The following is a 57435-nucleotide window of genomic DNA, read 5'->3' as shown; positions in this document are numbered from 1 at the left end:
TTCTACCGCAAGTCGAACTTCGCCAAGTGGGGCGTGAGCGAGCCCAAGAGCTGGGACGACTTCCTCGACCTGTGCGACAAGCTCAAGAGCAAGGGCGTCGACCCCATCGGTCTCGGCGCGGGCGGCAACACGGCCTGGGTGGCCTCGGCCTGGTTCGACTACCTGGACATCCGCATCAACGGCGCCGAGTACCACCGTGAACTCCTCGCCGGGAAGCACCGGTTCGACGACCCCGAGGTCCGCAAGGTCTTCGACCGCTGGCAGGAACTGCTGCCCTACTTCGACCCGAACGGCACGGCCGTCGCCTTCCAGGACGCCACGACCTCCCTGCTCAACGGCCGCAGCGGCATGATGCTCATCGGCACCTTCTTCGCGGACGCCGCACCCAAGGACGCCCTCGACGACATCGACTTCTTCCGCTTCCCCGTCATCGACCCGAAGGTCCCGCTCGCCGAGGAAGCCCCCACGGACGGCTACTTCGCCAGCGCCCGCACCGGCCGCCACGACCAGGTCGTCGACCTGATGCGCTACCTCGCCACCGCCGAGGCCCAGGAGATCTACATCAAGGGCTCCTCCGGCACGGTCCTGCCATGCAACCCCGACGCCAAGGACTCGGGCACCGCCCTGGTGAAGAAGGGCCGGGCGCACATCGAACAGGCCGCCGAGATCACCCAGTTCTTCAACCGGGACTCCAGCGACGCCCTCCAGCCCACCGCCGACAACGCGCTGACCAAGTTCATCGCCAAACCCAAGCAGATCGGCTCCATCCTCACCGACTGGCAGCGCGACGCCGCGAAGATCTGGAACGCCTGACATGCCCGACACGGCCGTCCTGACCGCCCCCGACCGAAAGGCGCCCGCCCCGCCGCCGCCCCGGGGCAGGCGGAACCGGGGCCCGCGCCGCACACCCCCGCTGGTCCTCGCCTTCGTCCTCGTCCCCCTGCTCGCCGAGGCGCTGTGGGTGTTCTGGCCGGCGATCCAGGGCTTCTACCTCGCCCTCACCAGCTGGGACGGCGTCTCCGCACCGAAGTTCGTCGGCCTGGACAACTTCCGCGAGATGGCCCACGACGACGTCTTCCTCGACGCGACCGGCCACACCGTGCTCTGGCTCCTCCTCTTCGGCGGCCTGTCCGCCGTCCTGGGCCTCGGCGCCGCACTCGTGCTCCAGCAGGAACGGCGCGGCGTCGGCTTCTACCGCGCCGCCCTGTTCCTGCCCGTCGTCTTCTCCCTGGTCGCCACCGCCCTGGTGTGGCAGGCGATCTACCAGCCCGACGGAGTCCTCAACCAGCTCCTCGAATCGGTCGGCCTCGGCACCCTGCGCCACGCCTGGCTCGCCGACCAGGACACCGCCCTGTACGCCGTGATGGTCCCCGCGCTCTGGCGCCAGATCGGTTACGTGATGGTCCTGTACGTCGCCGGCCTCAAGGGCATCGACCCGGCGCTGTACGAGGCCGCCAAGGTCGACGGCGCCGGTGCCTGGCAGCGGCTGCGGCACGTCACCCTGCCCCAGCTGCGCAGTGTCAACGCCGTCGTCCTGTCCGTCATCGTCATCGACTCACTGCGCTCCTTCGACGTCGTGTGGTCGCTGACCAGGGGCGGCCCCTACCACTCCTCGGAACTGCTGAGCACGTACATGTACTCCACCGCCTTCCAGTCCCTGCGCCTCGGTTACGGGTCCGCCCTCGCCGTCGTCATCTTCGTGCTGGCCTTCGGCGTCATCTGCTCCTATCTCGTCCGCGCGTTCCGGGAGGCCGACTGATGTCCGCCCCGTCAGCCCCCTCCGCCTCCTCGACCGCTTCCTCCTCCGCCCCGTCCGTCTCCGCCACCGCGCTGCGCCGCAGGCGGGCCGCCACCGCGGGGTTCCACCTCGGCGCGGGCACCCTGGCCGTCCTGTGGCTGCTGCCCATCGCCCTGGTCCTGGTGACCAGCCTGCGGTCCTTCGACGACATCGCCGCGCACGGCCTGGGCAGCCTGCCGCACTCCTTCACCCTCGGCAACTTCGGCCAGGCCTGGAACGACGGCGGCCAGCAGCGCGCCCTGATCAACAGCCTGCTGGTCACCGTGCCGGCCGTCCTGGTGACGCTCGCGCTGGCCGCCATGGCCGCGTTCGGACTCAGCCGCTACGACATGCCGTTCCGCCGCTCCCTGCTGTTGCTCATGCTCGGCGGCAACCTGCTCCCGCCGCAGATCCTCCTCATCCCCGTCTCCAAACTGAGCGAACTGCTGGGCATCTACGACACCCTGCCCGCACTCGTCGGCGTACAGATCGGCTTCGGTGTCGGCTTCTACGTCTTCGTCCTGCACGGGTTCATGCGGTCGATCCCACCGGAGATCCAGCAGGCGGCGGTCGTCGACGGCGCCGGGCCCTGGCAGATCTTCTGGCGGATCATCCTGCCGCTGACCCGTCCGGCCCTGGCGGCCCTCAGCGCACTGTCGTTCACCTGGATCTTCAACGACCTGCTGTGGGCGATCACCGTGCTGCGCAGCGACACCAAGATGCCGATCACCGCCGCCCTCATCGGACTCCAGGGGCAGTACGTGTCCATGTGGAACGTCATCGCCGCCGGTTCCGTCATCGCCGCGGCGCCCACCGTGATCGTGTTCCTGCGGTTCCAGCGGCACTTCGTGGCCGGCCTCAACCTGGGAGCGGTGAAGTGACCACGCCTGAGCGCTGGATCCTGCGCGCCGAGACCAGCAGCTACACCGTGCGGCTGTCCCCGGACGGGCCGTGGGCCGAACTGGAGGCCTGGGGTCCGACCGGTGTCGAGGAAGGCCCGTCCGCCCTCGACTGGTCGCGGCGCACGCACTTCATCACGCCCGCGGACGCGGCACCGGCCGAGTATCTGCCGTACGGGCTGCGGCCGTTCACCGGGAGCGAGCTCGTCGCGTCCCGGCCGGGCGGGGAGCGGGGCTCGTGGTGGCACTTCGACGGCGCGGAGGAAGACAGTCCCGGAGGCGGGGAGGGGAGCAGCGGTCTGCGGCTCGCCTTCACCGACGACGTCCTCGGTCTGCGTACGGTCCTCTGCTACGAGGTGGTGCCGGGCACGGACGTGATCCTGCGCTGGACCGAACTGACCGCGACCTCCGGCGAACTGCGTCTGGAACGGCTCGACTCGGCCGCCGTGAACATCCCCGTCACCGGCGCCGCCCGGCTGACCTGTCTCACCGGCCAGTGGTCGCAGGAGTTCCAGCGCACCCAACTCGACCTGCCACGCGGCACGTTCACCATGGGCAGCGTCCAGGGCGCCCCCGGCCACGCGTACGCGCCCTGGCTCGCGGTGCAGGACGGCGCGGACGGGACAGCCGGGGGCGGAGGCGCGGCGTACGGCATCGCCCTCGAATGGTCCGGCAACTGGCACATCACCGCGGAGGCCGAACCGGGCGGTCTCGTCCGCGTCCGCGCCGGGCGGGTCCCGCACGAGGGCGCCGTGTTCCTGGCGCCCGGGGAAACCCTCACCACCCCACGTCTGGCCTGCGCGTTCAGCCCGGACGGCCTCGACGGGCTCTCCCGGGTCTGGCACCGCTACGAACGCCGGCTCTCCGGCGAGCGGCTGCACCGGCCCCGCAAGGTCCTCTACAACTCCTGGGAGGCCACCGGCTTCGACGTCGACGCGGCCGGGCAGCTGGAGCTGGCCAAGGCCGCCGCCGACATCGGAGCCGAACTGTTCGTCGTCGACGACGGCTGGTTCACCGGCCGCACCGACGACACCGGGGGCCTCGGCGACTGGTACCCGGACCCGGCGGCCTTCCCGCAGGGCTTCGGCCGGTTCGTCGACGACATCCGGGGACTCGGCCTCGACTTCGGCCTGTGGGTCGAGCCCGAGGCGGTCAGCCCCGGCAGCCGCCTGTACGCCGAACACCCCGAGTGGGCCTATCGGATCGAGGGCCGCCCCGCCCGCCTGGTCCGCAACCAACTGCTCCTCGATCTCGGCCGTACCGACGTCCAGGACTTCGTCATCGGCACGCTCGACCGGCTGCTGACCGCGTACGACATCAGCTACCTCAAGTGGGACATGAACCGGCCGCCCACCGAACGCGGCCGCCCGGCCGCCCCGCCCGACGCCCGGCTCGACCTGGACGCCGAGCACGTCGCCGGATACCTGCGCGTCCTCGACCACCTGCGCGCCACCCACCCGGACGTCACGGTCGAGGGCTGCGCGGGCGGCGGCGCACGCATCGAGCACGCGACCGTCGCGCGCACCGACGTGGTGTGGCCCAGCGACAACACCGCCCCGCTGGACCGGCTGTCCGTCCAGTACGGCTTCCTGCACGCCCACGCCCCGCACGTCATGAGTTCCTGGGTCACCGACGCCCCCGGAATCTTCGACCCGCGCCCGCGCAGTCTCGCCTTCCGGTTCGTCAACGCCATGTGCGGAGTCCTCGGCATCGGCGCCGACCTGCGCGCCTGGACACCCGAGGAGCGGGCCGAGGCCGCCCGGTGGATCGCCCGCTACAAGGACGTACGCGACGTCGTCCACCACGGTGAGGTCCACCTCCTCGGCAGCCCCCAGGACCCCACCTGCGGTGTGCAGTACGACGACCCGCGGTCGGGGCGCACGGTCGTCGCGGCCCTCGGCACCGGACGCCTCGACGGGGCCCCGCTGCTGCCCGGCCGCCCCGACCGGCTGAGACTGCGCGGCCTCGACCCGGGAACGCGCTACCACGACGCCGGGTCGGGCCGTACGTACAGCGGGGCGCACCTGCTGCACCACGGTCTGCCGTTCACCTGGAGCGAGGGCCACGACGCCGAGCTGGTGGTGCTGCGGCGGCGGTGACAGCGGTCCGGCATATGTTTTCGGGACGGACGGCCGTCCCCCGCACGCGAAGGAGTCGAACCCCACGATGGAGCAGCCCGCACGACCGCCCGGCGCCCGCTTCGCCGGCCGCACGGCCGTCGTCACCGGCGCGGCCTCCGGCATCGGAGCCGCCACGGCCGAACGCCTCGCCGAGGAGGGGGCCGCCGTGGTCCTCGCCGACCTCGCCGAGGACCGGGGCGAGAGAGTCGCCGCGCGCATCACGAAGGCGGGCGGCCACGCACGGTTCGTACGGGCCGACGTCGCCGCGGAGGACGACTGGACCCGGATCGTGGCCGCCGCCCACGACTTCGGGCCCGTGGACGTCCTCGTCAGCAACGCCTACACCGTCGAGGTGACGCCCGCCCACGAGATGTCCCTCGCCTCGTGGCAGCGCCAGCTCGCCGTCAACACCACCGGCGCCTTCCTCGGCTTCCGGGCCCTCCTGCCCGACCTGCGGACCCGCCGGGGAGCGGTGGTACTGACCTCGTCCGTCCACGCGAACAGGGGCATCCCCGGCCACCCGGCGTACGCCGCCTCCAAGGGCGCCCTGCTCTCCCTGTGCTCGCAGCTCGCCGTCGAGTACGGGCCCGAGGTGCGCGTCAACGCCGTCGTACCCGGCCCGATCCTGACCGCCGCCTGGGACAGGGTCACACCCGAGGACCGGGAGCGCAGTATCGCGGAAACGGCCGCGCGCCGCTTCGGCTCACCGGACGAGGTGGCCGCGGCCATCGCCTTCCTCAGTGCCGACGAAGCCTCGTACATCACCGGGACGAGCCTGGTGGTGGACGGCGGCTGGAGCGTGGTCAAGGCCTCCGCATGACCACGACACCGCACCCTCACACGCATACGCCCACCTCGCAGAGAAAGGCCGTACGACAATGACGCCCTATGCCCGCCGCGGCGTGCACGGCCAGACCGTGGAAGTCCTCGCCCGCCGCATCCTGGGCGGCGAGATCCCCGAGGGGGCCACGCTGGACCTGGTGGCGCTGCAGAGCGAGCTGGACGTGAGCCTCACCGCTCTGCGCGAGTCCCTCAAGGTGCTCGCCGCCAAGGGGATGGTCGACGCCCGCCAGAAACGCGGCACGTTCGTCCGCACCCGTGCCGAGTGGAACCTCCTCGACGTCGACGTGCTGCGCTGGCAGTTCGAGGGCGGACGCACCTCCGAGGCCGACGAGGCGCTGCTGCGGAACCTCGCCGAGGTGCGCGCCATCATCGAGCCGGCCGCCGTGCGGCTGGCCGCCGACCGGCGCACCGACGCCGACCTGGCGGCCCTCGACGGCGCGCTCGACGCGATGGGGGAGGGCGGTGGCGACGCCGCCCACGCCGTCGAGGCCGACCTCGCCTTCCACCGGGCCCTGCTGGCCGCCACCCACAACGAACTCCTCGAACGCATGGAGATGGTGATCGAGTCCGGGCTGGCCCACCGCGACCGCATCGTGCACAGTGCCCCGCACAGCGAGGACCCGGTCCCGGCGCACCGGGCGGTCCTGGACGCCGTACGCGACCGGGACCCGCGGGCCGCCGAGACCGCTATGCGGGCCCTGCTCGACCAGGCGGGCCGCGACCTGGACCGCCTCGGCGACGCCGATGACAGCCCTGTGCCCGACGCGACGGAAGGCTCCCGCTCCCAGTGAAGATCACCCGTATCGAGACCTTCCTGGTCCCGCCCCGCTGGCTGTTCTGCCGTGTCGAGACGGACGACGGTGTCGTCGGCTGGGGTGAACCGGTCGTCGAAGGGCGGGCCGAGGTCGTGCGCGCCGCCGTCGACGTCCTGGCCGAATACCTCGTCGGCCAGGACCCGTTGCGCATCCAGGACCACTGGCAGGTGCTGTCCAAGGGCGGCTTCTACCGCGGCGGCCCGATTCTCTCCAGTGCCGTCGCCGGGCTCGACCAGGCCCTGTGGGACATCGCGGGCAAGACGTACGGGGCTCCGGTGCACGCCCTGCTGGGCGGCCCGGTCCGGGACCGCGTCCGCGTCTACGCCTGGGTCGGCGGCGACGAACCCGCCGAGCTGACCGAGCAGATAGCCGCCCAGGTCGAGGCGGGCTTCACGGCGGTGAAGATGAACGGGGCCGGGGCCACCTCGCCCATCCCCACCCCGGCCGAGACCGCCGCGATCGTGGGCCGGGTGGCTGCCGCCCGCGAGGCACTGGGCCCCGACCGGGATGTCGCCGTCGACTTCCACGGCCGTTTCACGGCGGCGGGCGCCCGCCGTGTCCTGTCCGAACTGGGGCCCCTGCACCCGCTGTTCGTCGAGGAGCCCGTCGTGCCCGAGCACGGCCACCTGCTGGCCGGCCTCGTCGCGGCGAGCCCGATCCCGCTCGCCACCGGTGAACGCCTGTACGGGCGCGCCGACTTCCTGCCCGTGCTCACCGCGGGCATCGCGGTCGCCCAGCCGGACCTGTCCCATGCCGGGGGCATCTCGGAGGTGCACCGCATCGCCTCGCTCGCCGAGACGCACGGCGCGCAGCTCGCCCCGCACTGCCCGCTCGGCCCGATCGCCCTGGCGGCCAGCCTCCAGGTCGCCTTCGCCACCCCCAACTTCCTTATCCAGGAGCAGAGTCGGGGCATCCACTACAACAAGGACGCCGACCTGCTGTCGTACCTGGTGGACCCCGAGCCGTTCCGCTTCGTCGACGGGCACGCCTCCCGCGGCGACGCCCCCGGTCTGGGCGTCACGATCGACGAGGCCGCCGTACGGTCGGCCGACCGGTCGGGACACGCCTGGCGCAACCCGGTGTGGCGGCACGCCGACGGCTCCTTCGCGGAGTGGTGAGCATGCCGCTGGAGGTGGTCACCGACCCCGCCCACGGCGGCCGTTGGACCTCCCTGCGCACGACCGCCGGCCGGGAGTGGCTGTGGCACCGCGAGGCCCCCGAGCGGGCGGGGGCCGCACCCGGCGACGCTTTCGTGGACGCGGGCGGCCTGGAGGAATGCGTCCCCACGGTCCGGGGCGGACCGGACCACGGGGACGCGTGGACACGGCCCTGGACACGGGTCCCAACACCGGATCCGGACCATGTCCCGGGTCCGGAGCGGGGTGACGGCGACCGGTACGTCGTCCGCTGCGAACTGTTCACGCTCAGTCGCACGATCCGCGGCACCCCCGCCGGAGCGGAGGCCGACTACGTGCTGACGGCCGACGCGGGCTTCCGCTTCGTGTGGGCCGCCCATGCCCTGCTCGATCTGTCCGACCGGGCGAGCGTGCGCCTCGGCGACGGGGCGCGGACCCGGCTCTTCCCCGAGGCGGCCCCGCTGCTGCCGGGGCCGTGGCCCAAGGGCGCCGCGTGGGTGGAGGGGGACTGGCCCGCCCCCTGCGGACTGCGTATGGACCGGTTCGGTCCGGACGACGGCACCGCGGTCGGCGCCGTCGTGGACGCCCCCGGCTGCTGTGTCCACGACGGCCGGGACCGGCTGTCACTGGCCCTGGAGGCCGACGGGCAGCCCACCTCCGTCGCCCTCTGGCGCAACCTGGGCGGCTTCCCCGCCGGGCGCCCCTACCGCAGCACAGGCGTCGAGCCCATGCTCGGCCGTGTTTTCGACCTCGCCGACGCGGGTCCCGGCGACGCGGCCCGGGTACCCGTGTCGGGCGAGGTGCGGTGGCGGCTCACGCTCACCACGCACTGCCGCTGCACCTGAACCGACCTGTACCACAAGGAGTCTGCATGGACCTGCTGGATCTTCGAGCGGCTCTCACCGCCCACCGCCTGGTCGCGATCGTGCGCGGCGACGACCCGGAGGCGGCGGTACGCACCGTGCTGGCCCTGGCCGAAGAGGGGATCGAGCTGATCGAGGTGTCCCTCAGCGGCAAGGACGCCCTGTCGGTCATCGAGCGGGCCCGCAAGGAACTCGGCCTCGACCGCCCCCTCGGCGCCGGTACGGTCCTGACCACCGACGACGCCCGCGCCGCCCGGCAGGCCGGTGCGGACTTCGCCGTCACCCCCGCGCTCGGGGACGGCGTCACCGCGGCACGCGAGCTGGGGCTGCCGGTCCTGGCCGGGGTGATGACCCCGACCGAGATCCTGGCCGCGCGGACCCTCGGCGTCGCCGCACTGAAGATCTTCCCCGCCGCCCAGGCCGGTGGTCCCGCCTACCTCAAGGCGCTGCGCGGCCCGTTCCCGCACGAGCTGTTCGTGCCGGTGGGCGGGGTCGACGGGGCCGCCGCGCGCGCCTATCTGGAGGCCGGGGCGACCGCCGTCGGCGTGGGCTCACCGCTGATCGGGGACGCGGCCGACGGCGGCAGCCTGACCGCGCTGCGGGACCGCGCGCGGGCGTTCCTCGCGGTGGCGAACGAGGGCACGTCGTGACCCACCCCGAAGCCGAAACCGAAGCAGCGGCAGAGACGGGGGTAGGGACAGAGACAGGGGCAGAGGCAGTCGTCCTCGGCCCCGACCGTCTCGAACTCGGCGAAGGCGTCCGCTGGACGGACGACCACGGCATCGTGCTCGTGGACATCCTCGCGGGCCGCCTGCTCACCGCCACCCCGGACCGTCCCGCCGAGCCCTTCCGGCAACTGGCCCACCTGTCCTTCCCCCTGGGCGCGGTGGCCCCTGTGGCCGACGCCCCCGGCACCTGGATCGCCGCCGCGGGAACCGGCATCTGTCTGCTCGCCCCGGACACCCCGCCGCGCTGGCTGGCACAACCCGATGCGGACGCCGCACGGCCCATGCGCATGAACGACAGGACCGCCGACCCCTCCGGCCGCTTCTGGGCGGGCAGCATGGCCTACGAGGCCGACGACGGAGCGGGCTCCCTCTACCGCGTCGACCACGACGGCACGGTGGTCCGCGTCCTCGACGGCATCACCGTGCCGAACGGGCCCGCCTTCACGGCCGACGGCCGCACCATGTACCTGGCCGACAGCGCCCGTGGAGTCGTCCGGCGTTACCCCGTCGACCCGGCCACCGGCGCCCTCGGCACCCCGGAGGCGTACGTCACCGTCGACGACGGCAGCCCCGACGGCATGGTGGTGGATGCCGAGGGCGCGGTGTGGATCGCGGTGTGGGGCACCGGCACCGTACGCAGGTATCTGCGGGACGGCCGCCTCGACCGCACCCTGCGGCTGCCCGCGCGGCAGCCCGCCGGAGTGTGCCTGCGGGAGGACCTTCTGTACGTCACCAGCGCCCGCGTGGGCCTCGCCGCGCCCGGCCCGTACGACGGCGCCGTGTTCACGGCCCGGGTCGGCGTACCCGGGAGACCGGCGGACACGTACCGGAGCCACGCCCCCGACCTTCGCGGCCCCGACTCGCCCCGTAAGGAAGCGGCATGAACAGCACGTCCGCAGCCCGCGCCGACTGGCGGCCCCGCGAAGGGCCGGTGGTCTGCGTCGGGGAGACCATGGCCGCGCTCGCCCCCGCCCCGGCCGAGTCCCTGGAGAGCGCCGAGGACCTGCGGGTGTCGGTGGCCGGGGCCGAGTCGAACGTGGCGATGTACCTGGCCGACCTGGGCATCCCCGTCGCCTGGCTCTCGGCGCTGGGCGACGACGCGTTGGGACGGCGGGTGCGTGCCGCGGTCGGCGCGGCCGGTGTCGACGTCGGGGGAGTGCGGCACGACCCGGAGCGGCCCACCGGCCTGCTCGTGAAGGAGCCGGCCGCCACCCGCACCCGCGTCCACTACTACCGCGGCGGCTCGGCGGCCTCGGCCCTGGGCCCCGACGTGCTGAAGGACGACCGGCTGCGGTCCGCCTCCCTCGTCCACCTCACCGGGATCACCCCGGCCCTGTCCCCGTCCTGCCGGAGTCTGGTCGAGGAGGCCCTGGCCACCCCGCCGGACGAACGCCCGTACGCCATCAGCTTCGACGTCAACCACCGCCGGGCGCTGTGGCCGCCCGGCACGGCAGCGCCCGTACTGCGCGAGCTGGCCGACCGCGCCGACCTCACCTTCGTCGGCCTGGACGAGGCACAGGACCTGTGGGACGCCGACCTCGAACCGGACGGCGTACGACGGCTGTTGCCGCATCCGCGCCTCCTCGTCGTCAAGGACGGCGGCCGGTCGGCCACGGTCTTCAGCGACGAAGGCTCCTGGACCGTGCCCGCTCTGCGCACGGACGTGGTGGAGCCCGTCGGCGCGGGGGACGCCTTCGCCGCCGGGTTCCTGAGCGGTCTGCTGCGGGGCGCCGACATGGAGCGCGCGCTGCGACTCGGACACATCACGGCCGGTTCGGCACTCCAAGTGACCGGCGATCACGGCCCGTTGCCGGACGACTCCCGGATCGAGGAACTTCTCGGTCTCTCCGCGCCCGACTGGGCCCGGGTGAACCGTGAGTGACGGACCGGTCGCGGTGAGGTGGTCAACGGTCCAAGGTCACCGTCGGGTACGACGAAGGTCACAATTACATATCGGACACTTCGCACTTCAATCTTCACGCGAGACACACAAGTTGGCTAAGTTGACGGCTGGGCCGTACGACTCCCTCCGGTGAACCTCGCCGGGTCGCGCGGTCTCCGCCGAATCCGACCGGCCTTCGTGGCGGCCGGAGCCGGAGGTCCAGTCGACTTCAGGGTGAATCGGCCCAACTGTCCCCCGGGCAGAGGCCGTAGGGCATGCCTTTCGGAACAGTCCGCCCGAACCCGACAGCCGGCCCGGCAGGCGGTGCACGGAAGGAGTCGTCTCCCATCGCGCCGGAACGAACGCAGCGCCCCGGAGGCACCGGCCTCCCCGGCATGTCCCGCTCCGCCCTCGTGAAGGCGGCCCCCTCTTCCGTGGACCAGTTCGCCTCCGCAGGCATTCCCGCGCAGCGGGGTGATGAACCCAGCCGCGAGGAAGTACAGCAGCGGATCACCAATCTCTACGACCGTGTCGAGAACGCCACGGGCAACATCAACGTGACCCGAGCGATGAGCACCACGACGCGCGACGCCCGGCCGGCGTCAGGGGACAGGGGCGGCCGGGGCGGAGCGAGCGATGCCGCCGCCCCGCTGCCGGACGTCGCGAAGAAGTGGTTCGACGTGGGCCGTTCGCAGCTGGGCCCGGTCTTCCCGGCGGTGCTGCCGCCCGACAGGATGCCGGACCGCGGTTCTGCCGGATCGCGGCCCGCCGACGCGGGCGGCCGTCCGGGCGGCGGTGGCCGTGAGGGGCGCGCAGGACGTGAGGGTTCCGACAAGCCGGTCCTGGAGCTGACCGCAGGTCCGAGCGCCGGCCCCGGTGCCGGAGGTGGAGCCGGGCCCGTCGCGGAACTGACCGCGCGGCCCGTCGCCGAGCTGACCGCGGGACCCGCCGCCGCGCTGCCGGCCCTTCCGGCCCAGCGTCAGCCGGCCGACCGGGCCTTGCCCGGGACGTCCGGCGGACCGTCGCAGGCGACGCTGCGGACTTCGAAGCAGCGGAACCAGCGCAAGCTCGGACAGGCCCGTGACCTGCTGGCCGGACACGCGGCCCGGCGCGGTGCCGCACCCGTCGCGGAACTGCAGCCGTTCCAGGCGATCGAGGGCGCCTGGGGCCCTGCCGCCCAGGCACAGAACTACCGCGCGGCCTCGCCCGGCGCGGACGCGTGGCAGCAGCCGGCCATCGGCACGGACATGCGTGCGGGCACGGACATGTACGCCGGTACGGCCATGTACCCCGGCATACCCGGTACGGGAGCGGGTGCCGCCGCCGACCAGAGCATCGGCAACGGCGCGTACCCCGGGGTCGACCAGTACGCCGGCGCCCCCTACGCCGGTGGCCGGCGGAGCGACACGAGCATGTACGTCGACGCGAGCACACCCATCGCCACGGGAGTCGCCCTCGACATGCAGGCCGCGGCCAACCCCGGATACGGCATGCCCGCTCCTGCTCCCGCCCCCGCTCCCGCCCCGGCTCCTGCGTCCGCCTACACAACGCCCCCCTACGGCACGCCCGTCTATGCCGCACCCGACCCCGGGTACGGCGGACAGGGCGCCAGGGCCGTCGACTTCGCACGCGCCCAGATCGGCAAGCCGTGCGTATGGGGCTCGATGGGACCGGGCTCGTACGACTGCTCCAGTCTCACGCAGGCCGCCTGGAAGGTCGCCGGAGTCGCGCTCCCGCGTTCCGCCCAGGACCAGGCGACCGCCGGCACGATGGTCCCCGTGTCGGACATCCGGCCCGGTGACCTCGTGCTCTTCAGCGGCCAGGTCGGTCACGTCGGCATCGCCACGGGCAACGGCATGATGATCCACGCACCGAGCCCGGGCGTCGCCATCCGCGAGGAGTCGATCTACTGGGCCGGCGAGGCGGCGATCCACAGCGTGATCCGCCCCGCCTGAACCAGGGCTCAGCGTGACGGTGGCGTCTCCGCCGGCTCCGTGAGCGCCTTGGTGAAGCAGACACTGAACGGATTGCGGTCGTACGGGGCGTACGGCCGCACCTCCTGCCAGCCCTCCCGCGCGTAGAGCGCCCGCGCCTCCGGCTGGAGCGCGCCCGTCTGCAGCCACAGCCGGTCGACGCCGAGGGTCAGCGCGGTCGACTCCACCGCCGCGAGGGCCGCTCGCGCCAGCCCCCGGCCGCGGTAGTCGGCGTGCACGAACACCCGCTTCACCTCGTGCCGGTCGGGCAGCCTGCGCAGCGAGGCGGTGGCCACCGGCACACCGTCGGAGTAGGCGACCCAGGTGACGACGATCTCCTCGGCCGCGGGCTGCGGCGCACGTACGCGCCGGTGCTCGACCGGTGCGTAGCGCGGGGCCAGTTCGGCGGACATCTGCTCCCGCAGCCGGGCCGGGGCCGGGGCGTCCCACTCCTCGGACACCCAGCGGACCGCCGGCCCCCGCCGGGCGGCCCGGGTCCCCACCCCGGCCTCTTTGCCGGCTTCTTCCCTGACTTCTCCCTTGATCATGCGGACATGCTCACACCGGCGGGGGAGGTGTGTCGTCGGCCCGGGCCCGCTGTTCGCAGAACGGAAACACCCTGTTCGCAACGGCGGCCGGGCGGCCGGGCGGCCGTTTAACGGCCCGTGCGTCCGCCGCCGAGGAAGGCCGGGTGCCGGCCGAGCCGCCGGACGTACCCGTCCAGGTGGAGGTACGCGGACAGGGCGCCGCCGGCCGTGTCGAGATGAGTGAGTGCCACCCAGAGATCCACGTCCGCGGCCGTGATCGCCTCCCCCAACACATATGGGATGGCGGCCAGTTGATGATCGAGCAGGGTCAGTGTCGCCGCCCGCGCGTGGGGCGGGGAGGCCGGTGTGACGTCCCGGGTGAGGAGTTCCCGCAGGGCGTCGATCTCCGCGGCGAGGGCCGGCGGACGCAGCGCGGGCAGGCCGGGCCCTTCGTCGTCCCGGAGGTCGGCGAGGTCGGCGAGGTCGCGCAGGATGTCGGGCGTGTGGTTGCTGACGACGCGTCCGCTCCACCGGTCGCACAGCGCGGGCGCGGTCAGCGGACCGTCGTAGTGGTGCCAGGTCGCCTCGTAGGCCCGGCGCAGCGAGGCGAAGGCGTCCGGCGTCTCGGCGGGGCAGGTCAGCACGGTGGTGGCCGTCGAGTGCTCAAGTCCCAGCAGGGCGAGGGTGATCGAGACGCGCAGCGAACGCTGACAGCCTTCGGACAGATACAGCTGATAGCGGTGCGGCGCCGGGTAGAAGCCGCCGGCGAGGCCGACACCTATGCGGCCGCGGAAGCGGTGCGGACGTGCGGTCGCGCTCGGTGCGACCGTGCCGCAGGCGGGTGCGCCGGTGCCGGCCGTACGCGCGGCCGTGGCGAAGGTACCTGTGCTCGAACCGCGGGAAACTGTCTCGGGCATGGCTCTCCAGAGGGAATCGCGGAAGCCCTGGCCGCCTTGTGGGCACCAGTGGCGAAACGGAGTGACTGCGCTGTGTCGTGCACGTCCGGCAGGCTCCACGGGTCCGACGGGTCCGACGGGTCCGGATCGAGCGGACCGGAAGGACCGGGTGGACCGGCGGCGGACTAGTAAGCGCTGGAGACGCGCAACAGATCGATGTGCAGTCGCCTCGTCAAGCCGTTCCTGGGCAATTCCCACCCGTCCCGGTCGGGGCTCGCACGAGGCGAGACCACGCTTGTCCCGCCGCACCGGCGGAACCCGGTCGTCACCCGGGGCACCCCGTCGCGGTGGAAGGGTTGCCTGTCAGCGGGCCGGGGCCGATGACCGCACGGACGGGGGACCCTGTCCGACGGGCGCTGACAATCGTGACCGTCCCCGCAAGTGTCGGTGCGCTGCGTGAGTGTCGTCAAGATGCCGAGACGACGTCTCAATAGGTGGGCAGTGGCCCGTGCGGGTCGGTGGGGGTTGGCCGCGCAGTTCCCCGCGCCCCTGAAGGCGGGGCTTCGCCCTCGCCCCCTAGGGGCGCGGGGAACTGCGCGCTCAGCCCCCACCGACCCGCACACGACAACGAACCGCCGAGATCAAATTCGTACTGCCGGAAGAAAAGGAACAGCCGTACTGTTGTCAGCGTCGACGAGGAGACGAGCCGCAGGACGGAGGTGACGCACGTGAGACGACCACGCCCAACGCCCCGCCTCCGTGTCCCCAAGCTCACCCCGCGCCGCCGCGTCCGCCTGTACTCGCGGCAGCACATCGACCTGTTGCGCGTCGCCGGCGCACTCTGTCGTCCCTGACCCGTACCTCCGCGGCCCCGCCCTCCGCGCAGTGAGGGCCGGCTTCCTCCACGGTCGATCAGGAAGGCACCCCCGTCGTGTCGTCAGTACCTTCTTCAGCCCTGCCCTCTTCCTCCGCCCTGCATCTCGCCGTCGCGCTCGACGGAGCCGGCTGGCATCCCGCCGCGTGGCGCGAACCGGTGGCCCGCCCCCGGGACCTGCTCACCGCCGGGTACTGGACGGACCTCGTCACCGAGGCCGAACGCGGTCTGCTCGACTTCGTGACCATCGAGGACGCCCTCGGTCTCCAGTCCTCGCACTTCACCGAGCCCGACGGCCGCACCGACCAGGTCCGCGGCCGGCTCGACGCCGTCCTCATCGCCGCCCGGGTGGCCCCGCTGACGAGCCACATAGGTCTGCTGCCGACCGTGGTGGCCACGCACACAGAGCCGTTCCACATATCGAAGGCCATCGCCACGCTGGACTATGTGAGCACCGGCCGTGGCGGCGTACGGATCCAGGTGTCGGCCCGCCGTAACGAGGCCGCGCACTTCGGCCGCCGGACGGTCCCGTCGTTCCGTATCGAGGACCTGGAGAGCCCCGCCGTACAGGAGTTGACGGTCGACCTCTTCGACGAGGCGGCCGACTACGTCGAAGCGGTGCGGCGGCTGTGGGACAGCTGGGAGGACGGCGCGGAGATCCGGGACGTCGCCACCGGCCGTTTCATCGACCGGGAGAAGCTGCACTACATCGACTTCGAGGGCGCGCGCTTCAGCGTCAAGGGACCCTCGATCACGCCCAGGCCCCCGCAGGGGCAGCCGCCCGTCGGGGCGCTCGCGCACGAGACCGTGACCGGTGCGCCGTTCCGGCTGCTGGGCCGCTCCGCGGACCTCGGGTTCGTCACCCCGCACGACACCGGGCAGGCCCGGGCGATCGTCGCCGCGGTGCGTGCCGAACAGGACGCGGCCGGGCGGGCGGGGGAGCCCCTGCACCTCTTCGGGGATCTGGTCGTCTTCCTGGACGAGGATCCCGCCGAGGCCGCGGCCCGCAAGGAGCGGCTCGACGCCCTCGCGGGGTACCCCTACACGAGCGACGCCCGGATCTTCACCGGCTCACCGTCCCAACTGGCTGACCTGCTGCAGGAGTTGAGCGAGGCCGGACTGACCGGCTTCCGGCTGCGCCCCGCCGTCGCGGGACACGACCTTCCGGCGATCACCCGGGGTCTGGTCCCCGAACTCCAGCGCCGCGGCGTCTTCCGGCACGCGTACGAGGCCGACACCCTGCGCGGACTGCTCGGGCTCGAACGCCCGGCCAACCGCTACGCCGCAGCCGCAGCCGCAGCCGCAGCCGCAGCCGCAGCCGCAGCGGCCGACGCAGCCGCCGACGCCGTCACCACCGCCTGAGCCGGAAGGACCCACGAACATGAGCGAGCCCCGCAAGCCCGTCAAGCAGATCCACCTCGCGGCCCACTTCCCCGGCGTCAACAACACCACCGTGTGGAGCGACCCCGAGGCGGGCAGCCACATCGAGTTCAGCTCCTTCGCGCACTTCGCGCGCACCGCCGAACGCGCCAAGTTCGACTTCCTGTTCCTCGCCGAGGGCCTGCGCCTGCGCGAACAGGGCGGCGAGATTTACGACTTGGACGTCGTCGGACGCCCCGACACCTTCACGATCCTGTCCGCGCTGGCCGCCGTCACCGAACGCCTCGGCCTGACCGGCACCATCAACTCCACCTTCAACGAGCCCTACGAGGTGGCACGCCAGTTCGCGAGCCTCGACCACCTCTCCGACGGCCGCGCCGCCTGGAACGTCGTCACCTCCTGGGACGCCTTCACCGGCGAGAACTTCCGCCGCGGCGGTTTCCTCCCGCAGGAAGAGCGCTACTCCCGGGCCAAGGAGTTCCTGGCCACCGCGAACGAACTCTTCGACTCCTGGCACGGGGACGAGATCGTCGCCGACCCGGCGACCGGCACGTTCCTGAGCGACGCCAAGGCCGGAGCCTTCGTCCACCAGGGGCAGCACTTCGACATCGAGGGGCAGTTCAACGTCCCCGGCTCCCCGCAGGGCCGCCCGGTGATCTTCCAGGCCGGCGACTCCGAGGAGGGCCGCGAGTTCGCCGCCGCCGGAGCCGACGCGATCTTCAGCAGGTACGCCACCCTCAAGGAGGGCCAGGCCTTCTACACGGACGTCAAGGGCCGCCTGGCCCGCCACGGCCGGACCCCCGACCAGCTGCTCATCCTGCCCGCCGCGACCTTCGTCCTGGGCGACACGGACGCCGACGCCGCCGAACTGGCCCGCGAGGTGCGCCGCCAGCAGGTCAGCGGGGCGACCGCGCTCAAGCACCTGGAGTTCGTCTGGAACCGCGACCTGTCCGCGTACGACCCGGACGGGCCCCTGCCCGACATCGACCCCGACCTCGGTGAGCACACCCTCGCCCGCGGCCGGGCCCAGGTGCGCATGTACCGCGACCCGCTGGCCACCGCCCGTGAGTGGCGCGAGCGGGCCGCCGCCAACAAGTGGTCCATCCGCGACCTGGCCATCGAGACCGGCAACCGGCAGGCCTTCGTCGGCTCGGCCGAGACGGTTGCGCACACCATCAATGAGTTCGTGCAGGCCGACGCCGGCGACGGCTTCATCCTCGTCCCGCACATCACCCCCGGCGGCCTCGACGCCTTCGCCGACACGGTCGTCCCGCTGCTCCAGGAGCGCGGAGTCTTCCGCACGGAGTACGAGGGCACGACCCTGCGCGACCACCTGGGTCTGTCCCGGCCCGCCGCCCGGTCCGGCTCCGCGGTTCAGGGCGAGCGGGCGGTCGCCTCGTGAAGTTCCTGGCGATCACCCTGATCGTGCACGCGCCGGACCCGGTCACCGGCATCCAGAAATCCACCGGCGACCGCTTCCGCGAGGTCCTCGACAACGCCCTGCTGGCCGAGGAGCTGGGCTTCGACGGCTTCGGCGTGGGGGAGCGGCACGAGCGCCCCTTCATCTCCTCCTCGCCGCCCGTCGTCCTCAGCCACATCGCCGCCCTCACCTCCCGCATCCGCCTGTTCACGGCGGTGACGACCCTCAGCCTCCTCGACCCGGTCCGCGCGTACGAGGACTACGCGACCCTGGACCACCTGTCCGGCGGGCGCCTCGAACTGATCATCGGCAAGGGCAACGGAGCCGCCCAGCGCGACCTGTTCCACGTCACGCCCGAGGACCAGTGGGACCGCAACGCCGAGAGTTACGAGGTGTTCCGCACGCTCTGGCGGCAGGACAAGGTGACCGCCGCGACCCGCTTCCGCCCGGAACTGGTGGACGCCGAGGTGTGGCCCAGACCGCTCCAGCAGCCCGTCCGTGTCTGGCACGGCAGCGCCACGAGCAGGGAGTCCGTCGACCTCGCCGCCCGCTACGGCGACCCGCTCTTCTCGGCGAACGTCTCCAACCCCGTCGAGCCGTACGCCGAGTTGATCCGCTACTACCGCGAACGCTGGGAGCACCACGGCCACGACCCGGCCCGTATCGCCGTCGGCGCCGGGACGGCCGGCTACTACGCGGCCCGTACGTCGCAGGAGGCGGTCAGCGCCTACCGGCCCGTCTTCGAAGGGCAGTTGGCGTTCCAGAAGCGGCTCGGACTCGAACCGGTCTTCCCCACCCTGGAGGACTTCGTGGAGCGCAGTTCGGCCCTGATCGGCAGCCCGCAGCAGATCATCGAGAAAGTGCACCGCTACCACGAGCAGTTCGGCCACACCGTCCTCCATCTCCATGCGGACGCCGGTGGCCTGACGGCTACTCAGCACCGGGACTCGCTCGCCCTCTTCCAGTCGGCCATTGCCCCGGTGCTGCGCCGCGAGATCCCCGACCCGCCGTTCCCCTGGGGCCCGGTGCAGACCGGCCCCGCACCGGAACCCGTCGCCGCCGACCGCTGAGGAGCACCCGTACCCATGTCAGACATCCCTCTCGGCGTCCTCGACCTGGTCCCGGTGTCGTCCGGCTCCACCGCGGCCGAGGCGCTGCGCAACTCCATCGACCTGGCCCGGCGGGCCGAACAACTCGGCTACTCCCGCTACTGGTTCGCCGAACACCACCTCAACCCCGGGGTGGCCGGCACCTCCCCGGCGGTCGTGCTCGCGCTCACCGCGTCCGCGACCTCGTCGATCAGGCTCGGCTCCGGAGCCGTACAACTGGGCCACCGCACCGCCCTGTCCACGGTGGAGGAGTTCGGGCTGATCGACGCGCTGCATCCCGGGCGCCTGGACCTGGGCCTCGGCCGGTCCGGCGGCCGGCCGCCCGGCGGACCCGTAGAGCCGGTGCCGGGCGCGACCCCGGTCGTGGAAGGACGGGCCCCCAACGGACTGTTGATCCCACCGAAGTTCTCCTTCGCGCACCTGCTCGGCTCACCCCGTGTGGCCCTCCAGCTGAAACTGCTCAAGCAGTCGAACGCCGAATCCCAGGAGTACGGTGAGCAGATCGACGACATCCTCGCGCTGCTGGCCGGTACCTACCGGTCGGCGGACGGCATCGAGGCCCATGTCGTCCCGGGCGAGGGCGCCGACGTCCAGGTGTGGATCCTGGGCAGCAGCGGGGGCGAGAGCGCCGAGGTGGCGGGCCGGGGCGGACTGCGGTTCGCGGCGAACTACCACGTCAGCCCCGGGACCGTACTGGAGGCGGTGGAGGCCTACCGGGCCGCGTTCCAGCCCTCCGACGTGCTCGACAAGCCGTATGTGAGCGTCTCGGCCGACGTGGTGGTCGCCGAGGACGACGAGAGCGCCCGTGAACTGGCCGCCGGTTACGGTCCCTGGGTCCGCAGCATCCGCACGGCCGAGGGCGCGATCCCCTTCCCCACCCCCGACGAGGCCCGCGCCCATGTCTGGACCGAAGAGGACCGGGCGCTGGTGCAGGACCGTGTCGACACCCAGTTCGTCGGCTCACCGAGCCGGGTCGCGAGCCAACTGGAACAACTGGGGGAGGCCACCGGCGCCGACGAGCTGCTGATCACCACCATCACCCACGACCACGCCGACCGCGTGCGCTCGTACGAGCTGCTGGCGGAGGAGTGGCGACGGAGGTGACAGGGGTGACGGGGCCGAGGTGACAGGCGCACGGCTCGCTCGCGGCGGGGCTTCCCGCTCCTCCGCGGGCGGGCGGCCGGGCGGCCCGTCGAGGGGCCGGGCGGGGCTCAGCCCAGGCCCACGTAGTCCTGCAGCGCCTGCGAGCGGGAGGGATGGCGGAGCTTCGACATCGTCTTGGACTCGATCTGCCGGATGCGCTCCCGCGTGACCCCGTAGACCTGGCCTATCTCCTCCAGGGTCTTCGCCTGGCCGTCCAGCAACCCGTAACGGAGGGTGATGATGCCTGCCTCGCGCGGACTCATCGCGGCGAGGACGGTCTGGATGGTGTCCCTGAGGAGACGGAACGACACCGCGTCGAAGGGGGAGACGCTTTCGCTGTCCTCGATCACATCGCCGAGTTCCGTGCCGCCCTCCTCGCCCAGTGGCATATGCAGCGAAACGGGTTCCTTGATGTAGGTGTCGAGTTCCACGATCTTCGAAACGGGTAGATCCAATTTCTCCGCGAGCTGCTCCACCGTGGGCTCGACACCCAGTTCCTGCAGCAATTCGCGACGAAGTCTGGCCACTTTGTTGATCGCTTCCACCGCGTGGACCGGAATGCGGATGGTGCGGCTCTGATCGGCCAGCGCCCGGGAAATCGCCTGCCGGATCCACCAGGTCGCGTAGGTCGAGAACTTGAATCCCTTGACGTAGTCGAACTTCTCGACGGCCCGGATCAGGCCCGTGTTGCCCTCCTGGATCAGGTCCAGGAAGGTGAGCCCGCGGCGCGTGTAGCGCTTGGCTATGGACACGACCAGCCGGAGGTTCGCCTCGGTGAGGTGCGACTTCGCCCGCAGCCCGTCCTCGGCGACAGCGGTCAGCTCCCGCCGGAACAAGGGGTCGAGACCGCGCTCCTCGTCGAGCTTGCGCTGGGCGAACAGGCCCGCCTCGATCCGTCTGGCGAGGTCCACCTCCTGCGCGGCGGTGAGCAGCCGGACGCGGCTGATCACCTTCAGATAGTCGCGCACCTGGTCGACGGAGGCACCGTCGGACGTGAGTACGGGTTCGGGGGCGTCGGACTCGTCGTCCGGAGCCGCCGCAAGGGCCTGCTGCTCCTGGTGGTCTGTCTCCATCGCGCTCAGCATCTCTTCCCGGGCCTCAGTCCCCGCGCACACTCAAGCAATGTCAACCCACGTGAACCAGGACCTCTGGGCCCTCGTAAACCCCGCATTCTCGTCATTCCACTTTCCGCTCATAAAGGTACACCCGCATGAGCGGTCGGAGACGGGCAAGAATTAGTGCAAAATGCGGGTGAGAAGTATCACGTGATCTGCATGGTTGCTTTTCGAGGCGTTCCGCGTACTACTACTCGGTCTCCGCCACCGGCCCGCAGGAGGAGAGCGGCATCTCGGGGTGGGTGGCGGTGACCGCCCGCGGCAGTGGCCCCGGGAGAGCGGACGGTCCCGTTCTCACGCCGCCTCTGCGGGCGCCAGGACCCGCAGGGCCCGGGGTGCGACGTCCAGCGTGTACCGCGTGGCGTCGCCCGAGCGGACCAGGTCGCCGTCGTACTCGAAGAGCAGCGGGCGGCCGTCGGTACGTTCCAGGACGACCCGGCGGCCACGGGCGTAGACCACGCCCTCGCGGCCCACATGCCGTCCCTCACGTGCGAGTTGCAGCAGCTCGGGGGTGGGTAGGGCGGTCCCCGCGACACAGACGTCGAGGAGGCCGTCGTCCAGGACGGAGTGCGGGCAGGCCATGAAACGGCCGGCCCGGTAGCGACCGCCGCCCACGTTGGCGCAGACCGTGTCGCCGGAGTGGACCTCGGCACCGTCCACGGTCACCCGGCCGGGATAGGGCGGGAACCCGGTGCGCAGGGCGTCGAGCAGTGCCTTCTCGTAGCGTTCACGGCCGCGTGCCGCGCTCCCGCGGGCGCGGTCCGGGTCGAGCGTCCGGGCCGCGAGTCCGGTCGAGGCGCCCAGCAGCGCGATACCGCGGGTCTCCGCCACCCGGATCAGGTCCACCTGCCGGACGTGGGGCGCGGCCAGGGCGGTCTCCAGGACCGACTGCCAGGGGCGGTCCGACCACAGTTCCCGGTAGAGGGAGTTGCCGCTGCCGCCGGGCAGGACCAGCAGGGCCGGGTGCTCGGGGGAGTCGGCCAGGCCGGTCGTCAGCTCGTGCGCGGTGCCGTCGCCGCCGATGGACACCAGTACGTCGGGGCCGCCCGGACCGGTGGCCGCCCTGGCGAGTGCGCGGGCGTGGCCGGGGTGCCGCGTCAGGATCAGATCGACGGCGGGACCGGCCTCCCAGACCAGCCGCAGTGCCTCGGCGGTGGTGTCGGCCGAGTACGACCCGGCAGCCGGGTTGGCCACGATCAGAACGGACTTGGGAGCGCTCATCGGCGGACTCTCCGATGCGATCGGCGGCGTGGCGACTGCGGGGACGGCAGCCGGCAGGGACATCAGGGAGATCGGGGACAGCAGGGACACCGTCCTGGCGGAGAGGGCAGGATTCGAACCTGCGTGGGCTTGCACCCGAACCGGCTGACGCCGGTACCCCGTTGGGCCGCTGCGGGCACCTCTCCCGGTGGAAGCTAGTGCATCGTGGGGAACCTGTAACGAGTCCGATGCTGCCGCAGACCGCTGAGACGCCGCTGAGACGGGGCTGAGATCGGCCACCCGTCCGCGGTCAGGGGGCGGCGGGCGCCGGTTCGGAAGGCACGGGCGGCCCGCCGAGACCGCGATGCGTCAGTTCCCGTACCGCTGTCACGACCGCTTCCGGGTCGATGTCCTCACCGCGGCTGATCATGTCGTCGAGCAGGCCGTCCGCCGCGTAGAACAGCATCCGGCACACCAGCCGGATGTCGCAGGCCTCGAACGCCCCCGCCCGCGCGCCGCGTTCGACGAAGTCGCCGACCAGGTCCACCACCCGCCGGTTCGAACTCCGGCACAGATCCAGGGCCTTGGCGTTCGCCGAGCCGTAGACGATCCGGTGCAGCTCCGCGTTCGCCACGGCGTGCTCCACGAGGGCGCGCAGCAGCCGGTCCAGGGTCGGCCACCAGTCCTCGCTCTCCTCCAAGCGCTCCCGGGTGGCCTGCAGGAATCCGTCGACGTACTCCTCCCATATCGCGCCCAGCAGCTGGTCCTTGGAGTCGAAGTACAGATAGAAGGTGCCCTTGGCGACCTCGCCCGCCTCCGCCAGCTCCGCGACCGTCGCCGCCTCGAAGCCCTTCTCCCGGAAGACCTTCGCCGCACCCCGCACCAGCGCGGCCCTGCGGTCCTCGGGACTCTTGGTGACCCGTTTGCGTCGTGTGCCCGGCGGTGCCATCAGTTCGCCTTTTCTGTAAGGGAGTCGACTGACCGACGGTCATTCCTCGTTGACTGACTGACCGTCGGTCATTTACCTTCTCACGCAAGCCACGCTCCGGCCCCTCACGGTGAGGACCCGCAATGAGCGACGCACCACGCGCCACCGGTGCACGGACCGCGCAGCAGCGGGCCACGCACCGGCCGACCACGCGCCACCCGAAGGGCCTGCTCCTGTCCTTCGTCTGTTTCGGCGTGTTCATGGTCTACCTCGACGCCACGATCGTGAACGTGGCGCTGCCGGAGATCCAGCGCGACCTCGACGCCGACCTGGCCGGACTCCAGTGGGTGGTCGACGCGTACGCCCTCGCCTTCGCCTGTCTGCTGCTCACCTCCGGGACCGTCGGCGACATCGTCGGCCGCAAACGGCTGTTCCTCGGCGGACTGGTCGGCTTCACCCTCAGCTCGGTCCTGTGCGCGCTGGCCGGCTCGACGGAAACCCTGCTGCTCGGCCGGGCGCTGCAGGGCGTGTGCGGGTCCATCATGATCCCGGTGTCGCTCGCGCTGGTCTCGGCGACCTACACCGAACCGGCCGCCCGCGCCAAGGCCATCGGCATCTGGGCCGGCATCGGCGGACTCGCCCTGTCCGCCGGGCCGTTGGTCGGCGGAGTGCTCGTCGACACCGTCGGCTGGCAGTCCATCTTCTGGGTCAACGTACCCATCGGGGTCCTCGCCACCGCCGTACTGGCCCGGCTGCTGACCGAGAACCGCGGACCGCGCGCCCGGCGTCTGGACATCGTGGGCCAGCTGCTGTTCGTCGTCGCGATCGCCTCACTGGCGTACGCGCTCATCGAGGGCAACAGCGAGGGCTGGGCCTCAGCTCCCATCGTCGGCGCGTTCGCCGCCTCGGGAGCGGCACTCGCGGCCTTCATGGTGTGGGAACTGCGGCAGACCGAGCCCATGCTGCCGCTGAAGCTGTTCCACAAACCGGTCGTGGCGGTCGCCGGAGTCGTCAACTTCCTCAGCCTCTTCGGCCTGTTCGCGGCGATCTTCCTGCTCACCCTCCATCTCCAGAGCGTCCAGGGACTCAGCAGCATCGAGACGGGCGTACGGTTCCTGGCGCTGACCGTGCCCATCATGATCGCCTCGTTCGCGGCGAGCGTCGTCGCCGCCAGGACCGGACCACGGGCCCCCATCGTGGGCGGCTCGCTCCTCTCGGCGGCCGGGCTGTACGGCCTCACCGTGCTCGACGCCGACAGCGGCTTCGGCGCCTACTGGTGGGCGCTGGCCCTCCTCGGCATCGGCGTCTCCTTCACCGGCGCGCCCGCGACCGTCGCCCTGCTCGGGGCCGTACCGCCCGAGCAGGCCGGCACCGCGTCCGGCATCTCCAACACGTTCCGCCAGGTCGGCGCGGTCTTCGGAGTGGCGCTCGCGGGGGCGCTGCTGCTGCGCCACCTGCGGGACGCGCTGCCCGGCGCGCTCGCCGGGGTGCCCATGCCGCAGGACGCCCGCGACCGTGCGTACGCGCTGCTCGGCGACGGTGACCTGTCCCGCACCGACGCCCTGCCGCCCGCGCTGCGGGAGCCGGTCCTCGACGCGGTGGGCCCCGTCTTCGTCGACGGCATGCACCTCGTGATGCAGGTCGCGGCGGCCGGCACGCTCGTCGGCGGGCTCTGCGCACTGCTGCTCCTCGGGCGCGGCACGGGGCGGGTCGCCGCTGACGCCCCGGCCGCGTCCGAGGTCGCCGAACCCGCCGGGGCGACGACGGGACGCACCCGGTGAACTCCGCACCGGCCGACACCTCCGGCGGCCGTACCCTGATCCGGCGACTCGCCGACTGGGCGAGCGACCTGGAACTCGACGACGCCCCCGGCCGGGTCGTCGCCCACCTCAGGAGCCAGCTCCTCAGCCAGCTCGCCGCCGCCCGCACCGGATACGCGCATCCGCTCGGCTGGCGGATCGCCCGGGCCTACGGCGGCCCGCTCCAGCCCGATCCCGCGCGCGCTGCCGTCTCCCTGGCGATGGCCGCGATCTGCCTGGACCACGACGACACGGCGTACGCGGGACACCTCTCGCACTCCTGTGTCACCGTGCCTGTGGTGTACGCCCGCCAACTCCGTCTTGACGGCCGGCAGTTGCTCACCGCGATCCTGGCCGCCGACGAGAGCGCCGCCCGGGTCACGGCCGCCGCCACCCTCGGCCCCTTCCGCGGGCAGGCCGCCGCGCACACCCACCTCGCGGGCACGGTCGCCGGCCGGCTGAGAGCCCTCGACGCACCGGCCCGCGCCTGGGTGAACGGGCTCGGCCTGGCCTTCTCCGTACCCCCGTGGACCCTCACCCCCGGCTTCCTGTCCACCGACGCCAAGGGGTTCGCCGCGGCGGCGCCGATCCAGACCGGCCTCGCCGCCTGCGACGGCGCCCTGGCCGGACTGCGCGGACCCGCGGACGTACTGGAACACCCGGAAGGGTTCCTGCGCCGGTACGCGGACGTGCCGCTGCCCGAGGAGGCGGTCGCCGGTCTCGGCACGCTCTGGCACACCGAGACGCTCTCCTACAAGGTCCACCCGGGCAGCGCCTACATCGGCGCCGCCGTCGACTGCGCGGTCGACTGCGCGGCGGAGCTGCGGGCGGCCGGGGCCGCCCCCGACGACATCGCGGAGGTCGTCGTCGCGGGGTCCCTCCTCACCAGCGGACTCGACCGGGCCTCCCGGGCACGGCACATCGGCCCGAACGCGAGCGTCGCCGCACTCAACTTCTCCCTGCCCTACAACGTGGCCACCGCCCTCCTCACCGGCGCCCTCGGCCCCGCGGACCTGATGCCCCCCGCCGTCGAACGCCCCGAGCGCTGGAAACTCGCGGCGAAGGTACGCACCGTCCACGACCCGCTGCTCAGCCGCGCCGCGCTCCTGTCGACCGCACCCCTGGGCCAGGCCCTGCGGCGCGCGGGCGAACACGCCGACGCCTGGGTGCGCGCGGCCGACGAACGTGCCGCCGACCTGCTGCCCCCGTCCTGGCTGGCCCCCGAGACCGACTTCCGCTTCGCGACCAAACGCCTGGGCGCGCGGGTGACCGTACGGCTGCACGACGGGCGCGAGCTGACCGCCCACCGGGCGCAGGCCCTCGGAGCCGTGGGCGGCGGGGACCACACGGCACGGGCCCGCGAGAAGTTCCTGCGCAGCGGTGGGCATCCCGAAGTACCGCACATGGTGGCGGAGTTGACCGACCTCGACGCGAACGGGGTCGCACGGCTGATCTCCCTCGCGCTGTCCGGAGCGGCGGACGAGGCGCGGGCGGAGATCCTCCGGGGCGAACGGCGGCGCCCCAGACGGAGTCGGCGGACCAACTCGGTGGACACCCGTGCGTTGGAGGGGGCGTACGGGCGTCTGCTGGGGTCCGCCGACTCCGTCCCCGATCACGTACTGGCCGAACTCGCTGTGCAGGCGGGGGCGTTGGCGGCTTCGGGGGTTCTCTCCGAGGTGTCGGGGACGGCGGTCGACGCGCTGGTCGCCTCGGCGCCCCGGGACGTGCTCGTCGACCTCGTCCGCCGCAACGCCGCCCATCTGCTCGGGGTGCTCGACCGGATGCCCGCGGGCGACGCAGACCTCTGGTCACGGATCGTCGAGGAACTGCGTGACCACGTCGAGCGGGCGCGGAGGAGCCCGGAGGCAATCGCGGAGGAGAACGTGGAGAGGGCTCATGACGGATGACCGGGAGGGCCATGGGGGATGGCGGGGAGGGCCCATGACGGGCGACACGCACGCCCCGCCCCGCACTCCTCCCGCGGAGGACGACGACCCGCGTTGTCTGCGTCCCGGCGAGGCCGTCGCCGCCCTCGCGCCGGCGCCCTGGCGGCGGGTCGTGATCCTGGGGGAGCACGAGTCACGCTTGGCGCGGGCCGCCGTCGTACCCGGCTACCGTCCGGTGAGCTGGAGCGACCGGGTGTCCGGCGCGCTCCGGGCGGCGCACCCCGATCTCGCCTGCCGTGCCGCGCGCGGCCGCAGGGACCTGTCACTGTTCGAGATGCGCTCCCGGCAGGTGCTGGACGCCCTCGTCTTCCGCGGCGACCTCGCGCTGATCTCGTGCGGCGGCCCCGAGCTGCGGCAGGCGACGTTCGACCTCGACTCCGTGGAGATCGAGCTCAGCCGCATCCTGGACTCCCTGCGGAGCGCCACCTACCGCCACGCCGTCGTGATCAGCCCCTTCGACCGGTCCACGGCGGGCGGACCACCGGCGGACGCCGCCTCTGCCGCCCGAGCGGGCACCGTGCGCGAGCGTCAGCTCCGGCTGGTCCAGCGCATCGCCCTGGTGACGCTGCACCACGCGGCTCAGCACATCGACCTGATGCGCCACCAGCGCGGACTCGATCCGCGGACCCTGTGGGCGCCGGGGCCGGGCCGGCTCAGCAGCAGAGGGCACGCGGTGGCCGCCGCGGCCGTGGTGCGTGCCCTCGCCCGCCGACAGCCCTGAGCCGGTGGCCGCCAGCGGGAGGCCGCCGGCCGGCGGTCGTGCAGCGCGGCTTCCGGGAGGCGCGCGTCAGACCGCCTCCGGGAGGCCCATGTACGCGAGCCGCCGGGACTGCATCTCCTCCGACCACCGCAGCGCCGTGCCGACCCGCTCCTCGACGGTCGTGTCCACCAGTCGCCGCCCCGGCCAGATCTCGTAGTCGCCGACCAGGTCGGCGTGCTTGTCCAGCCCCTCCTGGAACAGGGCCTCTCGGCCCAGCACCATGTCGGTGACGGGCAGTTCGCTCCACAGCCGCCGCCCGCGGACGATGAGGTCCAGAATGCGCGGCCGGTCCTCGGGGTGGGCGAGCAGATGCTCGCGGGCGACGGAACTGCCGACCGTGAGATGGCGTATCTCGTCGATGCCCGCGCCCCGCTCGATGTCCGAGACCGCCGGGTCGAAGATCCGCCACTTGCGTTCGCTCAGCTCGGCGGCCGGCGCCAGCACCCCCTCGACGAGGATCGTCAGTACGACCACACCGCCGATGAAGTCGCCCTCGTCCCGCAGGACACGCAGACCCAGTTCCTCCAGCGGGGCGAGGACCGCGTCCCGGTCCGCCCCCGCGAGCCGCTCGACGTCGGCGGTGAGGTCCGTGACCCCCAGCGCGGTGAGGTGGTTGCGGAACACCATGGAGTGCCGGGCCTCGTCGATCAGCTGGGTGGCGTAGAACTCCATCGTCTCCAGGGACGGCGCCAGCGCTACCAGGTACGAGATGGCCCGGGTGGCCTTCTCCTCCGCGATCGAGCGGAAGGCCAGCTCCTGGGTGAGCGCCGCGTTCAGCGGGCCGGACTCACGGGTGATGTCGAGAGGAGCGACGTCCGGCGCGTGTCCGGCGACCTGGCCGCGCAGGGTGCCCTGCGGCACCGCGCGCAGCCAGTACCCCAGATCGCAGGCGGCGGCGGTCAGTTCGAGGTTCATCGCGCCCTCGACGAGCGAGGGGGCGTTCTCCCAGTCGGCCTCGGCCGGAACGGCGGTCGTGCCGGTGCTGTCGGTCATGCTCTGCTCCTGTCGTGGGTGGCACGGGCGGGGAGGGTGTTCAGCAGGGGTGATCCGGTGCCGGCCCGGGAGGTCAGGACACGGGCCAGCACCAGTTCGTGGTCGCCGACCGGCACGGTCCGCTCGACCCGGCACTCCAGCCAGCCCACGGCGTCGCGCAGCAGCGGGGCGCCGCAGGCGGAGCGGCCGTCCCACAGGCCGGTGGTGTCCGGCAGGTCCCAGCCGTCCGTCCGGTCGGAACGGGCGAAGCGCCGGGCCAGCGGGGCCTGCCCGTCGGACAGGGCGCTGACCGCGAAACGGCCCGGGCCCAGCAGGGTCGCCAGCCCCCTGCTGCCCCGGCGCAGGGCCACGGACACCATGGGCGGGTGCAGCGAGGCGACGCACAGGGTGCTGACCGTGACGCCGTGGGCCCGTCCCGCCGGGCCGCACGTCAGGACGGCCACCCCGGCCACGGACCGCCACACCGCCGTGCCCTCGCTCAGGAGGCCCGTGCCGGTCATGTCGCCCTCGTGGCGGACCGGTCGGCGAGCCGCCGCTCCTGATCGGCGGTGGCCGCGGTGTCGATGGCGTCCGCGGTGCCCATGGTGTCCGGGGACACCGCCGCGTACTCGGCGCGGAATCGCTCGTACGCCGGATGCGTCTCCGGTTCGAAGCGCAGCCCGAACGGCTTGAGGAAGTTCCCGAACAGCGCCCGGTCGCCGAAGAGATGGATCGCCAGCACCAGCAGCGCCCACTCCGCGCCGAACAGCCAGATCCACGCCAGGGCCACCAGACCCTGGGTGACGAGACTGTGCATCACGTTGTAGAGGACGTGGTACGTCCGCGGGATCCGCCTGCCCCTGGCCCGCCGGTGGGCGATCGCCCCCGGCAGGTAGCCGATCAGATCGATGTACACGAACAGCGCGAACGCCGGCAGCCACCGCACCGCGTCCAGGTGGGCCAGGAACAGCGCCGTGGCGACGACGAGACCGAGCCCGTACTCCAGCCGGATCAGCCGGTAGGTGACCGGCGTCTCGAAGAGGTTGTGCGCGTCCATCAGGCGGCCACCGCGGGTTCGGGCTCGCCGGCCTCCTCGGGGCCGACCACCGTCGCGCCGGGGAACAGACCCGTCAGGACGGTCGCGATGGTCTCCTTGAGTACCCGCTCGGCCACCGGATCGAGGATGCCCGCCAGACTGGGGATCCCGAAGTCGAACTCGGCGGCGAAGTCGATCAGACAGTCCGCGCCGACCCGCACCCGCCAGGTACCGGTGAACTCCTCGAAGTCACCGTGCAGTTGACGGAAGGCGATGGTCAGGTGCTCCTCGTCGAACCGGTCGGCCTCCGTCCAGCGCAGGATGCCGTTGCGGAAGTACACCGCCCAGTCACTGTGCTCCTCGCCGTCCGCCGCCTCACGTGCCGTCACCGACCGTACGACCGGCGACAGTTCGGGATAGCGGGCGAAGTCCCGGACCCGCCGGTACGCCTCGTCGGCGCCGACACCCCCGGTCCGTACCGTCAGTTGAGCGCTTCGCATGTCGTCACGTCACCTTCCGTAGCGGGCCGACTGCGCGCGGCAGGCCCGGTCGAGCGCTTCGTAGAGGAAGTCCAGGTCGCCGCGGGTCAGTACGGCGGGCGGCGTCAGCCGCAGGACCAGATGGGAGTTGAGCGAGTGGTTCGCCACGACCCCGTGCTCGATCAGCTCGATGAGGAGGTCGCCCGCGGGCCCCGGCTCGGCGAACTCCACGCCCAGCAGCAGCCCCCGGCCGCGCACCTCGCGCACGGCGCTCCCGTAGTGAGCCCGGACGATCCGCCCCAGCACGTTCAGGATCTCGCCGCCCAGCACCCGGGCACGGTCGACCAGTTCGTCCTCCTGGATCGCCGCGAGAGCCCCGCGTGCGGCGGCCATCGCGAGGGGCGCTCCGGAGAACGTCGAGGTGTGCAGATACGGGTCGCGGTCGAGCACCGAGAACGCCTCCGGCGTCGACAGCACCGCCGACACGGGTACGACCCCGCCGCTGAGCCCCTTGCCGACCAGCATCAGATCGGGGCGGATGTCCTCGGCGTCCGCTCCCCACCAGCCGCCCAGCCGGCCCATACCGGTCTGGATCTCGTCGAGGACGAGCAGTGCCCCGTGCTCCCGGCACAGCCGCTGCACCTCCCGCAGATAGCCGGGCGGCGGGATCACCACCCCGGCCTCGCCCTGCACCGGCTCGACGAACACGCACGCCTCGCCGGGCGCCGCCAGTGCCTTCTTGAGCGGGGCGGTGTCCCCGTACGGCACATGCGTGATGTCGGGCAGCAGCGGCCGGAACGGGTTCTGGAAGACGTCCTTGCCGGTCAGGCTCAGCGCTCCCATGGTCTTGCCGTGGTAGCAGGACTCCATGGCGATCAGCCGGGTCCTGCCCTTCGTGCGGGCCACCTTGATTGCGGTCTCCACGGCCTCCGCCCCCGAGCCCGCGAAGTGCACGCGCTCCAGGCCCGGCGGGGCGACGGCCACGAGCGCGTCCGCGGCGAGGGCGGCCTGCGGCTCCAGGAAGAGCCGGGTCGCCACCGGGTGGGAGTGCAGCTGTTCGGTCACGTACCGCAGGACGGTGGGGTGCCGGGCGCCGGTCAGGAAGACGCCGTAGCCACCGCAGTTGAGGAACCTGCCGCCGTCGGCCGTGGTCACCCAGGCGCCCTCCGAGGCGACCTCCACATGGCCGCCGAACAGCTCGCCGAGGGTCGCCCGGCCCTTGCTCAGCCGGCTGCGGTACAGCCGGCCCAGCTCCTCGCGCGCGGTCGTCGCGGGTGCGACGGTCATGATGCCCCCGCCTCACGCGAGCCGCAGCGGACTGCCCGCCACGTGCTCCAGATAGGGGGCGGCGAAGCTCGCCCGGGACGGCGGGTGGAAGCCGAGCCCGTGCGAGACGGCGGCGAGATAAGCGACCTCGGACGAGGCGATGAAGGCCGTTCCGCCGAGCATCTCGACCGCCCGCCGCACCGCCTCGCCCAGCGCGTCCTGCGCCGCGAACCGTGCCACGAGCGCCTTGCCGAGCGCCGCGTCGTCACTCTCACCGTCCCGCAGCATCCGGGCGACACCCTCGAGAAGCAGGTTGGCCGTCTCCAGCCGCATCACCAGGTCGGCACGGTCCGACGCACTGCGCTCCCGTACGAGGGCACGCTCGACCAGTGCGCCGGCCGCGCCCGAGTAGCTTGCGGAGATGAGCAGTTCGAACCAGAGGAAGCCGGTCGTCTGCAGTTCGTCGAGCCGGCCCGGTTCGGCGGCGGCCGTCCGCATGAGCAGCTGCTCGTCCACGAAGACGTCGGTCAGCCGCACCTCGTCGCTCTCCGCCCCGGCCAGCGCCCAGCTCTTCCAGAAGGGGTGCACACCGATGCCCTCGGTGGCCCGGGGCAGGAGCATCACCGCGAGTTCCGTACCGTCACCGTCGTCGCCGTCCTTCGTGGGCAGTGCCACGCTCGCGGTCAGCAGGTCCATCGACGCGGACAGACTGCACGGCTTCTTGCTGCCGTTGACCAGATAGCCGCCGTCGACCGCCTTCGCCCGGACCGTCGGGGAGAGGATGCCCTGCCCCGGCCGCCCCTCGGCGAACCCGGAGGCCACCAACAGGCCCTGTTCCGCGATGCCTTCCAGCAGGGCCCACTCCATGCCGGAGCGCTGCACGCTGTCGGCGAGGGTGAACAGGGTGGCCACGGAGAAGTGGTGCATGGTCGTGGCGACCGCCAGGGACGGCGAGTGGGCGCCGACCGCGCGGACGACCGCGAGCGCCTGGAGCGGGTCGGCTCCACCGCCGTGATACCTGGTGGGGATCACCAGTCCGGGGCCTCCGCAGGCCCGGAAGTGGTCGAGCGCGGGGCTGCCCGGCGCCTCCAGTTCGGACAGCGGTATGTCGTCGAGCTTGTCGAGCAGGCCGGGGAGAAAGGCCTCACAGGTCTCCCGGGCGTGGTCCATCGAACGCATGGGTTCCTCGAACTGTCGGATGTCTGGGTGTTCGTGAGAGTCCGTCAAGGTGCTGGTGCACCTGGCGTGTTGGTGCCTCCGCGCGATCAGGCCGCCGGACGGTTTCCGGTGCCGAAGACCGCGTCCCGGGGGCGGATCCCGCCCGGGGAGACGCTGACGCCCTGGACGTGCGTGGTGCGCAGGGCCGGGTAGTTGGCCTCGCCGAACACCCCGCCGGTCAGACCCGTACCGCCGTGCGAGGGCAGATAGGGCAGGAACCCGATGTGCGAGTCGTTGACCTTGAGCAGACCGCCTTCGGTGACGCGGTCGACGAAGCGGTCGACCACCTCGCGGTCGGCGGCCCACAGGGAGTTGCGCAGCCCGTAGCCGGTGCTGTTCACGAAGTCGATGAACCTCTCCAGCAGCCGCTCGTCGTCGTCCGGTTCGGCCACGATCACGGGCAGCAGCGGGAAGAACGTCTCCTGGCTGACGGCCGTCATGCGCCGGGCGTCCGTCAGTCCGCGGACGAGGACGACGGTCGGCTCCAGGAAGATGCCCGCCGGGTCGCGCGTACCGTCGACGAGCATCGCGTGCCCGCCGCAGACCAGCTCGGCGCCCTGCAGCAGGGCGTCGTCCAGGCAGTCGAAGAACTTCTCGTTGCGCAGCACCGGTGTGAGCAGCACGTCCTCGTCGCCCGCGCGACCGGGCTTGACCAGCCGGGCCTGGCGGACCAGTTCGGCCAGCAGCGGCTCGGCGATCTCCGGATGGACCACGACCTGGTTGGGGATCATGCACAGCTGGCCCGAGCCGAAGAACCCCTCGGTCAGCGCCTCGGCGGCCAACTCGACGTCGGCGTCCTTCCAGACCGTCACCACGTCGTTGCCGGCCAGCTCCAGGATCGGCTTCTTGCCCGCGGCCACGCACCGGTCCTGGAAGCGCATGCCCGCCTCGCTGCTGCCGAAATACATGATGTCGTCGACCAGCGGGCTGTCCAGCCAGGAGTTCAGCAGGGGAGCGGGGTCGCCGCAGACCACCCCGAGCGTGCCGGGCGGAGCGCCCACCTCGTCCAGCACGGGGGCCACCAGCTCCTGCAGCGCGTACATCACCCCGAGCGGTCCGCTCCTCGGGGCGCGTACGACCAGGGCGTTGCCCGCGAAGATGGCGTGCACCCCGAGCAGGGCGCTGGCCATCGGGGCGTTCTGCGGCGGGTTCAGACAGACCACACCGTCCGGCCTGCGGCGTACGGAGATCTCCCGTACGCCGTGCCGGAACTCCTGGTGCAGCTGCGAGTGGTAGAAGCCGACGGACTCGGGACCCCAGCACTCCAGCATCCCGGAGACCTGCCAGCGGGCGAGCACCCGCGGGTGCCCCTCCTGGACCAGGATCTCCTCGATCTCCTCGGCGCGTTCGCTGATCCGGCGGTGCAGCAGTGTGCACACCCGGTCGAGCCGGACGTCCAGCGGCACGGCGGCCCACTCGACGGCGGCCCGGGACGCGGCCTCCAGAGCCAGCCGCACCTCGTCCGGACCGGCCTTGGCGACCCGGCCGACGATCGAGGGCGGCAGTTCCCCGCCCGGGGCCTGGCCGCGTTCGAGGCGCCGCTTGAGCGTCAGGTTGGAGAAGGCGTCGTCGAGCAGCGCGGCCGCGTCGACCACGTACACCCAGTCGTCCCCCGAGACGCTGCGCCCCCCGATGTACGAGCCGTAGCTCCGCGCGCCGGGTCCCAGCCGCACCTCATTCCCCTCATTCCCCTCGCGCACTTCACGAGTCCTCGCCTGTATTCCGGTCACACCGGTCCCCCGATCGATATCCCGCTGATATTTCCCCAAGCTTCCAGCCGGTGCTGAGAAGGGTCTGACACCGGACTGAGACGGGCGTTTCAGGAGGATCGAAGGGCGGGGCGCAAGGGTGAGGAATTGATACGACGACAGGGGGACGGGATATGTCAACCACCCGGGAGACGGCGACATTCGACAGGGTTCTGTACGCGCTCGGCGAGTACGCGGAGAATTCCAGCGCGTTCCTGGCGCTGAACACCGGGAACGAGTACTTCACGCGGCCCGGGAGCGCGGGAGTGGTCGTCTTCCGGCGTGCGGGCCGCTATCTGATCCAGTTCGGCGGCCCTTTCGCGGCCGAGGGCGAGAAGCCCGAACTCCTCGCCGCGTTCCTGGAATTCGCCGCCGCGCAGCGCCGGCGGGTCGTCGCCGTACAACTGCAGGGGGAGGACGTCGAGCTGCACGCGCGTGCCGGGTTCACCGTCAACCAGATCGGCTGCGGCTACGCGCTGCCGCTGCCCGACTTCACCCTCAAGGGCACCCGGTTCGTGAAGCTCCGCAACAAGATCTCGCGCGCCCGGCGGGCGGGCCTTGAGGTCGACGAGGTGCCGCTCGACGAGGTCGCCGACGAGCTGGCGGCCGTGGACCGGTCCTGGCTGCGCGCCAAGGGACGGCATGTGAAGGAGATCGAGTTCCTGGTCGGGCAGCTGGGCGGACCGGCGCAGGCCGAACGGCGGCTCTTCGTGGGGCGGATCGAGGGGAAGGTCGTCGCCTACATCTCGTACTCACCGGCGTACGGCCGGCACTCCGGGTGGCTGCACGATCTGACCCGACGGGTGCCGTCGAGCACGCCCGGGGTCCTGGAAGCCGTCAACCTGCGGGCCATCGAGGTGTTCCGGAGCGAGGGCGCGCAGTGGCTGCACCTCGGGTTCACGCCCTTCACCGGGCTGTCCGAGGAGCACGAGCCGACTGCGGCCAGCGCGCTGACCGGCCGTTTTCTACGGTTCCTCGCCGACCACGGGGAGCACGTGTACCCGGCGGCGAGCCAACTGGCGTACAAGGAGAAATGGGCGCCCGGCCTGGTGCTCCCGCAGTACCTCGCCTTCCACGGGCGGGCCCGGGCGGGCGCGGTGTGGCGACTCCTGCGGGTGACGAAGTCGGTGTGACGCGGCTGGCGTGACCGTGGTGAGGGTGACGGTGGCGGGGTGACGGTGGTGAGGGTGACCGTGGTGAGGGTGATGGTCGTGGGGCGGTGTCGTCGCCGGGTGGGTCCCGGCGACGACACCGCCCTGCGCTGAGCGTTCCTCAGACGGTCAGCGGTTCCCGTCGCAGGACCCTCTCGAACTGCGCCCGCAGCGCGTCCCCCGGCTCAAGGCCCAGGTTGTCGGCGAGCCGCCGCCGGGTGCGGTGGTAGACGTCCAGTGCCTCCGCCTGCCGCCCCGACCGGTACAGCGCGTTGATGAGCTGCTCGCAGAAACGCTCGCGCAGCGGATAGCGCGCGTGCAGCGGATGCAGCTCCGTGATGATCTCCCGGTGCCGGCCCAGCCGCAGCTCGGCGTCGAAGAGGTACTCGTACGCCGTCAGCCGGGTCTCGGTGAGCCGGGTGTACGCCATCCTGCTGATCAGCCCTTGCCCGGTGTCCAGCAGGGCCGGGCCCCGCCACAGGGCGAGCGCCTGATTCAGCAGCGGGATCGCCTGTCCGGGCGCGGACCTGTGGAGCGTGGCGGCCTGCCGGGTCAGATTGCAGAAGAGCGCGGCGTCGATGTCGTTCTCGGGCAAAGAAAGCATGTATCCGAAACTCGATGTGCGGATCAGGTCACGCAGATTGTCCTTCCCGGTGTGCGTGTCAATGATGCGGCGAAGACGGGCGACATGACCGTGCAGGGAGTTCTCCGCATTGCGCGGAAGATCCTCGCCCCACAACTCGTCGATCAGATCACTGCGTGACACCGGCCTGTTGGGTGAGAGTGCCAGTGCGGCCACAGTCGCCCGGAGTTTCTCGCCGGGCAGACGCAGCGTGACGGGGCCATCCGTGAGTTCTAATGGCCCGAGCAGACGAACCTTCAATTTTTCCCCCGTGGTTCAAGCGTGCAGGAACGCGTGAGGGAAGGGTAATTCCCGCTTTCGGGCGGAGCAATGCGGTTGCCGCAGAGGTGAGGCGTCCCACTGTCCGTGGTGTCATTCGCCTTTTCCGCCCCGTGCGTCCCGTGCCTTTCGCGGCGGCTCACGGAGGCCCGGCGGTGTTCTCCGGTTCCGCCCGGCGGCGGCGTTCCTTCAGCTGCGGTAGGCGCGCAGCTTTCGGTAGAGCGTGGCGCGGGCGATGCCCAGCGCGGCGGCCGTACGTGCCTTGTTGCCGCCGTGACTGCGCAGCGCCTCCAGGATGGCGGTGCGCTCGGCGTGCTCCATCGGGCTCAGCGGCCGGGCCGGGGGTCCTTCCCGGACGGGGTCCGGCAGTTCCGCCCGCCGTACGGGTCCGACGGTCCGCCGACCGTCGGCCAACGCCCTTACCAACCGGGCGAGTTCGGTGACATTGCCGGGCCACGTGTGCCGCTCCAGGGCGTGCAGCGCGTCCAGGGTCCAGGTCAGGGGCGGCTGGCCCGGCGCGGGCCTCGGCGTCAGTTCCGCCAGCAACTCCCTGATGTCGTCGGGGCGTTCACGCAGCGCCGGAAGGGCCACCGAGCGGGCGCCCAGGGTGTCGAGCAGCCGCTGGAGGCAGGGGCCCGGGGGAGTGCCGGGCGTGTACGTGACCAGGAGCGGCGCGTGCGGGTGGGCTTCGAGGCGGGATTCGAGGAGCGAGTTGAGCGAGGCGGCGTCGGTCTGCGTGAGCAGTTCGGCGTGGCGGAGCAGGAGGGCGCGGTCGGGGGCCGACGCCACGGTCCGGCCGTCGGTCGACGCGGCCCACCTGCCGATGGCGTCGGCGGTCGGCCGCTCCGCCGCGTCCACGACCAGCGGGGGCGGTCCGCCGCGCGCGGCCAGCAACTCCCTTGCCAGGAAGGCTTTTCCGGTGCCGCGTTCGCCGGTGAGCAGCAGGGGGCTACGGGAGCGGGCCAGTTCCGCCGCACGGCTCGTCGCGTGCCGCCAGGGGACGGAACGGCCGGCGGGCGCGATGCGGGGCGGTCCGACGGGGCGTACGGGCAGCCCGACGGGCGGTTCGACGACGGCGACCACGCCGATGACTGCGCCCTCGTGATGTACCTGCGTGATGCGCGCGGTGCCGGTGGCGTCGGGGAGGGGCAGGGTGTACGAGGGCGGGCTGTGTGGTCCGTGCGGTCCGTCCGGGCCGTCCGGGCCGTTCGGCCTGTTCGTCGCCGTGGTTCGTTCCAGGGCCTCCAGCGCCGACGGTGGCAGCAGGTCCGCCGCCGTCTCGTTGAGCAGGCGGTTGCGTCCGTCCAGCGCCACGACCGCCGCGCCCGGCCGGGCGGCAGCACGCTGGTAGGCGTCGAGCAGCACGCGTTCCGCCGTGCGCGAGCGGGTCAGGAGTTCCGCCTCCACGGCCGCCACCGTGGCCTCGGCGAGGGCGGCTCCGGGGTGCGGCGAGCGGTCGGCGCAGAGGCCGGACGCGACGGTCACCGTGCCCAGGACGCGGCCGTTCTCCGGCGCCAGCACCGGAACGCTCACGGCGGACACGTCCTGCCACAGGTCGAGGAAGTGCTCGGAGCCGTGTACCTCGGCGCGGCTCCGGCTGCGCAGGGCGAGTGCGGCGCTGTTGTGCCCGACCTCGCGCTCGGACAGGTCCGGGTGCCTCTCGTCGTGCGGGGTGTTCCCGCCCGACCACAGGACCCGTAGGCGCTCGTCGGTGAGGACCACGGCCGACTGCCCGGAGGAGAGCGGGGGCTCCAGCCGGTCGAGCACCGGCAGGGCGGCGGTCAGCAGGGCGGACCCCGTTGGGGGTGCGGGCCGGGCGGGCTCCGTGAGGTCGTGCGGTACGCCGAAGAAGCGGGCGCGGCGCCAGGCGGCGGCGATCTCGGTCGGTACGTCGTCGGGCAGCGGCTGCCCGGTCAGGAACCGTTCGCGTGCGCGGCGGAGCGGTGTGTGGGTGGGGGAGTCGTTTGCGGTGGTCACGGCGGTGTCCACGGTACCGGGTGTTGTTGAAGGGGCAACGAGGGGTGGTGCCTGGGCGTGTGGGTCTGTGCGGGTGTGTTGTGGTTGGCCGCGCCGTTCCCCGCGCCCCTGAGGGGGTGGGTGGCCCGGTCGTGGGGTTTGTGCGGGTGCGTCGTGGCTTGTCGCGCCGTTCCTCGCGCCCCTGAGGGGGCAGGGGTGGGCGTGGTTGCATTCGTGGGCAGACGCGATGGGTGACGCGTGCGCGGGTGCGTCGTGGCTGGGCGCGCCGTTCCTCGCGCCCCTGGCGGCGTGGGGGTGGGGGCTGCCCATAGGCGCGGCGGCCCTGGGGGAGGTGGGCGCGGGACCATACTTGGATCGGAGGGGTGCTGGGACCCGGAGAGATCGAGAGGGTGGGAGTCGTCATGAGTGTCGATGCCGGTGGGGACACGGTCACCGACGAGGCCGTGCGCAGCCTCGGGGCGGATACCGATCCGCGGTTGCGCGAGGTGCTGAGCGCGCTCGTCCGGCACGTGCACGACTTCGCCCGCGAGACCCGGCTCACCCAGCAGGAGTGGGAGCGCGCGATCGGCTTCCTGACGGCGACCGGGCAGACGTGCACCGACACCCGCCAGGAGTTCATCCTCCTCTCCGACGTGCTCGGGCTGTCGATGCTCGTGGAGACCCTGAACGCCGACCGCGGCCCCGGCGCCACCGAGTCCACCGTCCTCGGGCCCTTCCACATGACGGAGTCCCCCGTCCGTGACCTCGGCGCGGACATCGACCTCGTGGGCAGCGGCGAACCGTGCGTGGTCAGCGGCCGGGTGCTGTCCCAGGACGGCACCCCGCTGCCCGGAGCGACCCTCGACGTGTGGCAGGCCGACGCCCACGGCTTCTACGACGTGCAGCAGCCCGACGTCCAGCCCGCGGGCAACGGCCGAGGCCTCTTCACCACCGACGCGGCGGGCCGCTTCCACTTCCGCACCTGCGTACCGAGCCCGTACCCCATCCCGACCGACGGCCCGGTCGGCGACCTGCTCCGTGCCACCGGCCGCCACCCCTACCGCCCGGCGCACATCCACTTCATCGCCGGCGCCGAGGGACACACACCGGTCACCACGCACATCTTCGTGGCGGGCAGCGACTACCTCGACTCGGACGCCGTCTTCGCCGTGAAGCACAGTCTCGTCCAGGACTTCGCGGAGACCGACAACCCTGCCCTGGCACGGGAGTTCGGCATCCCGAACCCCTTCAGGCACGCCCGCTTCGACCTCGTACTGACCCCGGAGCGAACCGCGTGAACTTCTCCTACGAGGCACAGCCCATGCGTGTCGTCTTCCGGCCCGGCGCCTCGGTGACCGCGACGGCCGGCGAGGTCGAACGGCTCGGGCTGCGCCGGGTGCTCGTGGTGTCCGGAGCGCGCGGCGCCGACACGGCGAAGGCGGTCGCGAACTCGCTCGGTGACCTCTGCGCGGGCGTGCACGCCGAGGCCCGTATGCACGTCCCGGCCGAAGTCGCGGACCGGGCCGTCGAGGTGGCGCGCGAACTCGGCGCCGACGGCTGTGTCGCGGTCGGCGGCGGCTCGTCGATCGGCCTGGGCAAGGCGATCGCGCTGCGCACCGGCCTCCCGCTGATCGCCGTCCCCTCGACCTACTCCGGCTCCGAGATGACCCCCGTCTGGGGCCTCACCGAGCACGGCGCCAAACGCACCGGCCGCGACCCGTCGGTCCTCCCGCGCAGCGTCGTGTACGACCCCGGACTCACCCTCTCCATGCCCGTACCGCTCTCCGTCACCAGCGGGGTCAACGCCGTCGCGCACGCCGTGGAGGCGCTGTACGCCCCCGACACCTCGCCCCTGATCGCCCTGATGGCCGAGGAGGGCGTACGGGCGCTGACCTCGGCGCTCCCGGCGATCGCCGCCGAGCCGTCGGACCCGGAGGCCCGCAGCCGTGCCCTGTACGGGGCCTGGCTCTGCGGTTCCTGTCTGGGCGCGACCACCATGGGCCTGCACCACAAGCTCTGCCACGTGCTGGGCGGCACGTTCGGCCTGCCGCACGCCGAGACGCACACGGTGGTCCTCCCGTACGCCCTCGCGTTCAACGCGCCCGCCGCCCCCGCGGCCGTACGCGCGCTGAACCGTGCCCTCGACACCGACGACGCCCCGCACACGCTGTGGACCCTCGCCGGAGAACTCGGCGCACCCCGTTCCCTCGCCGGACTCGGTCTGACGGAGGCCGATCTGAAGGTGGCGGCGGAGCTGGTGGCGGGACAGGCGTACGCCAATCCGCGCCCTGTCACGACGGAGGACGCGCTGACCGTGCTGAAGGCGGCGTACGCGGGCCGGGCCCCTCGCGCGGCTGCGGCCTCATCCCCGTCCTGACATACGGCTCCAGCGATTCCCCGTGGCTGCGCGTCCCGCAAGCTATCGAAAGAGAAAGCGCTGTCATGCGTCTCGACAACCGTTTGCGGCCGCCCCATTCTTCAAGCAGGTTGTGGCATGAACCTGACAGGAGACCTCATGATCAAGCGCAGATCACTGCTGGCGGCGGCGGGCGGCACGCTGCTGGGCAGTGCGCTGGCGACAGGCACCGCCCGGGCCGACGCGACCATCGCGGTCAACCCCGCGACCGGCTACGGGCGTTGGGAGGGCTGGGGCACCTCCCTCGCCTGGTGGGCCAACGTCTTCGGCGCACGTGACGACTTCGCCGACATCTTCTTCACCACCAAGTCCGTGGCGTACGGCGGCAGAACCCTGCCCGGCCTCGGGCTGAACATCGCCCGCTACAACCTGGGCGCGTGCAGCCCCAACAGCGTGGGCGGCCAGAGCATGGTCGCCTCGCCCAACATCCCGGCGTTCAAGCAGATCGAGGGCTTCTGGCAGGACTGGAACAACGAGGACCCCACGTCCTCCGCCTGGGACTGGACGGCCGACGCCAACCAGCGCGCCGCCCTGGTCAAGGCGACCCAACGAGGCGCGGTCTCCGAGCTGTTCGCCAACTCGCCCATGTGGTGGATGTGCCTCAACCACAACCCCTCCGGAGCGTCCGGCGGCGGCAACAACCTCCAGTCCTGGAACTACCGCCAGCACGCCTCCCACCTGGCCGCCGTCGCCCTGTACGCGAAGAACAACTGGGGAGTGAACTTCGCGACGGTCGACCCGTTCAACGAGCCCTCGTCCAGCTGGTGGACCGCCACCGGCACGCAGGAGGGCTGCCACATGGACGCCACCGTCCAGGCGGCCGTCCTCCCGTACATGCGCAGCGAACTGGACACCCGCGGGCTGTCCGGCGTCAGGCTCTCGGCGTCCGACGAGACGAGCTACGACCTGGCGCGTACGACCTGGAACTCCTTCGGGTCGTCGACGAAGGCGCTGGTCAGCCAGGTCAACGTGCACGGCTACCAGGGCTCCGGCGGCCGACGCGACCTCCTCTACACCGATGCCGTCACAACGGCGGGCAAGAAGCTCTGGAACTCAGAGACCGGCGACAGCGACGGCACCGGCCTCACCCTGGCGAGCAACCTGTGCCTGGACTTCCGCTGGCTGCACCCGACCGCCTGGGTGTACTGGCAGGTGATGGACCCCTCCACCGGCTGGGCGATGATCGCGTACGACCAGAGCACGCTCCAGCCGACGACCGTGCAGACCAAGTACTACGTGATGGCCCAGTTCAGCCGGCACATCCGGCCGGGGATGACCATCATCGACACCGGCGTCGGCTACGCGGTGGCCGCCCACGACGCGACCCAGAGACGCCTGGTCGTCGTCGCGGTCAACTCCGGCGCGGCGCAGACGCTCACCTTCGACCTGTCCCGCTTCTCCGCGGTCACCGGCGGCACGGGCGGACTCGTACGGCGCTGGAACACGCTCACCTCCGGCGGCGGCGACCTCTACACCGCCCGCTCGGACACCTATCTGAACGGTAAAAGTCTGAGCGTGCCGTTCGCCGCCGCGTCGGTGCAGACCTTTGAGATCGACGGGGTGACCGTGTGACGGTCCCGGCTCGGACGCACTGACCGGAACGCACTGACCAGGACGCACTGACCAGGGCGGTGGTGCCGTCGCCCCGGGTGGGCGGGTGTCTCGTAATGAGACACCCGCCTTCGCGCGTCCGGGTCCAGGATGGTCATGAGCTGCGTGCCGTTTCGCCGGGGCTCCGACGCAGCCGATGAAAGGTGAACACCATGGCCCTCGCACTGCTTCGGCGCCGACGGCGGGAGCGGGCCTCCGGTGCCGGCGCGACGGGCGTCTCGCTTCCCCTCCCGCCCGGCGCGGGTGCCATCAGCCGTGAGGTCGTCGACCCCGTGGGCCAGCCGATGGGCGCGGCCGACGTGACGGTCACCGCGCTGGACACGCACCGGGTCGTGGCCCGCGGCACGACCGACCCGTACGGCTACTTCCTCGCGGCGCTGCCGCCCGGCCGGTACGGCCTGATGATCGCCGCCGAAGGTCTGCACCCGCACCAGGAGACGGTCGACGTGCCGGCCGGACCCGCAGCTCCCGCGGAACAGATCGCACTCCAGCCCGCCCGCCGACTGGAACTGCCAACCCCCGGCAACTGGCTCTTCGACCCGCCCCACATGGCGATCCGGTTCATCGCCAAGCATGTCGGCATGGCCCATGTGCACGGCCGCTTCGAGCGGTTCGACGGCGGCATCCAGATCGCCGACGACATGGCCGACTCCCGGCTGCACGTCCGGATCGACGCGTCGAGCATCACCACCGGCAACCGCACCCGCGACGACCACCTGCGGTCCGGGGACTTCCTGGACGTCGAACGGTTCCCGCACATCGACTTCCACAGCACGCGGTTCGCGTACCGCGGCGGCAGTAAATGGACCGTGCACGGCTCACTGACGATGCACGGGGTGAGCCGGTCGGTGGGGCTGGACACGACGTATCTCGGCACGGTGAACGGTGGATACGGGGAGGAGCTGCGGTGCGCGGCGCTCGCGAAGGCGGAGCTGCACCGGGAGGACTACACGTTGAACTGGCGTTCGATGCTGGCCCGGGGTATCGCGGTGGTCGGCCCGACGGTCCAGTTGGAACTGGACGTCCAGGCGATGTACGGGACGCATGACACGCCTACGCCGCCGGGGTAGCTGCCGCTGGCTTCGTTTGTTCGTCTGCGGGTGCGTTGTGGCTGGTCGCGCAGTTCCCCGCGCCCCTGGAAGGCGACGCCTGCGGCGTCAGCCTGATTGCCTGCGGGTGCGGGTGCGTTGTGGCTGGTCGCGCAGTTCCCCGCGCCCCTGAAGGGCGACGCCTGGCGGCGGCAGCCCGAATTCGCGCTCGCTTTGGGGTGCGCCCGAGGGGTGACGCCCGGTGGCGTCAGCTCTGTCCTGTCAGTAGGCGGCGGGGGTTTGTGATGCGGAAGGCGTAGGCCGCTGCTCCGCCCAGGCCGTAGCCGGGGGTTTGTGGGGGGTCTGCGTAGGGGCGGTCCGTGCCTTGGACCAGTGCGGCTGTGCCCAGGGCGCGGACCATCGACTCCACCGCGCGGGGGCCGTACGACGAGGTTTCCACGAAGACGTTCGGGTCGGTCTCCCTGTGGGCCTCCGCCCCGGCGCGGGCCACGAAGCGTTCGCCGTGCAGGGGTGCCAGGCCGGCCAGCAGCGCGAAGCACACCCGCAGCTGCGGATGGCGCGGCCTGCCGAACGCCCGGAACGCGAACCAGGCCGCGTGCATCTGCTGCACGTACGGCACCATCGCCGGCCACCACCCCGGCCGCTGGGATTCCTCGGCCGCCGGGCCCGGGTGGATGAACAGGGGGAGGTTGCGGGCCGTCAGCAGATCCAGCAGCGGGGCGCAGTGCTCGTAACCCGCCGCGTCGGCCAGGGTGTTCGCCGGGAGTTGCAGGCCCGCGAAACCCAGGTCCAGGTATCCGGCCGTCGTCTTCGCGTCGATGTCGCGGACACCCGCGGCGGCCCACGCGCCGAACGGGCGCGGCAGCTCCGCCGCGTCCTGGTGGTACGCGTCGAGCAGGGGGCGCGCCTCGGCTGAAGGGAGCCATTCCACGCCCAGCGGGGAGGACAGCGAGATCAGCGCCCTGCCGAGGCCGTCGGCGACCGCCCGTTCGGTCCGCCGGGCGATGTCGTGGTCGGCGGGGGAGACCTCGTAGGGCGGCTCACCGGCCGTGTGCAGCGTCCAGCCGTCCAGGAACGGCGGCTCGGTGCGCGCCCGCAGCGCCGCGACGAACGAGGCGGTCCACAGATGCTGGTGTACGTCGACGTTGGTCACGAGGCTTCTTCCGTCAGGGCACGCAGGGCGTTCCGCACCTCGTCGGACCCCAGGATGTCATCGTTCACCCGGTCCACGTCCACCCCGCAGGGCCGGTCCTCGTCCAGGGGCGGGACCAGCTCGCGGATCACCCGGTGGAGGAGGGCGGGGCCCTGTCCGAGCGTGGTGGGCGCGGCCAGGTCCACCGCCTGCGCGGCGGCCACGGCCTCCACGGCGAGCAGCTGCCGCAGCCGGACCAGCATGGTCGACAGCCGCCGCGCCCCGAGCGACGCGTTGGTCGAGTCGTCCTCGACGCCGTCCGCGCCGTGCCGGGGGTCGGTGCTCACCGGCGCCGACAGGAGACGGATCTCCGCGACCAGCGCCTGTGCCGTCTTCGCCAGCGGCGCGAAGCCCGAACGCTCCGGGCCGTGCGGCGAGAGGTTCGCGGGCAGCCCGCTGAGCCCGGGGTTGAGCAGCCGCCGCATGCGTTCGGCGGAGATCGCCGCGGTCTGGGTCAGGGCCAGCGCGACGGTGTCGAGGGCCAGGGCGAGGGCCGGGGTGTGGAAGTTGCCGGAGGAGAGGATCTCGCCGGGTACGTCGTCGGTGGCGGGCAGGACCACGGGGTTGTCGCCGCAGCCGTTGAGCTCGGGATCCAGCGCCGCGCTGGCGAGGTCGAGCGCGGCGTGCAGCGCTCCGTGCACCTGGGCCGCGCAGCGCAGGCTGATGGGGTCCTGGACCCGGCGGGCGTGCTTCGGATCCGTGAGGTCGCCGCCCGCCAGGAGTGCGAGCAGGTGTTCCGCCGCCCGGGACTGGCCGGGGGCCGGACGCAGGCCGAGGACCCGGGCGTCCAGGGGGCTGGTGTTCGCCCGGAAGCCCTCGAAGGTGAGTGCCGTGACCGCCTGGGCGAGGGTCAGGAGGGTGGCCGCCTCTTCGAGGACGAGAGCGCCGTGGCCTGCGGCCAGCGGGCTCGCGCTGCACAGGACGTGTCCGTCCTTGGGGCCCAGTTCGGCGGGGGTCAGCCCGGCCCGGCGCAGGGCCGCCGCGCCGTCGAGCACCTCGCCGGAGAGTTCGGCGCGGCCCTCGCCGATGACCACGAGGCCGACGTGGGCCATCTGGCACAGGTCCGAGGCGCCGATCGAGCCCACCTCGGGGACCAGCGGATGGACGCCGGAGTTGAGCAGGCCGACGAGCAGGGGCAGGATCCGCGGGCTGATTCCGCTGCCGCCGCCCGCCAGCCCGTTGACGCGGGCGATCAGGGCGGCGCGTACGACGGAGGCGGGCAGCGGGTCCCCGACCGCGTTGGCCCGGCCGCGTACCGTACGCACGCTGAACCGCGCGAGTTCGTCGCGCGGCAGGGCGTACGACGAACGGCTGCCGAGTCCCGTCGTCAGTCCGTACGTCGGCACCTGGCGGTCGACCACGTCGTCCACCACCGCGCGCTCGCGCGCCAGCCGGGGGAGCACCTCGTCCGCGAGGACGACCCGGGCACCGCGCAGGGCGACGGCGGCCACGTCCGCGCAGGACAGGGAGCGGCCGTCGACGGTCACCACTTCCGCCACCGCTCCTGCCGCCGATTCGATCGCCGGTTCGATCACTGCTTCGGATTCCGCGGGGTAGGGGCCCGTCATGAGAACCGCAGCTTCTGTCCGAGTCCGCGCTCCCCGGCCTTCGCGAGCACGGCCGCGCCCAGGGCGATGTCGGACAGGGACAGACCGCGGTGCCAGAACAGGATCGTCTCGTCGGACCGTTCCCGGCCGGGCCTGTCGCCCGCCACGATCTCGCACAGTTCGCCGTGCAGGGTCGTCTCGCTGAGCCGGCCCGACTCGACGTGCGCGCGCAGAGCACCGAAGGGCCCGGACCGGCACTGGCCCCAGTCGTCGACGACGACCTTGTCCATGATGTCGGTGAGCGAGAGCTCGACCGCGCTCATCGTTCCGTAGGGGACGACGAGCGCGCCCGGCGCGATCCACTCCGTCTTCAGCAGCGGCTCGGGCCGCTCCAGCCGGGACGCCTCCACGACGATGTCCGCGCCCTCGACGCACGATTTCCAGTCGTCGGTGACGATCACGGGCTTGCCGAGGTCGTCCTCCAGCCGCTTCGCGAAGGCCTCGCGGCTCTCCGGGCGGCGCGAGTGGACGCGGATCTCGTCGAGGTCGAAGATCCGGTCGAGCAGCCGGACGTTCCAGTACGAGGTGGCGCGGGCGCCGATGTGCCCCAGCACCTTGGAGTCACTTCTGGCCAGGTGCCGTGCGCCGAGCGCGGTGAGGGCGCCGGTCCGCATCTCGGTGATCGCGGTCGCGTCCAGCACGGCCAGCGGCATGCCCGTACGCGGATCGAAGAGGTTCAGCAGAGCCATCTCGGAGGGCAGACCGGACTTGTAATTGTCGACGTAGTCGCCCACGATCTTGACCCCGGCCATGCCGAGCGGGGCGACATAACCACGCAGGACGTTGAAGTGGCCGTTGAAGGCGGGGTCGGGTGTGAGATGCACCCGTGGTTCGATAACCGTCTCGCCGTGACCCTGGGCGAGCAGTCCCTGTTCGACGGCATCGAGTACTTCGGTGTCGCTCAGTTCCAGCTGTTCGATGTCGGAACCGTTCAGGAACGTGAACCAAACGGGGTCAAGTGCGGTCATTCCGGGCGTCCTCTCACTTTCTTCGGACGAACGTAACGCCCCGTTTACAAAAGGGGATTGACTGAAATTCAGTCACGAACAACTCTGCATGACGATATGCAGTCGGGTAAGGGGCAGCTTTGATCAGATTCGACGCGGTGAGCAAAAACTATCCCAACGGCACCACAGCCGTGGACGCACTGTCCCTGGAGCTGGCCGAGGGCGGCCTCACGGTCCTGGTCGGCCCCTCGGGCTGCGGCAAGACCACGACGCTGCGGATGGTCAACCGCATGGTGGAGCCGTCGGCGGGCACGGTCAGCCTGCGCGGCCAGGACATCAGGGAGGTGGCCGCCCCCGAACTGCGCAGGGGCATCGGTTACGTGATCCAGCACGCCGGGCTCTTCCCGCACCGGACCATCCTGGACAACGTCGCGACCGTGCCGCTGCTGCTCGGCTGGGGCAAGAAGAAGGCCCGCTCGCGCGCGGCCGAGCTGCTGGAACTGGTGGGGCTGCCGGCCACGATGGCCAAGCGCTACCCGTACCAGCTCTCCGGCGGGCAGCAGCAGCGCGTCGGGGTCGCCAGGGCACTGGGCGCGGATCCGCCCGTACTGCTCATGGACGAGCCGTTCAGCGCGGTCGACCCCATCGTGCGCGGCGAACTGCAGGCCGAGTTCCTGCGGCTGCAGAAGGAGCTGCACAAGACGATCGTCTTCGTCACCCACGACATCGACGAGGCCATCAAGCTGGGCGACCACATCGCGGTGTTCCGCACGGGCGGCAAGCTCGCGCAGTTCGACACCCCGGAGCGGCTGCTCGCGCACCCCGCCGACGACTTCGTGGCGGACTTCGTCGGGCAGGACCGCGGTATCCGCCGGCTCTCCTTCGTCCAGGCCTCCGGTCTGCCGCTGCGCGAGGGCCCGGTGCTGCCGGCGACCGCTCCCGTCGCCGACGCCCGGTCCCTGGGCGAGCCCTGGGTGCTCGCCGTCGACGCCGCCCGGCGTCCCCTCGGCTGGGCCGCGACCGCCGACCTCCCGCCCGGCGGCACCCTGGCGGACGCGACACTCGCCCCGCTCGGCCACACGTTCGCCCTGGTCGGCGACTCGGCGCGGGCCGCCCTCGACGCGGCCCTCCTGTCGCCCTCCCGCCTCGCGGTGGGAGTGGACGCGGACGGCGCGGTCGCGGGGGTCGCGGACGCGTACGAGCTGTCCGCCGCGATAGCGGGGGCGTCGGCACGCGCGGGCGAACCGGCCGAGACAGCCGCCCCGGCCGACGCATCCGCCCCGGCCGAGCCCGCTGCACCGATCGACACGACCAAGTCGGCCGCACCGGCAGCACCGGCGGAGTCGGCGGAGTCGGCCGACCCGGCTGCTCCGGCCACGTCGGCCGGCACGAGCGAGGCGCCCGACGCGGCCGCGGGGCCGGATCTGGGCAAGGCGCCCGAAGCCGGCAGGCCGCCGGGGGCGGCGGAGACCTCCGAGGGCCGTCTCGTGAAGAGCGACGCCGACGGCGAGACGTCGGCCGACGGTTCCGAAGGCCCGGAGAGCGACGGGACCCCGGACAGCGCAGCAGACGGCGTCGCCGGGACGGACGGCCCCGGTGACGCAGGCGGCGCCGGCAGTGCGGGCGGTGACGGTCGATGAGGGACGGGGAGCCGCTCATACGGTGGGTCTGGATCGGCGATCACGTCGGTGAGCTGGCCCACTACACCGGGGTCCATCTGCGGCTGGGCCTCCTGCCGGTGCTGTTCGGACTGATCATCTCCGTGCCGCTCGGCATGCTCTGCCACCGCTACCGGTGGGTCTACCCGCCCACCCTGACCGCGGCCAACGTCCTGTACTCCATCCCGTCGCTGGCCCTGTTCATGATCTTCGTCCGCTACACGGGGCTCACCGAACGCACGGTCATGATCCCGCTGACCCTGTACACGCTGTCGGTGCTCATCCCCAACGTCGTGGACGGACTGGCCTCGGTGCCCGATCCGGTACGGCAGGCGGCCACCGCGATGGGCTTCAGTACGGTCCGCCGGGTCGTCCAGGTCGAACTGCCGATCGCCGTGCCCGTCGTCGTCGCCGGTGTACGGGTCGCCGCGGTCTCCTCCATCAGCCTCGTCGCCGTGGGACAGCTGATCGGCCAGGGCGGCCTCGGTTACTACATCACCCGGGGCCTCCAGCTCGACTTCCCGACCCCGATCATCACCGCGACCGTACTGATCATGCTGCTGGCCCTCGTCACCGACGCACTGCTCGTCCTGGCGCAGCGGCTGCTCACGCCGTGGGCCCGCGGCAAGGGGGCGAAGGCGTGAACGATCTCCTGAACCAGATCCAGCTCGTCGGCGAGTGGCTGACGTCGTCCGCGCAGTGGCACGGCGACGACGGCATCCCGCACCGGCTCGCGGAGCACCTGACCTACAGCGGTCTGTCCCTGCTCTTCGCGACCGTGATCGGGCTGGCGTTCGGCCTGCTCGTCGGTCACACCGGCCGCGGCGCGTTCGCCGTCGCCACCGTCGCCAACCTCGCGCGCGCGATCCCCACCTTCGGCCTGGTCGTCCTCGTGGTGACCCTCGCCGGACTGAGTACCGCCCCCGTGCTGGTCGCCCTGGTGGCGCTGGCCGTACCGCCGATCCTCATCAACACCTTCGAGGGGGTCCGCGGTGTCGACCCCGACGCCCGGGACGCCGCGAAGGGGATGGGCATGACCGGCTGGGAGGTCCTGCTGAAGGTCGAGGTGCCGATGGCGCTGCCGCTGATCCTGCTCGGCCTGCGCGTCGCCGCCATCCAGGTGGTGGCCACGGCGACCGTGGCCGCGTATCCCGGTCTCGGCGGTCTGGGGCGCTACATCGTCGACGGGCTCTCGCGCAACGACTACCAACTGGTCATCGGCGGCTCCGCCGTCGTCGTGGCGCTGGCGCTCGTCGTCCAGGCCGCCTTCACCGCGCTGCGGCGCGCCGTCGTCTCGCCGGGGCTGCGGCCCGCGGCGGCCAAGTCATGAACCACCGGAACCACCGGAACGACCGGACCCAGCGGCCCGGCGCGCACCCGAACCGCGCGCAGGCCGCACCCGAGCACCACCCGAGACCCGAGCCGTACCTGAGAAAGGGAACACCCATGAAAGCCACGTACCGTACTGCCGCCTTCGGTCTTGTCGCCGCGCTCTCCCTGACCCTCACCGCCTGCGGAGGCAGTGACGACAGCGACGACAATCCGCTGACAGGCAGCAGCGGCGACAGCGGCGGCGGCAAGGCCATCGTCGTCGGCTCGGCGAACTTCCCCGAGAACCAGCTGCTCGCCGAGATCTACGCGCAGGCCCTGGAGGACAAGGGCCTGAAGGTGACCCGCAAGTTCGACATCGGCGCCCGCGAGGTCTACTACGACCAGGTCGTCAAGGGAGGCATCACCGTCTTCCCCGAGTACAACGGCGCCCTGCTGTCCACGGCGGTCGACAAGAAGAGCACCGCCACCGGCACGGAGGAGATCAACACCGAGCTGAAGGCGAAGCTCCCCAAGTCGGTCGAGATACTCGACTCCGCCGCGGCCGAGGACAAGGACTCGGTCACGGTCACCGCCGAGACCGCCGCCAAGTACAAGCTCAAGTCCCTGGCCGACCTCAAGCCGGTCGCGAAGGACCTGACCATCGGCGCCGGTTCCGAGTTCAAGACCCGCACCCAGGGCGGGGTCGGCCTGAAGGACGTCTACGGCGTCGAGTTCGGCAAGTTCCAGCCGCTGGACGCGGGCGCCCAGAGCACCCTGCTGAAGCTGCTGAAGGACGACAAGGTGCAGGCCGCCAACCTGTACACGACCGACCCCGCCATCGTCGAGGACAAGCTGGTGGTCCTGGAGGACCCGAAGAACCTCTTCTCCTCGCAGAACGTCACGCCCCTCGTCTACAAGTCCGCGGTGAACGACAAGGCCAAGTCGGCGCTCAACGCCATCTCGGCCAAGCTCACCACCGAGGACCTGCTGGACATGATGAAGAAGATCAGCAACGACAAGGAGGACTCCGCGGACGTCGCGAAGGAGTGGCTGACGTCGGCCGGTCTCGCGGGCTGACCCGGACGGGGACAGGGGTGAGCGACACGGAGGGAGCGGACGCGGGCACCGACGGCGGTACGTCCTCTGGGGCGGGCGCGCCCACACGGCTGCACCAGCTCTTCGAGGGCCGCCGTCTGACGCCCACCCAACGGCGTATCGCCCACTGTCTGGTCCGCCGGACGGCCGCCGCGCCGTTCCTGTCGAGCGTGGAACTGGCCCAGCTGGCCGGGGTCAGCCAGCCGTCGGTGACCCGGTTCGCGGTCGCCCTCGGCTTCGACGGGTATCCGGCGCTGCGCAGGCATCTGCGTGACGTCGTACCCGTCGGGCCGGCCGTGGACACACGGCCGGCCAACCCCTACCAGCGGGCGGTACGGGCCGAGGTCGACAACCTGCTCCAGCTGGCGTCCCTGCTGGCCGACCCCGGGCCGGTGGAGGAGGCGGGCAGGCTGCTCGCCGCCTCCCGGCCGCTGCCCGTGCTCGGGCTGCGCGCCTCGGCCGCCCAGGCGCGCGGCTTCGCCTACTTCGCCGCGAAGGTGCACCCCGACGTGCGCCTGCTCGACGAGGGCGGATCGCTGCTCGCCGACCGGATCGACGCGGCCCGTCACGCGGGGGCGAGCGCGCTGCTGTGCTTCGCGCTGCCGCGTCACCCGGCGGAGCTGCTGGCCGCGCTCGACCACGCCCGGGACGCCGGGCTGACCGTGGTGACGATCGCCGACGGCACGTTCGCGCCGGTGGCCGCCCACAGCGACCTGCTGCTGCCGGCCGCCGTGGGCACCGGCCTGGTCTTCGACACGGTGAGCGCCCCCATGCTCCTGGGGCAGGTCCTCCTGGAGGCGATGTGCGACGGCATGCCGGACGCCCAGTCCCGCCTGGAGGAGTTCGACGCGCGGGCCACGGCGAGGGGCCTGTTCGTCGAGTGATCCGACCCGACCTGACCCGACCTGATCTGACGGGTCCGGCTCGGGTCCCGCCCGGGTCCGGCCCGACCGGGCGCCCGGGAGCTTGGACGCCCGTCGCCCGGCGTGCGGTAAGGTTCACCTGCGTCTTCACGCGGTTCACCGCGGCGGGACGCATCGGGACGTGGCGCAGCTTGGTAGCGCACTTGACTGGGGGTCAAGGGGTCGCAGGTTCAAATCCTGTCGTCCCGACTCTATGGAGTCGCAGGTGAGGGGCGGTTTCGGAGGAATCCGAAACCGCCCCTCGATCATTCTTGGGGACCAGATGGGGACCAGCGGTCCTTGACCGGCGTCAGCGGGTGAGGACAGTCGTTGCGGGAAGCGTGCGCGGGGCGCGCAGCACGCTGAGGTGTGCGGAGAGTGCCGCACCGGCAGCTGTGATCTTGTGGACGTCCGGGTGCAGGTAGCGCTGAGTGGTGGTCAGTGAGCCGTGGCCGGCGATCCTGCGTAGTACGTGGAGGGGGACTCCGGCGTCTGCGAACCAGGTCAGTCCGGTGTGGCGGAGATCGTGGCGGCGCAGGTGCTCGTAGCCGAGGCGGGTGACAACCTCGTCCCAGTGTGTTGCGTCGCGCAGGACCGCGGTGGAGATGCGTCCTCCGCGTGGGCCGGTGAACAGACGTGCGTCAGGGGCGGGGCCGGCAGAGAGGATGCGCTGGGCCACGAGCGGGCGGATCTCCTCGATGATGGGAACCTTCCGGGCGCGCTTGCCTTTGGTGCCCTTGTCGGTGAGTCCGCCGGGCGCGGGCGTGGTCTGCCGCCGTACCGTCCAGATCCACTGGGTGGTGTCGATATCTCCGACGCGGCATCCGGAGACTTCCCCGATCCGGGCAGCGGTGCTCGCGGCGAACAGGACGACGTCGCCCCAGCCGCGGTACTGGTTGTAGGTGGCGGCCACGAGTGCGTCGGCCAGTTCGACGAGCGTGTCCCAGTCGGGCAGGGCGAGGGCCCGTGGGTCGCGGAGTTCGTCCTCGGCCTGCTTGTAGAGCTTCTGCCAGCCGCTGATGCGGGCGGGGTTGACTTTGATGATGCCGTCGCGGACCGCCTGTTCCATGACGCGGACCAGGACGGCGATGGTGTTCTTGACCGTGGAGCGGCTGTGTTCGTCGACGATCCAGTTCTGTACGGTGCGGTCGACGATGCCGTTGGTGATCATCCGTACGGCGAGGTGGCCCAGGGCAGGGACCACGCGCATCCGCCATCCCGCGAGATAGGGGTCGAGGGTCTTCAACTCCAGCCCGCGCAGGGCGAGATCCATGTTCGCGTCGCCGTATTCGGCGAGTTTTATGGTGGCGAGCGATGGGGACAGCCCGGCCTGCGCGGCCTCGATGATGTCCTGGAGCCACTCCTGCGCCTCGTCCTCGTCCGCCTTTCCCTCCGACATGGACAGGCGCCGCTTCGTAGCGGGATCGAACCAGCGGACCCGCGCTCGGTAGGGATGGGGGCGATCGGGGCGGTATTCGATGTCGGTGGAGAGCCGGACGCCGACCGGAACAACGGCCTTCTCGGCCATCAGGCTTCTCGGCCCGGGACGGTCCGGCGGCTTCGCAGCCATTCCTCCACGTCGAGCGCGCTGTACAGGACGACGCGTTCCGAAACGGAGACGAACGGCGGGCCCTGCGGTGGTCGAGCGGTACGCCAGCGCCGCAGAGTCGAGGTGTCCACGTGCAGACGGGCGGCGAGGTTGCTCGTTGAATACCAGGTGTTGGCCAGGAGAGACGAAGGGTTGTCGTCCTGGACGGAGACATTGCATCTGGCTGCGGAGTGTGGCGCGCCCTCCTGTTGCTTGCGCGGCTGACGGTTTGTGGACGCTGCTGTCGGTTCGGGGGGCAAGGGTGGTGGATCTCCGGGCGGTATGGAGCACCAAACGGGTGCTGGAGAAGAACCTCCGGCGACGGACGACGCGTAAACGGAGAGCAGGGACTCCACCTCTGCAGCGGTGGTGAGTTCTCGCCGATGGATCGATCCGCAGTGGTGCTCGGGGCAGACGTTGGACAACAATCGTCTGCAGGAACGCCGGTTTGGCTAACCGGCGATGTGCGGCTATGTTCCCCTCGCTCACGACGAGATCGCCGGAGCGCGGCTCCCACGAGGAACGAGACTCGCCGGGTGCGTGGACGATCGCGTACATGGTTGGCATACCAGGTGCCGTGCTGATTGATACCTTTCCGATAGCTGATGGTGCCGCACGTGGTGCGGATGCTGGTCGGCGCCGACCACAAGCGGGTACTGGCCGTGGCGCCGCTCGCCGGAGCCGTGTTGCTGATCTGGGCGGACCTGCTGTCCCGGCTCCTGGTCGCCCCCGCCGAACTGCCCGTCGGCGTGATCACCGCGGTCGTCGGAGTGTCCGCCTTCCTGCTGCTCATGCGGCGCGGCGGCTACGCGTTCGGAGGACGCTGACCATGGAACTCGACATCGACGGGGTGACGGTCGAGGCAGCCGGGGCCAGGATCGTCAACGACGTCCGGCTCACCGTGAAAAGCGGTGTGTTCGTCGGACTCGTCGGCCCGAACGGCAGCGGCAAATCGACACTGCTGCGCTGTGTGTACCGCGCACTGCGCCCGGCCGCGGGCACGGTGCGCCTCGACGGGGACGACCTGCACGCCCTGCCACCCCGCACGGCAGCCCGGTCACTGGCGGCGCTGCCGCAGGAGTCCTTGGCCGAATTCGACTTCACCGTCGCCGAGATGGTCACCATGGGCCGGATGCCGCACCAGGACCGCACTGCATGGCCGGCTTCGCCATGCCCGACGACAAGGGGGATCTGAACGGCGTCCCCTGGAGGGACGGCTACCGGAAGGTGCCGTGGATCTCCAAGGACCGCCTCACCAAGGAGAACGTCCTCGACGCCCGCGCCGACCTCGTCTTCGCCGGCTGGAACTACGGCTTCAGCGAGGACGGCGGTTTCACCCCCGAGGCCCTGGACAAGCTCGACATCTCCTCGTACCTCCTCACCGAGTCCTGCCGCAACGGGCGCACCAAGAACGCGCGCGGCGTCATGCCGCCCCGGGATGCCCTGTGCACCGACCTCACCAACCTCGGGAAGCTCTTCGGCGTCGAGAAGCACGCTGCCGCGCTGATCACCGACTTCAAGAAGCAGATCGTCGGCGTACGGGCGAACGCGCCCGTGAACGCTCCCAAGGTCTTCCTCTACGACAGCGGCCAGGACCAGCCCTTCTCCTCCGGCCGCTTCGCCGCTCCGGAGCAGATCATCACCGAGGCCGGCGGCATCAACGTGATGCATGACGTTGCGGACTCCTGGACCACTGTCGGCTGGGAGACCGTCGTCGAGCGCGACCCGGACGTCATCGTGATCTGCGACTACGGGGACGTGAGCGCCGAGGAGAAGAAGAAGTTCCTGCTCTCCTACGCCCCACTGCGCAACGTCTCCGCGATCAAGCACCGGCGGATCTTCACCCTTGACTACGTCGACCTCGTCGAGAGCCCCCGCAACCCGTCGGCGATCGCTCGGCTCGGCACGTACCTACGGTCGGCGGACGTGCAGGGCTGATGTCCGGCCGGTGGAAGAGGTGACGCCGGAATATCGGAGCGTACCGCCCATCCTTGCTGCAAGTAGTATGCAACAAAGCATGGCTTGCAGCAAAGTGGAACGCTGGGCCAGACTGGTGAGCATGGCATCGCCATACAAGACGGGTGCGGGGTGTCGTCCTGCCTGACCTCGTCCGTCCTCGCGGACGGCGTCCCGCACCCTTCCCGAGTCGAGCTGTCCGGACCTGTCGCGTACCGGAACGGAGCCGGGCCGGAACGCTGCAGCGCGTGCGCTGGCCATGCACCAGCAGGGATGGTCGTACTCAGACGCCATTTCAGTTGGCGTGATCTTGCGGCAGTCTGGGGTGATGACTGCTGCGCTTGTCGAACGGTTGGCGCCGGAAGAGCTGTGGGAGTTGTTCCAGCGGGTGGTCCCGCCGGCTCCCGAACGCCCGCAAGGCGGAGGGCACCGCCGTAGAGGGGACCGTGAGGTGCTGGCCGCGATCATCTTCGTGGCCACCTCGGGATGTACCTGGAACGAGATGCCTCCGGGTTTCGGGCTGTCAGGCGTGACGGCGTTCCGCAGGTTCACCGTGTGGACCGAGGCCCGGGTGTGGGCCAAGCTCCACCGTCTGGTCCTGGACGAACTCGGCTCCCGGGGCCAGCTGGACTGGTCGCGGTGCGCGATCGACTCCGTCAGCGTCCGGGCCCTCAAAGGGGGCGGCTGACGGGACCGAATCCGACCGACCGCGGCAAGAACGGATCGAAAATCCACCTCATCGTCGACCGCAATGGGCTGCCGCTGTCCATCGGCATCTCCGCCGCGAACCTCCATGACAGTCAGGCCCTCATCCCGCTGGTCCGCGGCATTGCGCCCATCCGCTCACATCGCGGCCCCCGACGGCGACGGCCCAGCAAGCTGCACGCAGACAGGGGCTACGACTACCGGCACCTGCGGCGATGGCTGTCACAGCGAGGCATCCGGCACCGCATCGCCCGAAAGGGCATCGAGTCGTCGCAGCGGCTGGGCCGGCACCGCTGGGTCGTCGAGCGGACCGTGTCCTGGCTGTCTGGCTGCCGACGTCTCCACCGCCGCTACGAACGCAAGCCAGAGCACTTCCTCGCGTTCACCGCCATCGCCGCGACCCTCATATGCCACCGCAGACTGACCAACTGAAATGGCGTCTAAGGGCTCGTAAAGAATCAACACGGTGGTTTTGTCTCTGTCGTGAGAGCGATGCCGTGCGCGGTTGCGTAGACGTGGAGGCCGGTGAGGGTGGTCA

Annotated in this window: 48 protein-coding genes, 1 tRNA gene, 4 pseudogenes and 1 riboswitch (1 of these 54 only partly in view); of the genes and pseudogenes, 35 read left to right on the top strand and 18 right to left on the bottom strand. The window is 71.7% G+C overall.

The annotated features are described in order from the left end of the window. The 12 genes from ACZ60E_RS05535 to ACZ60E_RS05480 all read left to right on the top strand — a co-directional run. A protein-coding gene (locus ACZ60E_RS05535) for an ABC transporter substrate-binding protein (RefSeq protein ID WP_469438453.1) crosses the window boundary here: on the top strand, positions 1–813 show its 3' portion. Its footprint begins 474 nt before the window's first position; the window shows 813 of its 1287 coding nt (coding positions 475–1287); its start codon lies beyond the left edge, outside the window; the stop codon is at positions 811–813. A gap of 1 nt (position 814) precedes the next feature. Then, positions 815–1759 (top strand): carbohydrate ABC transporter permease, encoded by a 945-nt coding sequence (locus ACZ60E_RS05530; protein WP_469438451.1) that lies wholly within the window; start codon positions 815–817, stop codon positions 1757–1759. After that, the gene (locus ACZ60E_RS05525; RefSeq protein WP_469438449.1) at positions 1759–2658 is read left to right on the top strand and encodes a carbohydrate ABC transporter permease; all 900 of its coding nucleotides are present in this window, start codon (positions 1759–1761) and stop codon (positions 2656–2658) included. The genes ACZ60E_RS05530 and ACZ60E_RS05525 overlap by 1 nt, the downstream gene beginning before the upstream one ends. Next, a complete protein-coding gene (locus ACZ60E_RS05520) occupies positions 2655–4775 on the top strand; it encodes an alpha-galactosidase (protein ID WP_469438447.1) in 2121 nt (706 codons plus the stop codon). The genes ACZ60E_RS05525 and ACZ60E_RS05520 overlap by 4 nt, the downstream gene beginning before the upstream one ends. Positions 4776–4842: 67 nt before the next feature. Next, the gene (locus ACZ60E_RS05515) at positions 4843–5616 is read left to right on the top strand and encodes an SDR family NAD(P)-dependent oxidoreductase (RefSeq protein ID WP_384807367.1); all 774 of its coding nucleotides are present in this window, start codon (positions 4843–4845) and stop codon (positions 5614–5616) included. A gap of 58 nt (positions 5617–5674) precedes the next feature. Beyond that, a complete protein-coding gene (locus tag ACZ60E_RS05510; protein WP_385837240.1) occupies positions 5675–6430 on the top strand; it encodes a FadR/GntR family transcriptional regulator in 756 nt (251 codons plus the stop codon). Continuing rightward, positions 6427–7572, top strand: a complete 1146-nt coding sequence (gene dgoD / locus ACZ60E_RS05505) for a galactonate dehydratase (protein WP_469438444.1) — start codon at positions 6427–6429, stop codon at positions 7570–7572. Before ACZ60E_RS05510 ends, dgoD begins: the two co-directional genes overlap by 4 nt. Positions 7573–7574: 2 nt before the next feature. After that, positions 7575–8435, top strand: a complete 861-nt coding sequence (locus ACZ60E_RS05500) for a hypothetical protein (protein WP_469438442.1) — start codon at positions 7575–7577, stop codon at positions 8433–8435. 35 nt (positions 8436–8470) lie between these two features. Beyond that, positions 8471–9103, top strand: coding sequence for a bifunctional 4-hydroxy-2-oxoglutarate aldolase/2-dehydro-3-deoxy-phosphogluconate aldolase (locus ACZ60E_RS05495; RefSeq protein ID WP_469438988.1), 633 nt, complete (start codon positions 8471–8473; stop codon positions 9101–9103). After that, positions 9100–10065, top strand: coding sequence for an SMP-30/gluconolactonase/LRE family protein (locus ACZ60E_RS05490; RefSeq protein WP_469438439.1), 966 nt, complete (start codon positions 9100–9102; stop codon positions 10063–10065). The genes ACZ60E_RS05495 and ACZ60E_RS05490 overlap by 4 nt, the downstream gene beginning before the upstream one ends. After that, entirely contained in the window at positions 10062–11063 is a 1002-nt protein-coding gene (locus ACZ60E_RS05485; RefSeq protein ID WP_469438437.1) for a sugar kinase, read from the top strand. The genes ACZ60E_RS05490 and ACZ60E_RS05485 overlap by 4 nt, the downstream gene beginning before the upstream one ends. A 395-nt stretch (positions 11064–11458) precedes the next feature. Then, positions 11459–13018: a C40 family peptidase gene (locus tag ACZ60E_RS05480; protein WP_469438435.1), complete on the top strand. Its 1560-nt coding sequence runs from the start codon at positions 11459–11461 to the stop codon at positions 13016–13018. Positions 13019–13026: 8 nt separating this feature from the next. On the opposite strand, the gene ACZ60E_RS05475 is transcribed toward ACZ60E_RS05480, so the two are convergent. Together ACZ60E_RS05475 and ACZ60E_RS05470 are read right to left on the bottom strand one after the other, a co-directional pair. Further along, positions 13027–13584: a GNAT family N-acetyltransferase gene (locus ACZ60E_RS05475; protein WP_469438433.1), complete on the bottom strand. Its 558-nt coding sequence runs from the start codon at positions 13582–13584 to the stop codon at positions 13027–13029. 107 nt (positions 13585–13691) lie between these two features. Next, positions 13692–14480 carry a glutathione S-transferase family protein gene (locus tag ACZ60E_RS05470; RefSeq protein ID WP_469438431.1) on the bottom strand — a complete coding sequence of 263 codons (789 nt, stop codon included), beginning with the start codon at positions 14478–14480 and terminating at the stop codon, positions 13692–13694. A 265-nt stretch (positions 14481–14745) separates the two neighbouring features. After that, positions 14746–14890, bottom strand: a riboswitch (SAM riboswitch). A gap of 63 nt (positions 14891–14953) precedes the next feature. Between ACZ60E_RS05470 and ACZ60E_RS05465 the strand changes: the two genes are divergently transcribed. From ACZ60E_RS05465 to ACZ60E_RS05445, 5 genes are all read left to right on the top strand, one after another. Then, a complete protein-coding gene (locus ACZ60E_RS05465; RefSeq protein ID WP_469438429.1) occupies positions 14954–15313 on the top strand; it encodes a putative leader peptide in 360 nt (119 codons plus the stop codon). A gap of 77 nt (positions 15314–15390) precedes the next feature. Continuing rightward, positions 15391–16695 (top strand): LLM class flavin-dependent oxidoreductase, encoded by a 1305-nt coding sequence (locus ACZ60E_RS05460; RefSeq protein ID WP_469438427.1) that lies wholly within the window; start codon positions 15391–15393, stop codon positions 16693–16695. Positions 16696–16714: 19 nt separating this feature from the next. Further along, positions 16715–18115 (top strand): NtaA/DmoA family FMN-dependent monooxygenase, encoded by a 1401-nt coding sequence (locus ACZ60E_RS05455; RefSeq protein ID WP_469438424.1) that lies wholly within the window; start codon positions 16715–16717, stop codon positions 18113–18115. Continuing rightward, on the top strand, positions 18112–19203 hold the full coding sequence (locus ACZ60E_RS05450) for an LLM class flavin-dependent oxidoreductase (RefSeq protein WP_469438421.1): 1092 nt from the start codon (positions 18112–18114) through the stop codon (positions 19201–19203). Before ACZ60E_RS05455 ends, ACZ60E_RS05450 begins: the two co-directional genes overlap by 4 nt. Positions 19204–19218: 15 nt before the next feature. After that, complete coding sequence (locus ACZ60E_RS05445) at positions 19219–20346, top strand: LLM class flavin-dependent oxidoreductase (RefSeq protein WP_469438420.1); 1128 nt, start codon at positions 19219–19221, stop codon at positions 20344–20346. 107 nt (positions 20347–20453) lie between these two features. On the opposite strand, the pseudogene ACZ60E_RS05440 reads toward ACZ60E_RS05445, so the two are convergent. The 3 genes and pseudogenes from ACZ60E_RS05440 to ACZ60E_RS05430 form a co-directional block, all read right to left on the bottom strand. Next, positions 20454–21491 (bottom strand): annotated as a pseudogene (locus ACZ60E_RS05440) (RNA polymerase sigma factor); the annotation flags it as partial. Between the two features lie 303 nt (positions 21492–21794). Then, on the bottom strand, positions 21795–22721 hold the full coding sequence (locus ACZ60E_RS05435) for a diacylglycerol/lipid kinase family protein (RefSeq protein ID WP_469438418.1): 927 nt from the start codon (positions 22719–22721) through the stop codon (positions 21795–21797). A gap of 289 nt (positions 22722–23010) precedes the next feature. Further along, positions 23011–23649 (bottom strand): TetR/AcrR family transcriptional regulator, encoded by a 639-nt coding sequence (locus ACZ60E_RS05430; RefSeq protein ID WP_384807339.1) that lies wholly within the window; start codon positions 23647–23649, stop codon positions 23011–23013. Between the two features lie 122 nt (positions 23650–23771). On the opposite strand from ACZ60E_RS05430, the gene ACZ60E_RS05425 reads away from it, so the two are divergent. The 3 genes from ACZ60E_RS05425 to ACZ60E_RS05415 are packed head-to-tail and all read left to right on the top strand — an operon-like array spanning position 23772 to position 28094. Further along, positions 23772–25409: an MFS transporter gene (locus ACZ60E_RS05425; protein WP_469438414.1), complete on the top strand. Its 1638-nt coding sequence runs from the start codon at positions 23772–23774 to the stop codon at positions 25407–25409. Then, entirely contained in the window at positions 25406–27334 is a 1929-nt protein-coding gene (locus ACZ60E_RS05420; protein WP_469438412.1) for an MmgE/PrpD family protein, read from the top strand. The genes ACZ60E_RS05425 and ACZ60E_RS05420 overlap by 4 nt, the downstream gene beginning before the upstream one ends. A gap of 34 nt (positions 27335–27368) precedes the next feature. Next, entirely contained in the window at positions 27369–28094 is a 726-nt protein-coding gene (locus ACZ60E_RS05415; RefSeq protein ID WP_469438409.1) for an SGNH/GDSL hydrolase family protein, read from the top strand. Between the two features lie 66 nt (positions 28095–28160). Here the strand turns inward: ACZ60E_RS05415 and ACZ60E_RS05410 are convergent, their stop codons facing one another. From ACZ60E_RS05410 to ACZ60E_RS05380, 7 genes are all read right to left on the bottom strand, one after another. Further along, positions 28161–29126, bottom strand: a complete 966-nt coding sequence (locus ACZ60E_RS05410; RefSeq protein WP_469438407.1) for a ferritin family protein — start codon at positions 29124–29126, stop codon at positions 28161–28163. Continuing rightward, positions 29123–29626 carry a flavin reductase family protein gene (locus ACZ60E_RS05405; RefSeq protein ID WP_469438405.1) on the bottom strand — a complete coding sequence of 168 codons (504 nt, stop codon included), beginning with the start codon at positions 29624–29626 and terminating at the stop codon, positions 29123–29125. The genes ACZ60E_RS05410 and ACZ60E_RS05405 overlap by 4 nt, the downstream gene beginning before the upstream one ends. After that, on the bottom strand, positions 29623–30162 hold the full coding sequence (locus tag ACZ60E_RS05400; protein WP_469438402.1) for a hypothetical protein: 540 nt from the start codon (positions 30160–30162) through the stop codon (positions 29623–29625). Before ACZ60E_RS05400 ends, ACZ60E_RS05405 begins: the two co-directional genes overlap by 4 nt. Next, positions 30162–30641 carry a type II toxin-antitoxin system RatA family toxin gene (locus ACZ60E_RS05395; protein ID WP_469438400.1) on the bottom strand — a complete coding sequence of 160 codons (480 nt, stop codon included), beginning with the start codon at positions 30639–30641 and terminating at the stop codon, positions 30162–30164. Before ACZ60E_RS05395 ends, ACZ60E_RS05400 begins: the two co-directional genes overlap by 1 nt. Before the next feature lie 9 nt (positions 30642–30650). Beyond that, positions 30651–31907, bottom strand: coding sequence for an aspartate aminotransferase family protein (locus tag ACZ60E_RS05390; protein WP_469438398.1), 1257 nt, complete (start codon positions 31905–31907; stop codon positions 30651–30653). A 12-nt stretch (positions 31908–31919) separates the two neighbouring features. Continuing rightward, positions 31920–33065 (bottom strand): acyl-CoA dehydrogenase, encoded by a 1146-nt coding sequence (locus ACZ60E_RS05385; RefSeq protein WP_469438396.1) that lies wholly within the window; start codon positions 33063–33065, stop codon positions 31920–31922. 86 nt (positions 33066–33151) lie between these two features. Beyond that, complete coding sequence (locus tag ACZ60E_RS05380; RefSeq protein ID WP_469438393.1) at positions 33152–34777, bottom strand: aldehyde dehydrogenase family protein; 1626 nt, start codon at positions 34775–34777, stop codon at positions 33152–33154. 209 nt (positions 34778–34986) lie between these two features. On the opposite strand from ACZ60E_RS05380, the gene ACZ60E_RS05375 reads away from it, so the two are divergent. After that, positions 34987–35985, top strand: a complete 999-nt coding sequence (locus ACZ60E_RS05375; RefSeq protein ID WP_469438391.1) for a bifunctional lysylphosphatidylglycerol flippase/synthetase MprF — start codon at positions 34987–34989, stop codon at positions 35983–35985. Positions 35986–36124: 139 nt separating this feature from the next. Here the strand turns inward: ACZ60E_RS05375 and ACZ60E_RS05370 are convergent, their stop codons facing one another. Continuing rightward, the gene (locus tag ACZ60E_RS05370) at positions 36125–36886 is read right to left on the bottom strand and encodes an AfsR/SARP family transcriptional regulator (protein ID WP_469438389.1); all 762 of its coding nucleotides are present in this window, start codon (positions 36884–36886) and stop codon (positions 36125–36127) included. A gap of 207 nt (positions 36887–37093) precedes the next feature. Further along, the gene (locus ACZ60E_RS05365; protein WP_469438387.1) at positions 37094–38881 is read right to left on the bottom strand and encodes a helix-turn-helix domain-containing protein; all 1788 of its coding nucleotides are present in this window, start codon (positions 38879–38881) and stop codon (positions 37094–37096) included. Between the two features lie 401 nt (positions 38882–39282). Here ACZ60E_RS05365 and ACZ60E_RS05360 point away from each other — a divergent pair, with 401 nt between their 5' ends. The 4 genes from ACZ60E_RS05360 to ACZ60E_RS05345 all read left to right on the top strand — a co-directional run bounded on the left by ACZ60E_RS05360 (position 39283) and on the right by ACZ60E_RS05345 (position 43957). Next, positions 39283–40158, top strand: a complete 876-nt coding sequence (locus tag ACZ60E_RS05360) for a dioxygenase family protein (RefSeq protein ID WP_469438385.1) — start codon at positions 39283–39285, stop codon at positions 40156–40158. 23 nt (positions 40159–40181) lie between these two features. Next, positions 40182–41237, top strand: a complete 1056-nt coding sequence (locus ACZ60E_RS05355) for a maleylacetate reductase (protein WP_469438987.1) — start codon at positions 40182–40184, stop codon at positions 41235–41237. 138 nt (positions 41238–41375) lie between these two features. Beyond that, positions 41376–42848: a glycoside hydrolase gene (locus ACZ60E_RS05350; RefSeq protein WP_469438986.1), complete on the top strand. Its 1473-nt coding sequence runs from the start codon at positions 41376–41378 to the stop codon at positions 42846–42848. A gap of 191 nt (positions 42849–43039) precedes the next feature. Then, positions 43040–43957, top strand: a complete 918-nt coding sequence (locus ACZ60E_RS05345) for a YceI family protein (protein ID WP_453795267.1) — start codon at positions 43040–43042, stop codon at positions 43955–43957. Between the two features lie 226 nt (positions 43958–44183). Here ACZ60E_RS05345 and ACZ60E_RS05340 read toward each other — a convergent pair whose 3' ends face one another. The 3 genes from ACZ60E_RS05340 to ACZ60E_RS05330 are packed head-to-tail and all read right to left on the bottom strand — an operon-like array spanning position 44184 to position 47703. Further along, complete coding sequence (locus ACZ60E_RS05340; RefSeq protein WP_469438381.1) at positions 44184–45089, bottom strand: amidohydrolase family protein; 906 nt, start codon at positions 45087–45089, stop codon at positions 44184–44186. Continuing rightward, entirely contained in the window at positions 45086–46696 is a 1611-nt protein-coding gene (locus ACZ60E_RS05335) for an HAL/PAL/TAL family ammonia-lyase (protein WP_469438379.1), read from the bottom strand. Before ACZ60E_RS05335 ends, ACZ60E_RS05340 begins: the two co-directional genes overlap by 4 nt. Next, the gene (locus ACZ60E_RS05330) at positions 46693–47703 is read right to left on the bottom strand and encodes an ornithine cyclodeaminase family protein (RefSeq protein ID WP_384807300.1); all 1011 of its coding nucleotides are present in this window, start codon (positions 47701–47703) and stop codon (positions 46693–46695) included. Before ACZ60E_RS05330 ends, ACZ60E_RS05335 begins: the two co-directional genes overlap by 4 nt. A gap of 119 nt (positions 47704–47822) precedes the next feature. Here ACZ60E_RS05330 and ACZ60E_RS05325 point away from each other — a divergent pair. The 6 genes and pseudogenes from ACZ60E_RS05325 to ACZ60E_RS05300 all read left to right on the top strand — a co-directional run. After that, a pseudogene (locus ACZ60E_RS05325) lies at positions 47823–48986 on the top strand (ABC transporter ATP-binding protein); the annotation flags it as partial. A gap of 332 nt (positions 48987–49318) precedes the next feature. Next, positions 49319–49984 (top strand): ABC transporter permease, encoded by a 666-nt coding sequence (locus ACZ60E_RS05320; protein WP_107019304.1) that lies wholly within the window; start codon positions 49319–49321, stop codon positions 49982–49984. Further along, complete coding sequence (locus ACZ60E_RS05315; RefSeq protein ID WP_384807298.1) at positions 49981–50670, top strand: ABC transporter permease; 690 nt, start codon at positions 49981–49983, stop codon at positions 50668–50670. The genes ACZ60E_RS05320 and ACZ60E_RS05315 overlap by 4 nt, the downstream gene beginning before the upstream one ends. 116 nt (positions 50671–50786) lie before the next feature. Beyond that, positions 50787–51728, top strand: coding sequence for an ABC transporter substrate-binding protein (locus tag ACZ60E_RS05310; protein WP_385837671.1), 942 nt, complete (start codon positions 50787–50789; stop codon positions 51726–51728). A 17-nt stretch (positions 51729–51745) separates the two neighbouring features. Beyond that, the gene (locus ACZ60E_RS05305) at positions 51746–52630 is read left to right on the top strand and encodes a MurR/RpiR family transcriptional regulator (RefSeq protein WP_469438375.1); all 885 of its coding nucleotides are present in this window, start codon (positions 51746–51748) and stop codon (positions 52628–52630) included. A gap of 154 nt (positions 52631–52784) precedes the next feature. Continuing rightward, positions 52785–52858: transfer RNA gene (locus ACZ60E_RS05300), tRNA-Pro, on the top strand. A gap of 100 nt (positions 52859–52958) precedes the next feature. Here ACZ60E_RS05300 and ACZ60E_RS05295 read toward each other — a convergent pair. Further along, positions 52959–54176, bottom strand: coding sequence for a tyrosine-type recombinase/integrase (locus ACZ60E_RS05295; RefSeq protein WP_469438985.1), 1218 nt, complete (start codon positions 54174–54176; stop codon positions 52959–52961). Between the two features lie 662 nt (positions 54177–54838). On the opposite strand from ACZ60E_RS05295, the pseudogene ACZ60E_RS05290 reads away from it, so the two are divergent. The 4 genes and pseudogenes from ACZ60E_RS05290 to ACZ60E_RS05275 form a co-directional block, all read left to right on the top strand. Beyond that, positions 54839–55063, top strand: a pseudogene (locus ACZ60E_RS05290) (iron chelate uptake ABC transporter family permease subunit); the annotation flags it as partial. A gap of 2 nt (positions 55064–55065) precedes the next feature. Beyond that, positions 55066–55392 (top strand): annotated as a pseudogene (locus ACZ60E_RS05285) (ATP-binding cassette domain-containing protein); the annotation flags it as partial. Further along, positions 55392–56174, top strand: coding sequence for an ABC transporter substrate-binding protein (locus tag ACZ60E_RS05280; RefSeq protein ID WP_469438373.1), 783 nt, complete (start codon positions 55392–55394; stop codon positions 56172–56174). The pseudogene ACZ60E_RS05285 and the gene ACZ60E_RS05280, both read left to right, overlap by 1 nt. A 346-nt stretch (positions 56175–56520) precedes the next feature. Then, a protein-coding gene (locus ACZ60E_RS05275; RefSeq protein WP_469438371.1) for an IS5 family transposase occupies positions 56521–57329 on the top strand; the annotation gives its coding sequence in 2 pieces (ribosomal slippage) (positions 56521–56868 and positions 56871–57329; 807 coding nt in all). The last annotated feature ends 106 nt before the right edge of the window (positions 57330–57435 follow it).

This window comes from Streptomyces sp. NPDC102514 (genome assembly GCF_055584525.1).
The sequence above is the reverse complement of the archived record's forward strand: the minus strand, read 5'-3'. Positions and strand labels throughout refer to the sequence as shown.

Coding starts and splice junctions, on each gene's coding strand:
- ACZ60E_RS05530 (WP_469438451.1), top strand. CDS start 815: ATGCCCGACACGGCCGTCCTGACCGCCCCCGACCGAAAGGCGCCCGCC.
- ACZ60E_RS05525 (WP_469438449.1), top strand. CDS start 1,759: ATGTCCGCCCCGTCAGCCCCCTCCGCCTCCTCGACCGCTTCCTCCTCC.
- ACZ60E_RS05515 (WP_384807367.1), top strand. CDS start 4,843: ATGGAGCAGCCCGCACGACCGCCCGGCGCCCGCTTCGCCGGCCGCACG.
- ACZ60E_RS05510 (WP_385837240.1), top strand. CDS start 5,675: ATGACGCCCTATGCCCGCCGCGGCGTGCACGGCCAGACCGTGGAAGTC.
- ACZ60E_RS05500 (WP_469438442.1), top strand. CDS start 7,575: ATGCCGCTGGAGGTGGTCACCGACCCCGCCCACGGCGGCCGTTGGACC.
- ACZ60E_RS05485 (WP_469438437.1), top strand. CDS start 10,062: ATGAACAGCACGTCCGCAGCCCGCGCCGACTGGCGGCCCCGCGAAGGG.
- ACZ60E_RS05480 (WP_469438435.1), top strand. CDS start 11,459: ATGTCCCGCTCCGCCCTCGTGAAGGCGGCCCCCTCTTCCGTGGACCAG.
- ACZ60E_RS05475 (WP_469438433.1), bottom strand. CDS start 13,584: ATGATCAAGGGAGAAGTCAGGGAAGAAGCCGGCAAAGAGGCCGGGGTG.
- ACZ60E_RS05470 (WP_469438431.1), bottom strand. CDS start 14,480: ATGCCCGAGACAGTTTCCCGCGGTTCGAGCACAGGTACCTTCGCCACG.
- ACZ60E_RS05455 (WP_469438424.1), top strand. CDS start 16,715: ATGAGCGAGCCCCGCAAGCCCGTCAAGCAGATCCACCTCGCGGCCCAC.
- ACZ60E_RS05445 (WP_469438420.1), top strand. CDS start 19,219: ATGTCAGACATCCCTCTCGGCGTCCTCGACCTGGTCCCGGTGTCGTCC.
- ACZ60E_RS05435 (WP_469438418.1), bottom strand. CDS start 22,721: ATGAGCGCTCCCAAGTCCGTTCTGATCGTGGCCAACCCGGCTGCCGGG.
- ACZ60E_RS05430 (WP_384807339.1), bottom strand. CDS start 23,649: ATGGCACCGCCGGGCACACGACGCAAACGGGTCACCAAGAGTCCCGAG.
- ACZ60E_RS05425 (WP_469438414.1), top strand. CDS start 23,772: ATGAGCGACGCACCACGCGCCACCGGTGCACGGACCGCGCAGCAGCGG.
- ACZ60E_RS05415 (WP_469438409.1), top strand. CDS start 27,369: ATGACGGGCGACACGCACGCCCCGCCCCGCACTCCTCCCGCGGAGGAC.
- ACZ60E_RS05410 (WP_469438407.1), bottom strand. CDS start 29,126: ATGACCGACAGCACCGGCACGACCGCCGTTCCGGCCGAGGCCGACTGG.
- ACZ60E_RS05405 (WP_469438405.1), bottom strand. CDS start 29,626: ATGACCGGCACGGGCCTCCTGAGCGAGGGCACGGCGGTGTGGCGGTCC.
- ACZ60E_RS05400 (WP_469438402.1), bottom strand. CDS start 30,162: ATGGACGCGCACAACCTCTTCGAGACGCCGGTCACCTACCGGCTGATC.
- ACZ60E_RS05395 (WP_469438400.1), bottom strand. CDS start 30,641: ATGCGAAGCGCTCAACTGACGGTACGGACCGGGGGTGTCGGCGCCGAC.
- ACZ60E_RS05390 (WP_469438398.1), bottom strand. CDS start 31,907: ATGACCGTCGCACCCGCGACGACCGCGCGCGAGGAGCTGGGCCGGCTG.
- ACZ60E_RS05385 (WP_469438396.1), bottom strand. CDS start 33,065: ATGCGTTCGATGGACCACGCCCGGGAGACCTGTGAGGCCTTTCTCCCC.
- ACZ60E_RS05375 (WP_469438391.1), top strand. CDS start 34,987: ATGTCAACCACCCGGGAGACGGCGACATTCGACAGGGTTCTGTACGCG.
- ACZ60E_RS05360 (WP_469438385.1), top strand. CDS start 39,283: ATGAGTGTCGATGCCGGTGGGGACACGGTCACCGACGAGGCCGTGCGC.
- ACZ60E_RS05355 (WP_469438987.1), top strand. CDS start 40,182: ATGCGTGTCGTCTTCCGGCCCGGCGCCTCGGTGACCGCGACGGCCGGC.
- ACZ60E_RS05350 (WP_469438986.1), top strand. CDS start 41,376: ATGATCAAGCGCAGATCACTGCTGGCGGCGGCGGGCGGCACGCTGCTG.
- ACZ60E_RS05345 (WP_453795267.1), top strand. CDS start 43,040: ATGGCCCTCGCACTGCTTCGGCGCCGACGGCGGGAGCGGGCCTCCGGT.
- ACZ60E_RS05335 (WP_469438379.1), bottom strand. CDS start 46,696: ATGACGGGCCCCTACCCCGCGGAATCCGAAGCAGTGATCGAACCGGCG.
- ACZ60E_RS05330 (WP_384807300.1), bottom strand. CDS start 47,703: ATGACCGCACTTGACCCCGTTTGGTTCACGTTCCTGAACGGTTCCGAC.
- ACZ60E_RS05320 (WP_107019304.1), top strand. CDS start 49,319: ATGAGGGACGGGGAGCCGCTCATACGGTGGGTCTGGATCGGCGATCAC.
- ACZ60E_RS05310 (WP_385837671.1), top strand. CDS start 50,787: ATGAAAGCCACGTACCGTACTGCCGCCTTCGGTCTTGTCGCCGCGCTC.
- ACZ60E_RS05295 (WP_469438985.1), bottom strand. CDS start 54,176: ATGGCCGAGAAGGCCGTTGTTCCGGTCGGCGTCCGGCTCTCCACCGAC.
- ACZ60E_RS05280 (WP_469438373.1), top strand. CDS start 55,392: ATGGCCGGCTTCGCCATGCCCGACGACAAGGGGGATCTGAACGGCGTC.